At 51.6% G+C, this 57,671-nt stretch carries 56 protein-coding genes (2 of these 56 cut by a window edge); 47 read left to right on the top strand and 9 right to left on the bottom strand.

Annotated elements, in window-relative coordinates:
* The 14 genes from mutL to MKZ15_RS12570 all read left to right on the top strand — a co-directional run.
* A protein-coding gene (mutL, locus tag MKZ15_RS12635; protein WP_339816408.1) for a DNA mismatch repair endonuclease MutL crosses the window boundary here: on the top strand, positions 1 to 1,821 show its 3' portion. The gene continues 261 nt to the left of window position 1, outside the view; the window shows 1,821 of its 2,082 coding nt (coding positions 262-2,082); its start codon lies off the left edge, out of view; the stop codon is at positions 1,819 to 1,821.
* Positions 1,822 to 1,845: 24 nt separating this feature from the next.
* Positions 1,846 to 2,631: a class I SAM-dependent methyltransferase gene (locus MKZ15_RS12630; RefSeq protein WP_339816407.1), complete on the top strand. Its 786-nt coding sequence runs from the start codon at positions 1,846 to 1,848 to the stop codon at positions 2,629 to 2,631.
* The gene (gene miaA / locus MKZ15_RS12625; RefSeq protein WP_339816406.1) at positions 2,615 to 3,589 is read left to right on the top strand and encodes a tRNA (adenosine(37)-N6)-dimethylallyltransferase MiaA; all 975 of its coding nucleotides are present in this window, start codon (positions 2,615 to 2,617) and stop codon (positions 3,587 to 3,589) included. The genes MKZ15_RS12630 and miaA overlap by 17 nt, the downstream gene beginning before the upstream one ends.
* A gap of 24 nt (positions 3,590 to 3,613) precedes the next feature.
* A complete protein-coding gene (gene hfq / locus MKZ15_RS12620) occupies positions 3,614 to 3,853 on the top strand; it encodes an RNA chaperone Hfq (protein WP_016312028.1) in 240 nt (79 codons plus the stop codon).
* Between the two features lie 338 nt (positions 3,854 to 4,191).
* Positions 4,192 to 4,416, top strand: a complete 225-nt coding sequence (locus MKZ15_RS12615; RefSeq protein WP_339816405.1) for a hypothetical protein — start codon at positions 4,192 to 4,194, stop codon at positions 4,414 to 4,416.
* Positions 4,417 to 4,545: 129 nt separating this feature from the next.
* Entirely contained in the window at positions 4,546 to 7,128 is a 2,583-nt protein-coding gene (locus tag MKZ15_RS12610; RefSeq protein ID WP_339816404.1) for a PBP1A family penicillin-binding protein, read from the top strand.
* Positions 7,129 to 7,284: 156 nt separating this feature from the next.
* Positions 7,285 to 7,845, top strand: a complete 561-nt coding sequence (locus MKZ15_RS12605; protein ID WP_155605857.1) for a DUF402 domain-containing protein — start codon at positions 7,285 to 7,287, stop codon at positions 7,843 to 7,845.
* 3 nt (positions 7,846 to 7,848) lie between these two features.
* Positions 7,849 to 8,532: a YdcF family protein gene (locus MKZ15_RS12600; protein ID WP_339816403.1), complete on the top strand. Its 684-nt coding sequence runs from the start codon at positions 7,849 to 7,851 to the stop codon at positions 8,530 to 8,532.
* Positions 8,533 to 8,644: 112 nt separating this feature from the next.
* A complete protein-coding gene (locus tag MKZ15_RS12595) occupies positions 8,645 to 9,628 on the top strand; it encodes an AAA family ATPase (RefSeq protein ID WP_155605859.1) in 984 nt (327 codons plus the stop codon).
* A gap of 379 nt (positions 9,629 to 10,007) precedes the next feature.
* On the top strand, positions 10,008 to 11,342 hold the full coding sequence (gene hflX / locus MKZ15_RS12590; RefSeq protein WP_240908660.1) for a GTPase HflX: 1,335 nt from the start codon (positions 10,008 to 10,010) through the stop codon (positions 11,340 to 11,342).
* Positions 11,343 to 11,360: 18 nt separating this feature from the next.
* Positions 11,361 to 12,614 carry a methionine gamma-lyase family protein gene (locus MKZ15_RS12585; protein WP_193416164.1) on the top strand — a complete coding sequence of 418 codons (1,254 nt, stop codon included), beginning with the start codon at positions 11,361 to 11,363 and terminating at the stop codon, positions 12,612 to 12,614.
* Positions 12,615 to 12,696: 82 nt separating this feature from the next.
* Positions 12,697 to 13,107 carry a MerR family transcriptional regulator gene (locus MKZ15_RS12580; RefSeq protein ID WP_155605861.1) on the top strand — a complete coding sequence of 137 codons (411 nt, stop codon included), beginning with the start codon at positions 12,697 to 12,699 and terminating at the stop codon, positions 13,105 to 13,107.
* 26 nt (positions 13,108 to 13,133) lie between these two features.
* Positions 13,134 to 14,471 carry a type I glutamate--ammonia ligase gene (gene glnA / locus MKZ15_RS12575; RefSeq protein WP_193416165.1) on the top strand — a complete coding sequence of 446 codons (1,338 nt, stop codon included), beginning with the start codon at positions 13,134 to 13,136 and terminating at the stop codon, positions 14,469 to 14,471.
* A gap of 225 nt (positions 14,472 to 14,696) precedes the next feature.
* A complete protein-coding gene (locus MKZ15_RS12570; protein ID WP_167521191.1) occupies positions 14,697 to 14,849 on the top strand; it encodes a hypothetical protein in 153 nt (50 codons plus the stop codon).
* A 106-nt stretch (positions 14,850 to 14,955) separates the two neighbouring features.
* Here the strand turns inward: MKZ15_RS12570 and lexA are convergent, their stop codons facing one another.
* Positions 14,956 to 15,582, bottom strand: a complete 627-nt coding sequence (gene lexA / locus MKZ15_RS12565) for a transcriptional repressor LexA (RefSeq protein ID WP_155605864.1) — start codon at positions 15,580 to 15,582, stop codon at positions 14,956 to 14,958.
* Between the two features lie 278 nt (positions 15,583 to 15,860).
* On the opposite strand from lexA, the gene MKZ15_RS12560 reads away from it, so the two are divergent.
* The 21 genes from MKZ15_RS12560 to MKZ15_RS12460 all read left to right on the top strand — a co-directional run bounded on the left by MKZ15_RS12560 (position 15,861) and on the right by MKZ15_RS12460 (position 37,918).
* Positions 15,861 to 16,157, top strand: a complete 297-nt coding sequence (locus MKZ15_RS12560; protein WP_239483837.1) for a LysM peptidoglycan-binding domain-containing protein — start codon at positions 15,861 to 15,863, stop codon at positions 16,155 to 16,157.
* A gap of 164 nt (positions 16,158 to 16,321) precedes the next feature.
* Entirely contained in the window at positions 16,322 to 16,495 is a 174-nt protein-coding gene (locus MKZ15_RS12555; RefSeq protein WP_155605866.1) for a DUF896 domain-containing protein, read from the top strand.
* Between the two features lie 12 nt (positions 16,496 to 16,507).
* A complete protein-coding gene (locus MKZ15_RS12550; RefSeq protein WP_339816400.1) occupies positions 16,508 to 17,038 on the top strand; it encodes a hypothetical protein in 531 nt (176 codons plus the stop codon).
* Positions 17,039 to 17,086: 48 nt separating this feature from the next.
* Complete coding sequence (locus MKZ15_RS12545) at positions 17,087 to 17,899, top strand: HAD family hydrolase (protein WP_339816399.1); 813 nt, start codon at positions 17,087 to 17,089, stop codon at positions 17,897 to 17,899.
* A gap of 51 nt (positions 17,900 to 17,950) precedes the next feature.
* A complete protein-coding gene (locus tag MKZ15_RS12540; RefSeq protein WP_339816398.1) occupies positions 17,951 to 18,364 on the top strand; it encodes a FixH family protein in 414 nt (137 codons plus the stop codon).
* 245 nt (positions 18,365 to 18,609) lie between these two features.
* On the top strand, positions 18,610 to 22,053 hold the full coding sequence (gene metH / locus MKZ15_RS12535) for a methionine synthase (protein WP_339816397.1): 3,444 nt from the start codon (positions 18,610 to 18,612) through the stop codon (positions 22,051 to 22,053).
* A gap of 98 nt (positions 22,054 to 22,151) precedes the next feature.
* Positions 22,152 to 23,090 (top strand): ribonuclease Z, encoded by a 939-nt coding sequence (gene rnz, locus MKZ15_RS12530; RefSeq protein ID WP_155605871.1) that lies wholly within the window; start codon positions 22,152 to 22,154, stop codon positions 23,088 to 23,090.
* Between the two features lie 199 nt (positions 23,091 to 23,289).
* Complete coding sequence (locus MKZ15_RS12525; RefSeq protein WP_339816396.1) at positions 23,290 to 24,108, top strand: TIGR01457 family HAD-type hydrolase; 819 nt, start codon at positions 23,290 to 23,292, stop codon at positions 24,106 to 24,108.
* 21 nt (positions 24,109 to 24,129) lie between these two features.
* The gene (locus MKZ15_RS12520; protein WP_339816395.1) at positions 24,130 to 24,948 is read left to right on the top strand and encodes a DNA-formamidopyrimidine glycosylase family protein; all 819 of its coding nucleotides are present in this window, start codon (positions 24,130 to 24,132) and stop codon (positions 24,946 to 24,948) included.
* Positions 24,938 to 25,792 (top strand): deoxyribonuclease IV, encoded by an 855-nt coding sequence (locus MKZ15_RS12515; RefSeq protein WP_155605873.1) that lies wholly within the window; start codon positions 24,938 to 24,940, stop codon positions 25,790 to 25,792. Before MKZ15_RS12520 ends, MKZ15_RS12515 begins: the two co-directional genes overlap by 11 nt.
* A 54-nt stretch (positions 25,793 to 25,846) precedes the next feature.
* On the top strand, positions 25,847 to 27,226 hold the full coding sequence (locus MKZ15_RS12510) for a cyclic-phosphate processing receiver domain-containing protein (RefSeq protein ID WP_339816394.1): 1,380 nt from the start codon (positions 25,847 to 25,849) through the stop codon (positions 27,224 to 27,226).
* Between the two features lie 176 nt (positions 27,227 to 27,402).
* On the top strand, positions 27,403 to 28,932 hold the full coding sequence (locus MKZ15_RS12505) for a serine/threonine-protein kinase (RefSeq protein WP_339816393.1): 1,530 nt from the start codon (positions 27,403 to 27,405) through the stop codon (positions 28,930 to 28,932).
* 19 nt (positions 28,933 to 28,951) lie between these two features.
* Positions 28,952 to 29,908, top strand: a complete 957-nt coding sequence (locus MKZ15_RS12500) for an SAF domain-containing protein (protein WP_155605876.1) — start codon at positions 28,952 to 28,954, stop codon at positions 29,906 to 29,908.
* Positions 29,909 to 29,922: 14 nt separating this feature from the next.
* Positions 29,923 to 30,630: a hypothetical protein gene (locus MKZ15_RS12495; protein ID WP_339816392.1), complete on the top strand. Its 708-nt coding sequence runs from the start codon at positions 29,923 to 29,925 to the stop codon at positions 30,628 to 30,630.
* Entirely contained in the window at positions 30,627 to 31,469 is an 843-nt protein-coding gene (locus MKZ15_RS12490; protein ID WP_193416175.1) for a hypothetical protein, read from the top strand. Before MKZ15_RS12495 ends, MKZ15_RS12490 begins: the two co-directional genes overlap by 4 nt.
* 3 nt (positions 31,470 to 31,472) lie before the next feature.
* Positions 31,473 to 33,299: an ATPase, T2SS/T4P/T4SS family gene (locus tag MKZ15_RS12485; protein ID WP_339816391.1), complete on the top strand. Its 1,827-nt coding sequence runs from the start codon at positions 31,473 to 31,475 to the stop codon at positions 33,297 to 33,299.
* Positions 33,289 to 35,379 (top strand): hypothetical protein, encoded by a 2,091-nt coding sequence (locus tag MKZ15_RS12480; protein WP_339816390.1) that lies wholly within the window; start codon positions 33,289 to 33,291, stop codon positions 35,377 to 35,379. The genes MKZ15_RS12485 and MKZ15_RS12480 overlap by 11 nt, the downstream gene beginning before the upstream one ends.
* A gap of 22 nt (positions 35,380 to 35,401) precedes the next feature.
* Positions 35,402 to 35,893, top strand: a complete 492-nt coding sequence (locus MKZ15_RS12475; protein ID WP_155605881.1) for an ABC transporter permease — start codon at positions 35,402 to 35,404, stop codon at positions 35,891 to 35,893.
* Between the two features lie 28 nt (positions 35,894 to 35,921).
* Positions 35,922 to 36,386: a hypothetical protein gene (locus MKZ15_RS12470; protein WP_339816389.1), complete on the top strand. Its 465-nt coding sequence runs from the start codon at positions 35,922 to 35,924 to the stop codon at positions 36,384 to 36,386.
* Positions 36,387 to 36,396: 10 nt separating this feature from the next.
* Positions 36,397 to 36,939, top strand: coding sequence for a hypothetical protein (locus MKZ15_RS12465; protein WP_339816388.1), 543 nt, complete (start codon positions 36,397 to 36,399; stop codon positions 36,937 to 36,939).
* The gene (locus MKZ15_RS12460; protein ID WP_339816387.1) at positions 36,926 to 37,918 is read left to right on the top strand and encodes a hypothetical protein; all 993 of its coding nucleotides are present in this window, start codon (positions 36,926 to 36,928) and stop codon (positions 37,916 to 37,918) included. The genes MKZ15_RS12465 and MKZ15_RS12460 overlap by 14 nt, the downstream gene beginning before the upstream one ends.
* A gap of 62 nt (positions 37,919 to 37,980) precedes the next feature.
* Here MKZ15_RS12460 and MKZ15_RS12455 read toward each other — a convergent pair whose 3' ends face one another.
* Positions 37,981 to 38,730: an SDR family oxidoreductase gene (locus tag MKZ15_RS12455; RefSeq protein ID WP_155605885.1), complete on the bottom strand. Its 750-nt coding sequence runs from the start codon at positions 38,728 to 38,730 to the stop codon at positions 37,981 to 37,983.
* A 143-nt stretch (positions 38,731 to 38,873) separates the two neighbouring features.
* On the opposite strand from MKZ15_RS12455, the gene MKZ15_RS12450 reads away from it, so the two are divergent.
* The 3 genes from MKZ15_RS12450 (at position 38,874) to MKZ15_RS12440 (ending at position 41,618) form a co-directional block, all read left to right on the top strand.
* Complete coding sequence (locus MKZ15_RS12450) at positions 38,874 to 39,752, top strand: LysR family transcriptional regulator (RefSeq protein WP_193416181.1); 879 nt, start codon at positions 38,874 to 38,876, stop codon at positions 39,750 to 39,752.
* Between the two features lie 42 nt (positions 39,753 to 39,794).
* Positions 39,795 to 40,841 (top strand): MoeB/ThiF family adenylyltransferase, encoded by a 1,047-nt coding sequence (locus tag MKZ15_RS12445; protein ID WP_339816386.1) that lies wholly within the window; start codon positions 39,795 to 39,797, stop codon positions 40,839 to 40,841.
* 99 nt (positions 40,842 to 40,940) lie between these two features.
* The gene (locus tag MKZ15_RS12440; RefSeq protein WP_193416183.1) at positions 40,941 to 41,618 is read left to right on the top strand and encodes a response regulator transcription factor; all 678 of its coding nucleotides are present in this window, start codon (positions 40,941 to 40,943) and stop codon (positions 41,616 to 41,618) included.
* Between the two features lie 114 nt (positions 41,619 to 41,732).
* On the opposite strand, the gene MKZ15_RS12435 is transcribed toward MKZ15_RS12440, so the two are convergent.
* Positions 41,733 to 42,242, bottom strand: coding sequence for a C40 family peptidase (locus MKZ15_RS12435; protein WP_339816385.1), 510 nt, complete (start codon positions 42,240 to 42,242; stop codon positions 41,733 to 41,735).
* Between the two features lie 281 nt (positions 42,243 to 42,523).
* Complete coding sequence (locus MKZ15_RS12430) at positions 42,524 to 43,165, bottom strand: thiamine diphosphokinase (RefSeq protein ID WP_213622990.1); 642 nt, start codon at positions 43,163 to 43,165, stop codon at positions 42,524 to 42,526.
* 143 nt (positions 43,166 to 43,308) lie between these two features.
* Between MKZ15_RS12430 and MKZ15_RS12425 the strand changes: the two genes are divergently transcribed.
* Complete coding sequence (locus MKZ15_RS12425) at positions 43,309 to 43,989, top strand: trimeric intracellular cation channel family protein (protein ID WP_155605891.1); 681 nt, start codon at positions 43,309 to 43,311, stop codon at positions 43,987 to 43,989.
* 101 nt (positions 43,990 to 44,090) lie between these two features.
* Here MKZ15_RS12425 and MKZ15_RS12420 read toward each other — a convergent pair whose 3' ends face one another.
* The gene (locus tag MKZ15_RS12420) at positions 44,091 to 44,819 is read right to left on the bottom strand and encodes an alpha/beta hydrolase-fold protein (RefSeq protein ID WP_213622991.1); all 729 of its coding nucleotides are present in this window, start codon (positions 44,817 to 44,819) and stop codon (positions 44,091 to 44,093) included.
* Between the two features lie 258 nt (positions 44,820 to 45,077).
* On the opposite strand from MKZ15_RS12420, the gene pdhA reads away from it, so the two are divergent.
* From pdhA to lpdA, 4 genes are read left to right on the top strand one after another with little or no spacing between them, the layout of a single operon-like run.
* Entirely contained in the window at positions 45,078 to 46,145 is a 1,068-nt protein-coding gene (gene pdhA, locus MKZ15_RS12415) for a pyruvate dehydrogenase (acetyl-transferring) E1 component subunit alpha (RefSeq protein WP_339816384.1), read from the top strand.
* A gap of 49 nt (positions 46,146 to 46,194) precedes the next feature.
* Positions 46,195 to 47,175, top strand: a complete 981-nt coding sequence (locus MKZ15_RS12410) for an alpha-ketoacid dehydrogenase subunit beta (RefSeq protein WP_155605894.1) — start codon at positions 46,195 to 46,197, stop codon at positions 47,173 to 47,175.
* Between the two features lie 29 nt (positions 47,176 to 47,204).
* On the top strand, positions 47,205 to 48,827 hold the full coding sequence (locus MKZ15_RS12405; protein WP_339816383.1) for a 2-oxo acid dehydrogenase subunit E2: 1,623 nt from the start codon (positions 47,205 to 47,207) through the stop codon (positions 48,825 to 48,827).
* Between the two features lie 3 nt (positions 48,828 to 48,830).
* Entirely contained in the window at positions 48,831 to 50,246 is a 1,416-nt protein-coding gene (gene lpdA / locus MKZ15_RS12400; protein ID WP_155605895.1) for a dihydrolipoyl dehydrogenase, read from the top strand.
* Positions 50,247 to 50,383: 137 nt separating this feature from the next.
* On the opposite strand, the gene MKZ15_RS12395 is transcribed toward lpdA, so the two are convergent.
* The 3 genes from MKZ15_RS12395 to MKZ15_RS12385 form a co-directional block, all read right to left on the bottom strand.
* Positions 50,384 to 51,202, bottom strand: a complete 819-nt coding sequence (locus MKZ15_RS12395; protein WP_339816382.1) for a class I SAM-dependent methyltransferase — start codon at positions 51,200 to 51,202, stop codon at positions 50,384 to 50,386.
* Between the two features lie 115 nt (positions 51,203 to 51,317).
* On the bottom strand, positions 51,318 to 53,813 hold the full coding sequence (locus tag MKZ15_RS12390; protein WP_339816381.1) for an FAD-dependent oxidoreductase: 2,496 nt from the start codon (positions 53,811 to 53,813) through the stop codon (positions 51,318 to 51,320).
* A 3-nt stretch (positions 53,814 to 53,816) separates the two neighbouring features.
* Positions 53,817 to 54,104 (bottom strand): metalloregulator ArsR/SmtB family transcription factor, encoded by a 288-nt coding sequence (locus MKZ15_RS12385; RefSeq protein WP_155605898.1) that lies wholly within the window; start codon positions 54,102 to 54,104, stop codon positions 53,817 to 53,819.
* 152 nt (positions 54,105 to 54,256) lie between these two features.
* Here MKZ15_RS12385 and MKZ15_RS12380 point away from each other — a divergent pair, with 152 nt between their 5' ends.
* On the top strand, positions 54,257 to 55,192 hold the full coding sequence (locus tag MKZ15_RS12380) for a hypothetical protein (protein WP_339816380.1): 936 nt from the start codon (positions 54,257 to 54,259) through the stop codon (positions 55,190 to 55,192).
* A gap of 15 nt (positions 55,193 to 55,207) precedes the next feature.
* Here the strand turns inward: MKZ15_RS12380 and MKZ15_RS12375 are convergent, their stop codons facing one another.
* On the bottom strand, positions 55,208 to 55,978 hold the full coding sequence (locus MKZ15_RS12375) for a hypothetical protein (protein WP_339816379.1): 771 nt from the start codon (positions 55,976 to 55,978) through the stop codon (positions 55,208 to 55,210).
* 252 nt (positions 55,979 to 56,230) lie between these two features.
* Here MKZ15_RS12375 and thyA point away from each other — a divergent pair, with 252 nt between their 5' ends.
* The 3 genes from thyA to MKZ15_RS12360 form a co-directional block, all read left to right on the top strand.
* Positions 56,231 to 57,025 (top strand): thymidylate synthase, encoded by a 795-nt coding sequence (gene thyA / locus MKZ15_RS12370; protein ID WP_155605900.1) that lies wholly within the window; start codon positions 56,231 to 56,233, stop codon positions 57,023 to 57,025.
* Positions 57,026 to 57,052: 27 nt separating this feature from the next.
* Positions 57,053 to 57,544, top strand: a complete 492-nt coding sequence (locus MKZ15_RS12365; RefSeq protein ID WP_339816378.1) for a dihydrofolate reductase — start codon at positions 57,053 to 57,055, stop codon at positions 57,542 to 57,544.
* 101 nt (positions 57,545 to 57,645) lie between these two features.
* Positions 57,646 to 57,671, top strand: partial view of a glutamate synthase subunit beta gene (locus MKZ15_RS12360; RefSeq protein WP_339816377.1) — the beginning only. The gene runs 1,462 nt beyond the window's last position; only the first 26 of its 1,488 coding nucleotides appear in the window; the start codon lies at positions 57,646 to 57,648; its stop codon lies off the right edge, out of view.

Genomic DNA, 57,671 nt, shown 5'->3' with positions numbered 1-57,671 from the left:
TTCCAGATCCGCAGCCTTGGATTCCGCGGCGAAGCCTTGCCGAGTATCGCGGCCGTCGCGAAGGTCCGACTCGTATCCTCAAGCAACGATACGGGGCTCGGTCGGGTCATCGAAATCGAAGGCGGCTCGCTGAAGCTGAACGAAGATATCGCCGCTCCGCAAGGTACGGATATCGCGGTGAAGGAATTATTTTACAACACGCCGGCAAGGCTGAAGTATATGAAGACGATTCAAACCGAGTTGGGACATATCTCGGACGTGATGTATCGGCAGGCGCTCGCGCATCCCGAGATCGCCTTTGCCCTACGGCATAACGGAAACACGCTGCTGCAAAGCCCAGGAGGCGGTGAACTATTGCAAGTCATCGCGGCCATTTATGGCGTGAACGCCTCCAAAGGGATGGTGGCGATCGAAGCGGAGGATTTGGATTACCGGATTACGGGATTTATCGGCCGTCCCGATTTGGCCCGTTCCAACCGCGGCGGCATGTCTACGATCGTCAACGGGCGTTACATCCGCAATCAAGGGCTGCATCAGGCTATCTTGCGCGCGTATCATACGCTCCTTCCGATCAACCGTTATCCGCTGGTGGTGTTGATGCTGGATATGCACCCTTCGCTGGTCGACGTGAACGTCCACCCGGCTAAGCTGGAGGTGCGCTTCAGTAAGGAGCCGGAACTTAACGGCTTCGTAGAGAACAGTGTGCGCGCCGTCTTGAACGGCCAGGTGTTGATCCCGCAAGTCGTGCGCCAGACGATCGGGAAAGGCCCGAACCGCTCCGTGATCCAGGAGCAGTTCCATTTCCCCGCGCCGCCTCTAGGCGCGGAGGAGGGCGCTTCCGTCGCCGGCCAAACGGCTGCGGCGGCGGAAGGCACGCTCCGGCCGCCGGGGAACGGCGGGGCGGAGCGCGACCCGGGCGCGCGGTCCGCTGGGCCGGACCGCGGCTGGGCCGGGGCGCCTGCTGGCGGCGCCCCGATTGGCGGCGCGCCGCAGCGCAGCGCCGCCGCCTTTGGCGCTCCCGCAGCGGCCGAAGGCCTGACGCTGCGGGAGCGCGGCGCAGCCGGCGCCGGCACGTACGGCGCCGCGCCAAGCCCAGCCAAGCCGCAAGGCGGGCTTGGCTCATCCGGCGCCGCCGCCTACGCGGGCGGCGCGGCGGAACGGCAGCCGCTGCCGGCCGCGCGGCTGCAGGAGATGCCGGAAGCATTGTACGGCTCGCCTGCGGCGGAGCCGGAGCTTCCGGCGTTCCCCGAGCTGTCCTTGATCGGACAGCATCACGGCACCTATCTGATCGCGCAGAACGATCAGGGGTTGTATTTGATTGACCAGCACGCCGCGCACGAACGCGTGAATTACGAATATTATTATGAAAAATTCGGCCGCCCGGCTGATGCGTCGCAAGAGCTGTTGATTCCGATTACGCTGGAATTCACGCCATCGGAAAGCGCCAAGCTGCAGGAGCGGTTGCATTGGTTTGAACAGGTTGGGGTCGTGCTCGAACATTTCGGCGGCAATACCTTCCGGGTTGTGGCGCATCCGTATTGGTTCCCGCAAGGAGAGGAAGCGAGCATCATCGAGGAGATGGCTGAATGGGTGCTTAGCGAGCGGGCTATTGACCTGGCTAAACTGCGCGAGGCGTCGTCCACGATGGTTTCGTGCAAGGCGTCGATCAAGGCAAACCAAAAGCTGACGCCGGAAGAGGCGAACACGCTGATCCGCCGGCTGGCTGCCTGCAAACAACCCTACACCTGCCCGCATGGGCGGCCGATCGTCGTCTCGTTCTCCGCATATGATCTGGAGAAGCTGTTCAAGCGGGTCATGTAACGTCAGCAAACGGAGGAATTCATCATGTTAATTACTACGGGAGACCATGAAACCCCCGCTACAGTTCGTCGGGCGCAGGAACTAGCAAGTTTAGCCGGCATTCCCTACGTCTCACGCAGCCGGACGTCCCTTCCACGTTTAGCTGAGCGATATGGCGACAGCGACATTCTGGTTGTTCTGGAGCAAGGGGCCCGGCTGCATCGGGCCAGCGGTGAACCGATGACGTTTCACCCCAGTATGGCGTATGTTCGGGCGAAGCGGCTATTCAAAGGGGAAAACGACGCGATGCTAGATGCCGCCGGGGTGGTTCCCGGCGACGTCATTATCGACGGTACGGCGGGTCTCGGTTCTGACGCAATGGTCTTTTCCATTGCAGCAGGGGCTGAGGGGAGAGTACTGGCATTGGAGGATTCTTTGCCCCTCTGGGCCCTGTTGTATGAAGGGTTAAAGTTTTATATCTCCGGCCTGTCTGTCTTTGACGAAGCGTTGCGGCGCATTGAACCGGTACATAAGAATCATCTGGACGCGCTGCGGGCCATGCCCGACAAAAGCGCAGATATCGTCTACTTCGACCCGATGTTCCGCGACCCGATCGCGGAATCGTCTTCCATTTCACCGCTACGGGCGTTCGCCAATCCGAATTCCCTTGATCCGGATGCAGTGAAGGAGGCTTGTCGGGTCGCTCGAAAATCCGTTGTTCTGAAAGAGCAGCGCGGGAGCGGGGAATTCGATCGTTTGGGGTTTATCGCGAAGAGCCGCTCCCATACCAAGATTGCATATGGAGTGATCTCGCTTGACCCGAAACGATAAACCAAAACTGCTAGTGCTGCTTGGGCCGACCGCGGTTGGCAAAACGAAGCTCAGCATCGAACTGGCGCGAGCGTTGTCTTGCGAAATCATTTCCGGCGATTCCATGCAGGTGTACCGGGGAATGGATATCGGTACTGCCAAGATCACCGAGGAAGAGATGGGCGGCATTCCGCATCATCTTATTGATGTGCTGGATCCCGACGAGCCTTTTTCCGTCGCGTTATTTCAGGAGTGGTGCCGCAAGCTGATCCCTGAGATTTCCAGCCGCGGGCAACTTCCTTTTATTGTTGGCGGGACAGGGCTGTACATTGAATCGGTATGCTATGAATACCAGTTTACGGAAGCCGGTGCCGACGAAGACTTTCGGGCTCAGCAACAGTCCTTTGCGGATACTCATGGCGCAGAAGCATTGCACGCGAAATTAGCGGACATGGATCCCCAATCTGCGGCCCGTCTGCATCCCAACGATGTTCGTCGAGTGATACGCGCGCTGGAGGTCGTCCATCTGACCGGGGAGACATTATCGTCGCAGCTCGAGAAGCAGCAGAAGCAATCGCCCTATGAGCTTTGCCTGATCGGTTTGACAATGGACCGTCAAATGCTTTATAACCGTATTGAACGGCGAATTGATGCAATGCTGCGACTTGGTCTGGTTGAGGAAGTTCAAGGGCTTCTCCGCAGAGGATACAGTCGTGAAGCGGTTTCCATGCAAGGGCTGGGATATAAAGAAATCGTCGAACATCTGATTGACGCTGTTCCGCTCGAAGTTGCGGTGGAGAAGTTGAAGCGGGATACGCGCCGTTTTGCCAAGAGACAGCTTTCCTGGTTCCGTCACATGAAGGATATCGCGTGGATCGATGTAGGCGATGGTGAAAATTTTTCCGGGATTTTGACGGCGGCCCATGCTATAATAGCAGGAAAGTTTCCCGCTGATCTTGAATATAATTCTAAACACTAATTGATTCCTATTGGGGGTACGGCTATGAATAAGACCATTAACATCCAGGATACATTTTTGAACCAATTACGGAAAGAGAGCATCCCGGTCACCGTATTTTTGACGAACGGCTTCCAGATCAGAGGGACGATTAAGGCATTTGATAATTTCACGATCGTCATCGACAGCGACGGCCGCCAGCAAATGGTGTACAAGCACGCGATCTCGACGTTCCAGCCGCAGCGGAATGTATCGCTCATGCAGGAATCGCAAAACGAGGATTAAATCAGGCTGAAACTTTTTGAATTTCAATACGTTAAGAGTATAGGATGAGAACAGAGCAACCTGAACCAAGGTTGTTCTTTTCTTTCCGGGCACTTTTAAGCCAGGCGCTTATGCGGGATGATGGTAACAGGTTCAGTTATGTTCAAAAAATCACTCTCACGTCATCGAATCCGTCATCGAACCCGCGCTCGTGCGGTGATATGATAATTTTAAGTGCATGAATTCAAGATTCGATGCCGAATCATCTTCTAAGGCTTCACATCGTGATCCAAAGTTCATTTTTGAACAACCTTCTAAATCAAGTTCAAAAATTGGCTTTGAAGCACCGAGAAGGTTGGATGAAGAAGGGGCTGAGCAGCGGAGCGTACGTTTTGGTACGTGAGCAGCGGAAGACCTGCATGAATTCAAGATTCGATGCCGAATCGTCTTCTAAGGCTTCACATCGTGATCCAAAGTTCATTTTTGAACAACCTTCTAAATCAAGTTCAAAAATTGGCTTTGAAGCACCGAGAAGATTGGATGAAGAAGGGGCTGAGCAGCGGAGCGTACGTTTTGGTACGTGAGCAGCGGAAGACCTGCATGAATTCAAGATTCGATGCCGAATCGTCTTCTAAGGCTTCACATCGTGATCCAAAGTTCATTTTTGAACAACCTTGCAAAGCAGACTGGCAGGAAGGGAGTCAGAACAAATCATGTCTAGCAAAAGCCCATCAAGGCTGCAAAGAAGCGGCAAGCCGGACAAACAGGATAAGACGCCGAAAGCGCACAAAAAGAGAAAGCTTACGGCTAAACGCGTGTTGTGGACTTCATTTTTTACGATTGCTTTTGCGGTATTTTGCGCAATTGCAGGCTATATGTACATTACGGTCAGCGGTGAGAAAATCCTCCTGCAGAACGAGGACAAGCTGACGGTTTATGAAACGACGAAGGTGTATGACCGCACCGGGGTATTGATGGGCGAATTGTCCATCGACAAAAGCGAGCCCGTCGAAGCCGACCAGATTCCGGAGCTGCTCAAGCAAGCATTCGTTGCAACGGAGGACAAACGGTTCCTTGAGCATAATGGGGTTGATTTGTGGTCCATCGGCCGGGCGGCGGTCAAGGACATCGTAGCCCGTTCCTTAGTTGAAGGCGGGAGTACGATTACGCAGCAGCTGGCTAAGAACATCTTCCTAAGCGCGGACAAAACGTTCTTCCGTAAAGCAACCGAGATGTCGATTGCCATGGCTTTGGAACGCCACAAGACGAAGGATGAAATTCTGACGTTGTACTTGAACCGGATTCCTTTTGGCGGAACTGTTTATGGCATTAAAGCTGCGTCCATTCGTTATTTTGGGAAAAGTGATTTGAATAAACTCGACGTGTGGGAGATCGCTACGCTGGCGGCGATGCCGAAGGCACCATCCCGATACAATCCGCTGAAGAATCCCGAGTTGTCCAAAGAACGGCGCGCGGTGGTGCTTGATCTCATGTTTCAGGAAGGGTATATTACCGCAGAACAGCGAGACGAAGCAAAGGCGGTAGATTACGATTACGAGCCGCCGGTGAAAAACCAAAGCTACCTTGCTTTCAAGGACTATGTCGTGGAAGAAGCTGAGGAGAAATTTGGGCTGACCGAGGACGAATTGAACCGCGGTGGCTACAAAATCTACACAACGATGGATGCAAGAGCGCAGAAAGCGTTGGAGAAAGCCTTCGAAAACGATGATTTCTTCGAAAAAAGCAAGGACGACCAGCAGGTGCAGGCTTCCATGGTGATCATGAACCATGAGAATGGCAGCTTGATCGCTCTGCTCGGCGGCCGAGACTACGAACGCAAAGGCTTCAGCCGATTGAACAGCCGCCGGCAGCCGGGATCGTCTTTCAAGCCGATCGTATCGTATGCACCGGCACTGGAATCCGGCAAATTTACACCGGACTCGCAGATCAGCAATGAGAAGCAGTGCTTCGGCGATTACTGTCCATCGAACCTGCACGGTTACTCCAAGACGATTAACCTGACGGATGCTTTGACGAAATCGGAGAATATCCCAGCCGTTTGGCTGCTTAACGAGATTGGCGCAGGCACCGGTGTCAAATATGCTGAAGCGATGGGCATCAAAATGGACAAAAACGACCGCAACCTGGCCATTGCTCTCGGTGGCCTGACTTACGGCACGAACACGCTGGAGATGGCCGGAGCGTTCAGCGTATTCGCGAATGGCGGTTCGTATAACCCGCCGTATTCCATCAAATCGATCGTCGACCATGATGGTGTGGAAAAATACAAATACAACGCACCGAAACCAAAACGAGTCATCAGCGAACAAACGGCGTATTACATGACGTCGATGCTGCAAAACGTCGTTAACGACGGTACCGGGAAACGGGCAAAGTTGGACCGTCCTGTTGCCGGTAAAACAGGGACAACACAACACGGGATCCCGGGGCTGAGAAGCAGTAAAAACCGCGATGTCTGGTTTGTGGGTTATACGCCGGAATGGACCGGCGCTGTTTGGATGGGGTATGACAACCCCGATAAGAACCATCTATTAAACGGCAGTAGCGGCCAAACGGCGGCCTTGTTCGCCGCTGTGATGAAGGAAGCGTTGCAAGGCATGCCTGTGAAATCGTTCCCGGTTCCGGGCAACTTACAACAAGAAGAACCGGAGGATCAAACGGTAACGGCAGCACCGACGGGATTAACCGCTGCCTATAATCCGGACAGCGGAGCGGTATCGCTCCAATGGACCGGCGTTGAAACCGCCGACGCGGTATATCATATTTACCGTCGTGAAGCGTCCGAAACGAAGTTCACCCATATCATGGATTCCGTATCGACAGAGGCGGAGGATATCGGCGTTACACCGGGAACCGGATACGTTTATTATGTAACAGCCTATGATCCGGTTAATGCCGTGGAAAGCGAGCCGTCCAACAACGCCCAAGTGTTGATTGATAACGTCGAGCCGCCTGCAGGTAATGAAACCCCAGGTTCGGATACCGGAACACCGGTCGATCCTAACCTTCCGGGCAATGGTGACGGCAACCAAGGTGTTCCGCCGGGCAATGGCCAAGGAAACGGTAACGGTCAAAACAATGGCAATGGCAACGGAAACGGGAATGGAAACGGAAACGGCAACGGAAACGGGGGGGATGGCAGTGGGAATGGTACGGATCTCCCCCCAATGGATGATGACGGAGGCGTCATCGTTCCGCCAGACAACGGCGGTGCCGGAACCGGTGCCGATGTCCCGACGGGGACTACGGATGGAACCACGGGAGTCGGCGGATAGCCGGAATTTCGGAATACGCATGACATGAAAGCCAACCCTCAGCCCAGCTCTAAAGCTTGGCTGGGGGTTGTTTTTTTTTCGTGTGAAAATGGTTTTTGTGACTCTCTTTCAAATATGGTAAGCTGATAGTACATTGTGTTGAAAGGGAACTTATTTATGAAGCGAAAATTCGGAGACCGCGCGAATTGGCGCCGTGTAACCCATCGTCAATTCAAATCCAAGTTTGTGGAGAGCGACGAGTTTACGGGATATGTCACACTGTACAGCATTTTTGCCCTGCGTGATCCGCTATGGAAGACCTACGGGGGACACACCTTCCGGATCGCCGACAAGGGTTACACCTGGCTGCAGTATTATCCTAAGGGAGCTCATTTCGTCGTGACGGCAATGTTTGATGATCACGGTGAGATCGTGGAATGGTACATCGATATTTGCAAGACGCAAGGGGTCACCGACCAAGGGGTACCTTGGTTTGATGATTTGTATTTGGATATCGTCGTGCTGAAAAATCGCGAAGTGTTTTTATTGGATGAAGATGAACTTGACGAAGCGTTAACGAAAGGTCTCATATCTGTCAAAGACTATGATCTGGCAACGGAGACGGCCCAGCGACTACTTCACGACATTAAGGAACGGCGTTTCCCCTATTTCCGCCTGTCCCTGGATCATTACCAGAGCGGGTTTATGACTTCGGAGCCGAATCAGCCAGGGGGATAAACCATGCGTCATGCCAAACCAAGCGGAAACGTGTTGTTAGGTCAAACACTTGAGAAACGAAGAGCCCGGGTTGGGAAGCGGATTTTTCGTTGGGGACTCTTGTTCATTCTCCTCGGGATAGGTTGGATGTTGTTTGTGCTGGCTCAGATCGGCAGCGTAGAGCGGAATCCTGCGGCCAATTCCACATTAAGCGAGCCGGCGGATGTCGGGATTGTCCTTGGGGCGGCCCTGTGGGGAGACGAGCCTAGTCCAGGGCTTCGGGAGCGGCTGGAACAAAGCCTAAAGGATTTTGAAGCGGGGAGATTTCAATTGTTTCTCCTTACCGGAGGATTGGATACGTCGACCTCAAACTATACCGAAGCGGAGGGGATGGCGAATTATTTGGAGCAGCACGGAGTGCCTCGGGACAAGATGCTGCTTGAAAATAAAGCGACCAGTACCTATGAGAACCTCAAATTCAGCCAGGATATGATGAAGGAGCGGGGGCTTTCGTCAGCATTAATTGTGACGCATACCTATCATGGTAACCGCGCGCTTGAAATTGCCAGAGCCCTGGATTACGAGGAACCAAGACTTTCGTTAACCGAAACCAGGGTTTTGAAGCCCATCCCCAACACGATCCGGGAAATTTTGGCGTATACAAAATGGAAGCTCGATCAAATAGGACTTGCCATAGGCCTGATATGATGACAAAACTTCTAATAACGGACAGGGAGAGAGAATACATTTAGATGTGTGTTCAACAAGTTGGCTTTGTGAACTTCCTCTCAGCCCTACCTTTATAAAGAGGTGATTTCCTATGTCTGGGCGTGTCATGGCCAGAAACGGCTCTTCCGATGAGAGACCGTCGCGTCAAATCAACGTGATTCTCCGCAGCACTGAACCGCCTGTCGTCTCGCAGGCGATTGCGGATAGCGAGCCTCAAGCGTCGGCAAAAGGGTTGCCGCAGCAAGGGCTTTTTGCCGAAATTCAAAAGGAACTGGATCACCTGATCGGTTTAGATCATATTAAGGATCTAATGTACGAGATATATGCGCTTTTGCAAATCGCCTCGATGCGCTCGGAAGCAGGACTGTTGTCCGGCGCTCAGGTGTATCACATGGTGTTCAAGGGCAATCCGGGTACCGGTAAAACCACCGTGGCACGAATCGTCGCTAAAATGTTTCAACGCATGGGGGTGCTTAGCAAAGGACATTTGATCGAAGTGGAGCGTGCCGATCTGGTTGGTGAGTACATCGGTCACACGGCACAGAAAACGCGTGATTTGGTAAAGAAGTCACTCGGCGGCATTTTGTTTATTGATGAAGCTTACAGCTTGGCACGAGGGGGCGAGAAAGACTTCGGCAAAGAGGCGATCGATACCTTGGTCAAAGCGATGGAGGATCACAAGAATCAATTCATCCTTATCCTGGCGGGGTACTCGGATGAGATGGACTTTTTTCTATCGACTAACCCAGGGCTGCCCTCCCGTTTTCCGATTCAGATGGACTTTCCGGACTATTCGATTGATCAGCTGATTCAAATTGCCGAAGGGATGGCGAAGGAACGCGATTATATCTTGATGCCTCAGGCGATACTCAAGTTAAAGCAGCATTTGCTGCGGGAGAAATGCGAAAGCGAGCAAGTATTCAGCAATGCCCGCTATGTACGTAACGTGATCGAACGATCCGTCCGGCAGCAGGCCGTGCGTCTGCTTCATCAATATGGCGGCGGTTCGCCGGGCAAGCTAGAGCTGATGACCCTCCGTACCGAGGACCTGAAGCTTGACGCCAAGAAGACGTGAGAGATGAGCAAAAAAACGGGGGCTCAGCACCGAGAAGGTTGGTTGAAGCAAGGGAACGAGTAGCGGAGCGTAGGGAAACCTACGTGAGCAACGGAGGTCCCGGCTGAATTCAAGATTCGACGCCGAAACAGCAACTCTGAATAAGCATCGTGAAGTGCCGCCGTTTTTTTGATACCCGATTCAAATCATGAGCAAAAAAACGGGGGCTCAGCACCGAGAAGGTTGGATGAAGCAAGGGAACGAGTAGCGGAGCGTAGGGAAACCTACATGAGCAACGGAGGTCCCGGCTGAATTCAAGATTCGACGCCGAAAGAGCAACTCTGAATAAGCACCGTGAAGTGCCGCCGTTTTTTTGATACCCTTTTAAGGAGTAGTGATGATGCCGAGGTTGCAAATGCACGAGACCACCACCCATCGTCCGGACGTAGCCGTACTGGTGAGCTTGGTGACACCGGAAACGAAGCAAAGCGGCGTCGACCCCGAATATTCTCTGGCCGAATTGGTGCAGCTGGCCGAGACAGCTGGGGTCGAGGTTGCTGAATCCATCGTACAAAATCGCGATAAACCCGACCCGAGGTGGTTCATCGGAAAGGGAAAGGTGCTTGAGCTTCGCGAAGTCATCCAGCAACGAGGCGCTAATACAGCGATTTTCGATCAGGAATTGTCCGGAGCCCAGGTCCGCAACTTGGAGGAAATGCTGGACGTCAAAATCATCGACCGAACCCAGCTGATCCTTGATATTTTCGCGCAGCGAGCCAAAACGAGGGAAGGCATTATCCAGGTGGAGCTAGCTCAATTGACTTACCTGCTCCCGCGATTGTCCGGCCACGGCAAAAACCTGTCTCGCCTAGGCGGCGGGATTGGCACTCGGGGTCCAGGCGAAAGTCAGTTGGAAACGGATCGACGCCATATTCGCCGGCGAATCGGCGAGCTGAAACGTCAACTGGAGGAGGTCACTCGACACCGTCAGTTGCACCGGGCACGTCGTAAAGAAACCGGGGTGGTACAAATTGCTCTGGTCGGCTATACCAACGCCGGTAAGTCGACGCTGCTTAAGGCAATGACTTCTGCAGATGTATTCGTTGAGAATCAGCTTTTCGCTACGCTTGATCCAACGACCCGGCTTCTTCCGCTCTCAGGCGGTAAGGAAGTGGTGCTGACGGACACGGTAGGATTCATTCAAAATCTACCACACGATTTGGTCGCTGCCTTCCGGGCTACGTTAGAAGAAGTTAACGAGGCGGACCTCATATTGCATGTCGTCGATGCCTCCTCGCCGATGCGCGAAGAGCAAGTGAAAGTGGTGGATCGAATATTAAACGATTTGGGTGCAGGGGGAAAGCCTCAGATCGTGTTGTTTAACAAAAAGGATATCTGCCCGCCTGAACGGCTGCAAATGCTGCCGACAGGCGAAGGGTACTTGAAGATTTCCGCGTTTGACGAAGGGGATCTTGCGACGATACGCGAAGCCGTGCAGCGCAAGTTGTCTGGCGGAACCAAGACGTTTCGGATTCCTGCAGAACGAGGCGATCTCACCCCGGTGTTGTATCGGGTAGGAGAAGTGGTGGACAAGCAGATGGACGAGGATGTCATGATTTACGAAATCGATGTGAATCAGGCGGATTTCGATAAGTATGGATACCGGCTAGCTCCTTTTGCGATCCCTAAACCAGTTCTCACAGAGGGAAGCACGACAAACGACGGAATGGATTAAGGGAGAGATAACGTAACGATGGCAGGATTTTCTGAGGAAATTGTACAATGGCTGGAAGATGCCGAACAACAGGCGGGAAGCCGGTTTCGGGAGGTCGACCGGATCGTCGATCAAAACCAATGGAAGGTGATTGAAGCCTTTCAGCGCCACCAAGTCAGCGATTATCATTTTGCGGGTTCGACGGGTTATGCTTATAACGACCGGGGCCGTGAAGTGTTGGATCTTGTATATGCGGACGTATTCGGTGCAGAAGCCGCGCTGGTGCGGCCGCATTTCGCTTCCGGCACGCATACGATCGCTACGGCGTTGTTCGGGGTCTTACGGCCCGGGGACGAACTGCTCTACATCACAGGTCGTCCTTATGATACACTACATAAAGTGATAGGGACACCAGGAGACGGTAGCGGCTCGCTACAGGATTTTGGGATCACGTATAACGAAGCAGGATTGCTAAGCGATGGAACAGTCGATTGGCAGGCGGTAAGGGAAAAAATTACCGATAGGACGAAGGTAATCGGGATCCAGCGATCCCGAGGTTACGATTGGAGGGACTCGTTCACCATCGCACGGATCGAGGAGATGGTCCGGCGCGTGAAAGAGATCAAGCCGGATCTGATCGTCTTTGTGGACAATTGCTACGGCGAGTTTACCGAAGAACGCGAACCAACGGAGGTTGGGGCAGACCTGATCGCCGGATCGTTGATAAAAAATCCTGGCGGTGGCTTGGCCGAAACCGGGGGTTATATTTGCGGACGGCAGGAGTTGGTTAAACTAGCCTCATACCGTTTGACCGCACCGGGGATCGGCGGTGAAGTCGGGGCGATGTTGGGGACAACCCGTGGAATCTACCAAGGGCTGTTCTTGGCCCCGACGATCGTAGGACAAGCTGTCAAAGGCAGCATTCTGGCCGCTGCTTTGTTTGAGAAAGCGGGATTCCAAAGCCGGCCAGGATGGCAGGATCCGCGCACGGATCTTATCCAAGCGATTGCCTTTAGTGCACCGGAGCAACTCATTGCGTTCGTGCAGGGCATTCAACGGGCCGCTGCTGTAGACGGCCACGTCGTACCCGAGGCTTGGGATATGCCGGGTTATGAACACCCGGTTATTATGGCGGCCGGGACATTTATTCAAGGCGGAAGCCTGGAATTGTCTGCGGATGCTCCGATTCGCGCCCCCTATATCGCTTATATGCAGGGAGGCTTAACCTATTCTCATGTTAAATTTGGTCTCCTGACCGCACTTCAGACGATGAAGGATCGTAACTTGTTGTAAGTTATCCTAACATATCTATTGACATGTCAGGATAACTCACATATGATAAGGTCATGAGAATCGAAATGGAAGGTTGAGAGCGATGAGTGAGGAAATTCGCAGAAATATGGCCTTGTTTCCTATTGGTATCGTTATGAAACTTACGGATTTAACGGCAAGACAAATACGATATTACGAGCAGCATGAATTGATTGTACCTGCGCGAACCTCGGGGAATCAGCGAATGTTTTCCCTCAATGATGTCGAACGCTTGCTGGAGATCAAGGGCCTCATCGATAAAGGCGTGAACATCGCCGGGATCAAGCAAGTCATGAACCCAATGTCCCGTGAATCTCTAGATGCGACGGTCATCACGAAGGATACCGAGGAGAAGCGGAAGGAAATGACGGATTCCCAAATTTACCGTATGTTGAAGCAGCAGTTGGTGTCAGGTAGCAAACCGGGGCAAGTTTCTTTGATCCAAGGCGAACTGTCGCGGTTTTTCAAAAAATAATAATCTAAACGTTGGGAGAGGTTAGGGTGAGTTACTCGAATTACACCAAAGAAGACATTTTACGCATCGCCAAGGAAGAAAATGTACGTTTTATTCGTTTGCAGTTCACAGATTTGCTGGGAACGATTAAAAACGTGGAAATTCCGGTCAGCCAATTGGAGAAGGCGTTGGACAACAAGATGATGTTTGATGGTTCTTCCATCGAAGGATATGTTCGTATCGAGGAGTCCGACATGTATCTCTTCCCGGATCTGGACACTTGGGTCATTTTCCCTTGGGTGACGGAGGATCGCGTAGCACGTTTGATTTGTGATGTATATATGCCTGACGGTACACCGTTTGCCGGCGATCCGCGTGGGATTTTGAAACGCGCGCTGAAGGAAGCCGAAGAGATGGGCTACACCGCGATGAATGTTGGGCCGGAACCGGAGTTCTTCCTGTTCAAAACCGACGATAAAGGCAACCCTACTACCGAGTTGAATGACCAAGGCGGTTACTTCGATTTGGCCCCTACGGACCTCGGCGAGAATTGCCGCCGTGAAATCGTATTGACACTGGAAGAAATGGGCTTTGAAATCGAAGCTTCCCACCATGAAGTGGCTCCGGGTCAACATGAGATCGACTTTAAATACGCGAGTGCGATCAAAGCCGCTGACCAAATCCAAACCTTCAAACTGGTTGTTAAGACGATTGCACGTCAGCATGGGCTTCATGCCACGTTTATGCCGAAGCCGTTGTTCGGCGTGAATGGTTCGGGGATGCATTGCCACCAATCATTGTTCAAAGGTAACGTGAACGCGTTTTATGAGGAAAGTGATAGCTTGGGCCTGAGCAACGAAGCACGCCACTATATGGCCGGTATCCTGAAGCATGCTCGCGCATTTGCAGCCATCACAAACCCAACCGTAAACTCATACAAACGTCTAGTGCCTGGTTATGAAGCACCTTGCTATGTGGCCTGGTCTTCGAGCAACCGCAGCCCAATGATCCGAATTCCAGCTTCCCGCGGCCTTAGCACACGCGTTGAAGTGCGCAACCCGGACCCGGCTGCTAATCCTTACTTAGCTTTGGCTGTGATGTTGAAAGCGGGCCTGGATGGCATCAAGAAGGAGCTCCCGCTTGTTGATCCAGTCGATCGCAACATCTATGTGATGTCTGAGGAAGAACGCGTGGAAGAAGGAATCCCAAGTCTTCCGTCCGACTTGAAGGAAGCGCTTGGCGAACTGCTGCGAAGCGAAATTATCAGCGAAGCGTTGGGTGACCATGCGTTGACTCATTTCTACGAGTTGAAAGAAATCGAATGGGACATCTTCCGTACCCAAGTTCATCAATGGGAACGCGATCAATATATGACATTGTATTAAGAATAAGTTTACGCATATCCCTCAACGCCTGGCGTTGGGGGATTTTTTTTTGTAAAACGCATCCATGTATCTGGGTACGTTGAATCAAGTATTAGGACAAGATGTGCGACCAATGATAATGATTTGACATCAAATGGTTTGTTCCTATTTACATACGTTTGAAAGTATTGGGTCAAGCTAAGCGCAAAGGATGGGGGAGATGAATTGAATTAAGGAGGTAGTCACATGGTGACCGAATTGAAAAGATACCAACGCCGTCGCTACCGGTTAAAGCAGTGGTGGATAGCAGAACGTGCCGGATTTGGTTGGGGCACACGCGGCCGCCGCGAAAAGACAGGCTACAATCTAATGCACTTCCTGGACCTCGAATGGGATTAGTAAGGGGGAAGGGAATGCGTAAGGCGGATAAACCAAACAGGACGAAGTCGATATAAACCCATCGCTTCGTCCTGTTTGATGTTATCATTACCGCATATTTAGAAAATTAGTGCAAGTCGCGGAACAGACCGACGACTTTCCCCAGGATGGTCACATGCTTCAAACGAAGCGGTTCCATCGTTGAATTCTCCGGCTGCAAGCGAATATGGTCTTTCTCTTTATAAAACGTCTTGACCGTCGCCTCGTCATCTTCCGTCATGGCTACAACGATCTCTCCGTTGTTGGCCGTTTGCTGTTGGCGGACGATCACATAATCCCCACTATGTATTCCGGCTTCGATCATGCTGTCGCCAACCACGGAAAGCATGAATACTTCTCCGTCAGCAGCGTAATGCTCTGGCAGGGGAAAATAATCTTCAATATTCTCCGTTGCCGTGATCGGCATGCCTGCAGTTACTTTCCCGACAACGGGAACGCGGGCAATGCTATGTGCAAACAAATTGTAATTCTCCGACTCTTCTTGGCCCAACAACTCGATGGCACGCGGCTTCGTCGGGTCGCGCCGGATGAACCCTTTCTTCTCCAGGCGGTCCAGATGGCCGTGAACGGTGGAACTGGACGCCAATCCGACGGCTTCCCCTATCTCACGTACGGAAGGTGGATAACCTTTGGCGCGTACTTCGTTGCGAATGAATTCAAGAATGGCCTGTTGCCGGCTCGATACCTTTGACATGTACGGATCAACCCCATTTAGTAACGTTTGGAAAAATTATAACACAGAACTTCCGTTCGTACAAACATTAGTTCTAAAAAGAGAGATCAATATACGAAAGCTAAAAAAATAGGAACAACCGTTCGAAAAAACTATTGAATCAAACAAATGTTCGTGTTATATTGATTACATAAAACAGAACACTTGTTTGGAGTGATGGTTATATGTTGAAATACAGTTCCTATCAAAGCATCTACGAACAACCTTCTTTTCGTCGTCCTATGGAAAGAAGATTACATATGAGTACATTTCTGAAGAGTAGATTGTCCAAAATTGCCGTGCTTCTGATCATTCTCAGCATCACATGCACCGGTATGGTACAGGCCTTTGCAGCGTCCATCGACAACTCCGCGACGGAAGAGCGGGCAGAATATGTTGTAGTGATGCCTGGAGATACCTTGTGGGAAATTGCCGTGGCTCATAAGCCTCAAGGTCAAGATACGCGAGTCTACATTCAGAAGTTGATGCGGACCAATGGGCTCGGTACCAGCTCGATTCAAGCGGGAGATACGCTGATGTTGCCCAACAAACATTAGAGGTTAACCGAGTTATGATATATAGGAAGAACCAGAGCTTGTTTCAAGGATGCGGGATGGGGTTGCCGTCGCCTTGACAAGCTCTTTTTCTCATGTCAAAGTAAGAATTAATGCCCTGTGTAACACCATGGGAAGCATAGTATATATAGAAGTGGGAGGAACTTATGGATATTGATGCGTTGGTTAAGCGGATTAATGAGCTGGCTCGAAAAGCCAAAGAAGAAGGATTATCGCAAGACGAGCTATTGGAAAGAGCCCAGCTTCGGGAAACGTATCTGCAAAACGTTCGCAGGAATTTTCGGCACCAGCTCGAGTCGATCGAGATTGTAGATAAATAGGGAGGAACGGGTATGGGTTCGTTTGATCGCAAAGTAGAACGTAATCAAGTAAGAATGAATAAGAAAGGCAAGGGACCGCAAGTTGGGCAGACGACGCGAAATTCACGGTCGACGCTTGGGGCAAACGGGGAAGGTGATGTTTTTAAAGGGCGCAACATCATTTTGCCTTTTCTCTTGTTCCTGTTAGCCCTTCTGTATGGCGGCGTAGGGATCATCGGCAATTCTGCGGAAGTGAACTCGGTGCTGTATTGGGCGACGATCTTTTTGTATATTGTGCTGGCTTTGGCCATTTTTCTTCGCAAGCCTTATTTGCGCATCAACAAGAGCTGGCTGTACACCTCGAAATTCAATCGTGATCGCATGCTGGATGCCGGTAACATTAGCAAAATCAAGGTTAGCCGGAACAAAATTGTGATTGAACCGATAACACGGGAACCCAAATGGGTGTTCTACCGCACACGCAACCGCTTCGATACGGAAGCAATGGCCACGCGGTTGGAACTGTATGCCAATACCCATCATGTAAAACTGGAGAAAGAATAGAACCACATTTGCAAGTATAAAGCGATAGAACGGAGAGGGCTGGGACGAATGACGATCAAAGCGGTATGTTTTGACCTGGACGACACGCTGCTCTGGGATGAGCGGAGCGTAAGAGAAGCTTTTGCGGCGACATGTGAAAGCGCGGCGGCCAAGTTGGGGAGTTTATATCCCGAAGAACTGGAAGAGGCAGTACGCCGGGAAGCCCGGAGCTTGTATGAATCCTATGAAACCTATCCTTTCACAACGATGATTGGTATCAATCCGTTTGAGGGATTATGGGCAACGTTCTCTGCAGGGGAACAACCGGAATTTCGCCAATTGGAGCAGTTAGCCCCGATCTATCGCAAGGAGTCTTGGCGGCGTGGTCTGCTAGCACTTGGAGTCGATGACGAGGTGCTGGCCGGCGAGTTGGCGGAGCAATTCGGACGCGAACGCCGCTCTCGTCCCCACGTATACGAGGAAACGTTCCAGGTTCTTAAGGAATTGAAAGGCAAAGTGAAGCTATTGCTGTTGACGAATGGTTGTCCGGCGCTTCAGCAGGAGAAACTGGATGGGGTGCCGGAACTGGCACCGTATTTTGATGAGATTGTCATTTCCGGAAACTTTGGCAAAGGCAAACCGGATTCGTCTATTTTTCGGCATGCGCTGGAACGGTTGGCGATCGAACCCGGTGAGGGGATCATGGTCGGGGATAAGCTGACGACGGATATCAAAGGTGCGCTCAGTGTCGGCATGACGGCTGTCTGGGTCAATCGGGACGGCAAAACGCTAAGCGGCGAAATCATACCGGATTATGAGATCAAACACTTGTCCGAATTGCATGAGCTTCTGGACAAGCTCTCTTCGGTTAATCCAACCTAAGAACGATCGACATGACGAGGCGGGAGCCGTCGCGGAAGGAGGGAAATCAGTATGCGAATTCAGAAGGTAACGGGGCTGTTAACCACCCTCGCGCTTGTGTTGGTCGTTATCGCCGGATGCAGCAGTAAAGAATCAACATCCGCCCAGGTGGATACGACGCTGGAGCCTATTCAGGTTGAGCTTGAGGTCGCACCCTCGATTGTCAAGATTGGGGACACGGTGAAGTTTACCGCGAAAGTGACTCACCATGGTGAGAATGTGGATGATGCGAAGGAGGTCATGTTCGAATTTTGGAACACGGCCGACGACAACGCGAAGCATAGCCAGGTGAAAGTGAAGAGTGCCGGAAACGGGACATATGTGCTGGAGCATTCGTTTAAGGAGTCAGGGACCTATGAAGTGATTTCCCATGTCACCGCGCGGGATCAGCACTCCATGCCATCAAAGCAATTTACGGTGGAATAAGCTCGAGACAAACCTGAAGATTAGCTGTTGCCCTTAAAGGGTGGCAGCTTTTTTTCGTTAATGGGATTTCCGAATTTTTCAAAAGGATGAACTCTAGTTTGTTCGGGTTTTAATTCTGAGTTGAACGATAGGATAACAATCCGTTGAATTGGGTGAAGAGACGTAATGAAATCGCCAATCTCTCTTTTCTTCAACGCTTTATTCTGTTAAACTAAAACATAACGTTTTACGGGAGGGACATGATCATGAGTAAACCTAGCCTGCTCGAAAGAATGAAAGAACGAATATTAATCCTCGATGGCGCCATGGGCACCATGATTCAGCAGGAAGACCTAACTCCGGCCGATTTTGGCGGCGAAGAGTTGGACGGCTGCAACGAAATGCTTGTGCTCACCCGTCCGGATGTAATACGCGGCATCCACGAGAAATATCTCGAGGCAGGTGCCGATTTGATCGAAACGAATACGTTTGGTGCGACATCCGTCGTGCTGGCTGAATACGATATCCCGCAAAGGGCACGTGAAATCAATTTGGCTGCGGCCAAGCTAGCGATCGAGGCTGCGGAAAAATACAGTACCTCGGAGCAACCCCGCTATGTCGTCGGTATTCTGGGACCAACGACCAAAACCTTGTCCGTTACCGGTGGCGTGACGTTCGACGAACTGACAGCCAGCTATGCGGAGCAGGCTTCGGCGCTGATTGAGGCCGGGGTTGATGCCCTGATGCTGGAAACCTCGCAGGATACCTTAAATGTGAAGGCGGGGAGCATCGGGATTAAGCGAGCATTTGCCGATACGGGGATCACCCTGCCGATCATGATCTCGGGCACGATCGAGCCGATGGGCACGACGTTGGCAGGCCAAAATATTGAAGCTTTTTACATTTCGCTGGAGCATTTGAATCCAATCTCCATCGGCCTGAACTGTGCGACCGGACCGGAGTTCATGCGCGACCATATCCGCACCTTGTCGGGTCTTGCGCAGGCGGCGGTCAGCTGCCATCCCAACGCAGGTCTGCCGGACGAAAACGGCACTTACCACGAGTCTCCGGATTCGCTCGCCCAGAAAATGTCGGCGTTCGCCGAGCAAGGCTGGCTGAACATTGCCGGCGGCTGCTGCGGAACGACGCCTGCTCATATCGCCGCGTTAGCGAATACGCTGAAGGATTATCGGCCGCGGGAGCTGACAGGCAGCCATCTGCCGGCGCTTTCCGGGATCGAGCCGGTTTACATTGAATCGGAGAACCGTCCTTATTTGGTCGGGGAGAGAACAAACGTTCTGGGTTCGCGGAAATTTAAACGGCTGATCGTAGAAGGGAAATACGAAGAAGCTTCGGAAATTGCCCGTGCTCAGGTGAAGAACGGAGCACAGGTTGTCGACGTTTGCGTACAAGACCCTGACCGCGATGAAGCGGAGGATATCAAGAAGTTCCTTGAACTGGTCGTCAAGAAAGTCAAGGTACCGCTAATGATCGATACGACAGATCCGAAGGTGCTGGATTTGGCGCTCCAATATTGTCAGGGCAAGTCGATCATTAACTCCATTAACTTAGAAGATGGCGAAGAGAAGTTCGAACATGTAACGCCGCTGATTCATAAATTCGGGGCGGCTGTAGTTGTCGGTACCATTGACGAACGCGGGCAAGCGATCACGCGGGAAGACAAGCTTGAGGTCGCTAAACGTTCGCACGATCTCCTAGTTCACAAATATGGACTCAAATCGGAGGATTTGATCTTCGATCCGCTCGTGTTCCCGGTGGGTACCGGGGATGAGCAGTATATTGGCTCGGCCAAGGAAACGATCGAAGGGATTCGCCTGATTAAAGAGGCCCTGCCGAAAGTTCACACCGTGCTGGGAATCAGTAACGTGTCGTTTGGTTTGCCGGAAGCCGGCCGCGAAGTGTTGAACTCCGTATTCCTGTACGAATGCACCAAAGCGGGTCTCGATTACGCGATCGTCAATACGGAGAAACTGGAGCGTTACGCCAAAATTCCGGATGAAGAACGCCGTCTGGCTGAAGAACTGATTTATCAAACCAACGACGAGACGCTGGCCGCCTTTGTGGCTGCCTTCCGTAACAAGAAGGTGGAGAAGGTCGAGAAGTCCACACAGCTCACGCTTGAGGAACGGTTGGCTTCTTATGTTGTGGAAGGCACGAAGGAAGGCTTAATCCCCGATCTGGAAGAAGCGTTAAAGAAATACACCGCGCTTGAAGTCATTAATGGTCCTTTGATGGCGGGGATGGAAGAGGTCGGCCGTTTGTTTAACAACAACGAGCTGATCGTTGCCGAGGTCCTGCAAAGCGCCGAGGTGATGAAGGCATCGGTGGCCTACCTTGAACCGTTTATGGAGAAGAACGAAACCAGCGTCAAAGGGAAAATCATGCTGGCAACTGTCAAAGGCGATGTGCATGATATCGGCAAAAACCTGGTGGAGATCATTCTGTCCAATAATGGTTACCAGATCGTCAATTTGGGCATAAAAGTACCACCGGAGCGCATTATCGAAGCGTATCGGAAGGAAAACGCCGATGCGATTGGTCTATCCGGTCTTCTGGTGAAATCGGCGCAGCAAATGGTGACGACGGCGCAGGACTTGCGAAATGCCGGTATCGACGTTCCAATCCTTGTGGGTGGTGCCGCATTAACCCGCAAATTTACCAAAACGCGGATTCGGCCCGAGTACGACGGCATGGTCGTTTACGCCAAGGACGCAATGGACGGCCTCGATTTGGCTAACAAGTTGATGGATCCGGCCGCCCGGGAGCAAATGCGCCTTAAAATGGAAGAGGAAAAAGAGACCGATCAGGCTGTTGCAGTTGCTGAACCGCTGCCAGAACTGACCCGCGTGGAGCGGTCTAAAATTTCGACGGATGCGCCGATTTATCTTCCGCCCGATCTGGAGCGGCATGTGCTTCGCGATTATCCGATTGGTCATATCACGCCTTATATCAATATGCAAATGTTACTTGGTCATCATCTTGGGCTTCGCGGTTCGGTGGAACAACAATTAGCGTCAGGCGAAGCAAAGGCGGTACAGTTGAAGGAGACGGTCGACCAAATCCTGCTTGAAGCAGTAACGGACGGCATCATTCACACGCAAGCCATGTATCGGTTCTTCCCGGCGCAATCGTCCGGCAACGACGTTCTCATTTATGATCCGGCCGAGCCTGGCAAAGTGTTGAAGCGATTCAGCTTCCCGCGGCAAAAGGTTGAGCCATACCTCTGTTTGGCGGATTTCTTGAAGTCCGTGGACAGCGGGCAAATGGATTATGTTGGCTTCCTGGTCGTCACGGCCGGCCAAGGTGTTCGGGACTTGTCCGAGAAGTGGAAGGAACAAGGCGACTATCTGCGCTCCCATGTGCTGCAGGCGGTAGCATTAGAGCTGGCGGAAGCCCTGGCAGAGCGGGTGCACCATATTATGCGAGATACCTGGGGCTTCCCGGATCCGGCGAACATGACGATGAAACAGCGCCACGGCGCACGTTATCAAGGGATTCGCGTGTCGTTTGGTTATCCGGCCTGCCCGGATCTTGAAGACCAGCAATTGTTGTTTGATCTCATGCAGCCAGGGGACATCGGCATTACATTGACCGAAGGCTTCATGATGGAACCGGAAGCTTCCGTTTCGGCGATGGTCTTCGCTCACCCTGAAGCGCAATATTTTAACGTAGACAAAGCTGGGGTATAATCCCATAAAGAAGCTCCTTGGAAAACCCTCCGAACTTCGGAGGGTTTTGGTAATCTGTACGTCATGCGAACCATTCTAGCGTAAAGGACGATAAAGGCATGGAACTCTATTTCTTGGGGACGAACGCGGGGGTACCGTCTTTGGAACGGAATGTGACCTCAGTGGCTTTGCGTCTGCTGGAGGAACGCCGTTCTCTCTGGCTGTTCGATTGCGGTGAGGGCACCCAGCATCAGATCCTGCGATCACCGCTGAAATTAAGTAAATTGGAAGCTATTTTTATCACCCATCTTCATGGAGATCATCTGTTTGGTTTGCCCGGACTCATTTCGAGCCGTGCCTATCAGGGAGGGGATACCCCCCTGGTCATTTACGGTCCAAAGGGCTTGAAGAAATTCATAGAGACGACGCTTTCGCTTAGCGAATCGCGTATTAACTATAAACTGGAGATCGTGGAGCATCAAGGCGGCGTCTTGTTCGAGGATGAAACGTTTCGGGTCGAGGCGGCACTGTTGGAGCATCGAATCGACAGCTACGGTTATCGGGTGATTGAAAAAGATTTACCCGGTAAGCTAGACGCCGCCGTATTGGAACGGTACGGAATTCGTCCCGGCCCACTGTACGGCAAACTTAAACGCGGCGAAAGCGTTGTGGCCCCAAGCGGCGAAACGCTGCATGCGAAGGATGTGCTCGGAGAACCTAAAGCCGGGAGAATCGTGACCATTCTCGGCGATACGCGCCCGTGCAATTCCGCATTAACCTTGGCCCAAGAGGCTGATATGCTTGTACACGAGGCAACCTTTTTGGATGAACTGGCGAAAACCGCGCACGATTATCATCACAGTACAGCCAAGCAAGCGGCGGAGGCTGCCAAGGAAGCCGGTGTGCAGCAACTTTTGCTGACCCATTTCAGCTCGCGCTACAAATCGGATGATCAACTGTTACGCCTGCAGGAGGAAGCCCGGGCGGTATTCCCGAACGCGCAGCTGGCCCGTGAACATGTGCTATATCCAGTGGCGCGCCGCTGCGGGAGGAAATAATTATTTTCCGGGAAAGCGCAGGAACTGACAGGGCATTTCAAAGTTTGGCAAGGGGAAAAGGTCCTGTTTTTTCACCATTCGTGCTGGTTCGACGCCAGGTGGCGGATCGAAGCTCTTTTTTGACACGGCCTCGAAAACATAACGGAAAAATTTGCCTGATCGCGGGTTTCCTAGGTACAATAATAGGAGACATCGTTGAATGGAAAGGATGAGGATTTTGCCAAAGGATTGGAAGGCCTATCTCATTGATTTGGACGGCACTTTATATCATGGGCCTAAGATGATCCCGGGTGCGGATGATTTGATCTCCGCCTTGCGTGCAAAGCGGATTCCCTTCCTGTTTGTTACGAACAATTCCTCGCGGACGCCTGCGGAGGTCGCCGCGCATTTGGAGGCGATGGGCATATCGGCCCGGGCGGAGGAGGTTTGCACGTCAGCGGTTGCAGCATCCAGGTATATAGCCGAGGATCAGCCGGGCTGCAAGGTGGCGGCCATCGGCGAAGCCGGACTTACAAAGGCGCTAAATGAAGCTGGACTCCAGTTGATCTCGGAAGAACCGGATGTGGTGGTCCAAGGCATTGATCGCCACTTTACATACGAAACGTTAACCCGGGCTGCAAGGTGGATTCGAGGGGGAGCGCGTTATGTTTTAACCAATCCCGACTTGCTGCTGCCCACTCAGGAGGGTTTGATGCCTGGGGCCGGAACTCTTTCTGCGGCCATTCAGGCGGCCTCGGGCGTGAAGCCTGTGGTGATCGGTAAACCGGCGGCTCCCTTGATGGATTTTGCCATTGCTAGGCTTGGACTAGCGGCTTCGGAAGTGGCGGTCATCGGAGATAATCTGCATACGGATATTGCTGCAGGAGTGAATGCCGGCTGCGGGACCATTCTGACATTAACCGGTGTCACGACGGCCGACAACCTGCCGGACTTTGTGAAATCTTCGGGCGTGTCGGCGGATGTCGTATGTCGTGATCTGGCGGAAGTCAGAACATGGATCTGTGGATCGAACTTATAAGAATGAAGGGAAAGATGCACCATGCCGGAATTGCCGGAGATGGAAAATTATCGAATACAGCTTTCGCAGCATATTTTGGATCTCCCGATTACCGAGGTCGTCGTAGGCCGGGAGAAATCAGTGAACTTACCGGGGGAGGAGTTTATCCGGGAACTGATAGGAAGACAAGTGATTTTCGTCGAGCGCCGGGGCAAACATCTTCTGTTCCACCTGGATAACGGACGAAGATTGCTGCTCCACTTGATGCTTGGCGGGTTGCTGTACCTCGGTTCCAAGGAGGACCGCCCGGATCGCAGCACTCAGGTCGAAATTACCTTCGGGGAGTCCCATGTGTTGTATTTCATTGGGTTGCGTCTTGGTCATCTGCATCTACATAGCGCCAAGGAAGCGGAGGAACTGCTGTCTCATCTGGGGCCGGAGCTCCTTGACCGGCGGATGAACGCAGAGCGGTTTACCGCTCTGCTGCGCAAGCGGCGGGGAAGCCTGAAGACGACGCTCGTTAATCAGGATGTCATCGCCGGAATCGGGAATTGTTACGCGGATGAAATTGCATTCGCCGCCGAACTGCTGCCGACGGCTAAACTGCAAAATTTGAGCGACGAGGATTTTTCTCGCCTTTACCAAGCAGTCCGGGACGTGCTCATCGAGGCGACGGAGGCCGGCGGGTATATGGAGATGCCGCTGACCCGGGACGACAAGCTGACTGGAGGATCGAACGATACATGCCGGGTGTACGACCGGGAGGGAGAGACTTGTCCGCGTTGCGGCGACACCATCGTGAAAGCGGAAATGAACGGGCGCAAAGTGTTTTACAGCCCCGGTTGCCAGCATGACCGTTAAGGTGAAGGTTGGGGGACATTTAAGCATACGGGGCGGCTACTTTGGCGCTGCCAAGGCCGCCCTGCAACTGGGGGCCGGCGCTTTTCAGTATTTTCCGAAAAATCCGCGAAGCCTGACGGTGAAACCGTTTGATCTACGGGATGCGGAGCAGTGCCGAATGCTGTGCCAGAAGCATGACCTGGCCTCGATAGCGCATACGCCTTATCCCAGTAATCTCGCCATTGGCAAGGACGCTGACGAGGACGCCTACAACCGAGTGGTGGCTTCGCTACGCAACGACCTGGAAATCGCGGAAGCGTGCGGCTCCATTGGGATCGTTGTACATTTTGGCACATTTAAGTCAGGAAACCCCTTACAAGGATATCAAAATATTATACAATGTATTAATGATGTGCTCTCCGGTTGGCGGGGCTCGGCAAAGCTGCTCATCGAGAACCAGGCTGGTGATCACGGCGACATGGGGATGACGATCGAAGAGTTGGTCCAGATCCGCAACTTGTGCCGAGATTCGGAGCGCATCGGCTTTTGCCTGGATACCTGTCATGCTTTTGGAGCGGGGATGTGGCAAGGCGAAGGAGATGAGAGCTTCACGGTTAAAGCCAAGGAGCTTCAGTTTTGGGACGGTTTATGTGCCGTCCACCTGAACGATTCAAGATACCCGGTATTATCGCGCAAGGACCGTCACGCCCGAGTGGGCCAGGGCCATATCGGTGAAGCCGGCTTTCGCTGGCTGCTGCAGATCGACGCGATCCGGAAATCCCCGCTTATTTTTGAGAGCGAAACCGGGGAAGATGGGACCTACAGAGAGGATATGGAGCGAGTGAGACGGTGGGCGGAGGCCTAGAAAGACAACCTGACTCCGCTTGGAGTGAAATACCGCGGGAAAGGAAGAACACTATTGATTCATGTATATATGGACGATTTTCGCCGATGTCCGCAGGGATTTACGTTAGCGCGCACCGTCGAGGAGTGTCTGGAGCTGCTTCGTTTGACGGAAGTAGACATCTTATCGCTGGATTACGATATGGGACCGGAAGAACCTACCGGGACGGAAATGGCGGCTGCCATGGTTCGGGAAGGACTTTTTCCGAGAGAGATTTATCTTCACACCTCCAGCATTTCCGGAAAAAAAAGCATGTACGAAATCCTGTACCAAGGCTTGCCGGAGCAAGTTCAGTTGCATAACGGACCGATTCCGTTCGAACGGTTGGAGGATATCGCCCGAAACTGCAAAGTGCCTCCGCATTCCAAATGGATTTGCACGGCCAATCATGGCTTTGCGCCCTATGCGCAGGAGGAGTTGCGCCGCACGTTCGGCAGCGTAAAGAGTTCCATGCTCATCCCCGGCGAAGTATTTGCGGCCTCGCTGCAGGCGATGCCAGAAAATGTGCAGCATCAGCTGCGTCAAGCTCCGCCGATTTTTCTGCGGCATACATTCCTGGTCGATTGGGAGTGGTGCCCGGGGGAAGCGGAAGAGGTGAAGCCGGAGGATTGGCTTGAACCGCTGCGGAAGTATTTGATGGCCGATTTTCGACTTCCTGGGGCCAAAATAGCTGTACAGGCGCGCAAATCGGACGATGGACTTTGGTCGGGTACGGCACTTGAACTTAAGGACCGTCTGCAGGAAGCGCTAAACGATGTCTCCGTTGCGGATTTCGTGGTGCGGGATGCCGATTGGATCATCTCGGTGTTTGCGGGAGCAGACCGGATTTATGCCGGTGTGGCGCATCCGCAAGATAACCTTTCTGATTGGAACGGCGGCGCGATCCGCTTCCGTAAGGAGGAGGGGCAAATCTCCCGGGCGAAATTCAAGCTTCTGGAGGCCGAATCGGCCTTCGGCATTCCGTTCGAATCGTTCCGTGAAGCGCTGGATATCGGCGCGGCACCGGGCGGTTGGACCTCGTTCCTGCTGGAACGGGGCCTAAGCGTAACGGCGGTGGACACGGGGAAACTGCACCCGTCGTTGTTGCCTTCACCCAAGCTGACATTCTTGCAACGGAACGCGAGTCGCGTAAAATTCAAAGAGAATCAATTCGATCTTCTGGTTTGCGACATGAGCTGGAGCCCGAAATTGACGGCTAGGCTCGTGACAGAGCTGCTGTACGCGTTGGTTCCGGGAGGAACTGCGATTGTGACGGTAAAGCTGTTGACCAAGAAACCGATGGCGTTGATTCAAGAAGTCACCGACCTATTTCAAGAGGCTCGACTTCAAGTACAGCGGGCGAAGCAGCTGTTTCATAACCGGGATGAAATCACGCTCTATATGATTAAATATTAACGGCGTGAATTAATGGCTTTGAAAAAAAGTGCTTTACATTTGACGCAAGCCGTCCTATACTGATTCCAAAATTATACAATGATCGCAATAGGGAAAGCATCCCCTGTCAACTTGGCCGAAGGGCCGAGGAATGACGAGGGAGCTTTCCCTTTTTTGCGTGCAGGAAAGGAGGAGTTATGGCAAGATTCGTTCCCAAAATCGCGCCGGGCGTCTTATTGGCCGAACGTTACCGAATTGAACAAATGATCGGGCAAGGCGGCATGAGCCGGGTTTATTTGGCTGAAGATCTGAAACTGCCGGGGAAGTCATGGGCAGTAAAGGAATGCTTAGACGTACCGGGTGGACCGGCGACCGTTGCCAAGGAAGTCAAGCTGTTGATTCAGCTGAATCATCACCGATTGCCGCGGATCGTCGACTTCATTGATCCAGATCGGGACGGTTATTCCTATATTGTCATGGATTATATTCAAGGCGTACCTTTGGACCAATTCATCCGCGCCAGGGCGGGGCGGATACCGATGGAGCTGCTGGTTCGATTTGGCCTCCAAATCACTGATGGTCTACGGTATTTGCATCGACATGAGCCTCCGGTCATCCATCGGGACGTTAAGCCGGCAAATCTGCTGGTCGACGACAAAGGGGAACTTCGGTTCGTGGATTTCGGAATTGCCCGCACCTTTACGGACGGCAAAACGGAAGATACGTTGCAACTCGGGACCGTCGGCTTCGCTGCCCCGGAGCAATATGGCGATCGGCAAAGCGATGCGCGTACCGATCTTTATTCCCTGGGCGCGGTCCTACTCTATATGGGGACGGGGGGGCGATTTCCGGTCTGGACTCCTGAGGCAGCGGCGGCTTTACGAGACCAAGGGTGTGAACGTCTAGAGCCCATCGTGACCACACTGTTGAAGACTCGGCCCGAAGACCGCTTCAGTTCAGCCGAGGAGGTTAGTGAAGCTCTAGGTGCTCTCCTGCGTCCACGTCCTGAGGCATCCAGGTCGGCGATATTGGGTTCAACGCTCAAGACGTCAGGGGATGTCATTGATTTCAGCGGTCGACCCGCCATAGTCGGCATCGTTGGCGCATCGGCGGGAGCGGGCACAACCCATACGGCCATTGCCCTCGCTCATATGTTGGCACGCAGCATCAAGAAGGTAGCGATCGTGGAGATGGATTCCAAGTCTTCGGCGTTTCCTCGTTTGGCTCGACACTTGGATGAGGAGGCATCTGCGGAGAACAGGAAAACAGGGAGCCGGTTCCGAATCGGCCAAGTAGCTTACGCCAAATTGACAGCGCGTGCGGATTTCATCTCGTTGTTGTCCGAAGGTTTCGGATGCATCGTCTGCGATCTGGGAACCGGTCGTAGCAAAGAACTGCTTGAGGAATTCCGCCGCGCGGATCTTTCCATCATTGTCGGTTCCGGGGCGGAGTGGAGTGTCGAGGAACTGGAACATTTCGCAGGAACCTTAGGTTCTATCGGGCAGTTTCCGCCATCCTGGAGGTTTTGTGTACCGTTCGCTTCGACCTCCGGCTTGCGTCGGATCCGCAAATCATTACGCACGAAGAGCGTATACGCCCTTCCTGCGGATCCGAACCCTTATGATCCTGCGCCTTCGATGACTCACGCGCTTCAGGAAGTTTGTGGGAATCTACTGACGAAGTCCAAACGGGCGAGCCTTCGATTCCTGGTTAAACCCAAAACTTAGAAAGGTTGTGGATTGAACTATGCCAAGATTTAGGCAGAAAACCAAACAGTTGCTGCTATCTGGACTCATCGGTGTTGTTGTTGCCGGCGCATTGTTCACGGGGTATGCGGTTGTGCGGGAAAGACAAGTGCATGCCGCGCGGGCCGCCATGGTTCAGGATTATGAAGCCCGGCTGGCCGGTTTACGCGATCAGGTGCAGCAACGGACGATTCAGGGATGGGTACTGACGCGGGATATTCCCGCGGGAAACCGGATCGGGTCAGGCGACTTAAGGCGGGTGGAGCTGCCTGCGGACAGCGTTCCTGCAGATCTCTTGAAGTCGCAGGAAGCGATAGCGGGGAAATACGCGAAAATATCGCTTCGTTCGTTAACGCCTCTGACGGAAACTTTGCTTTATGAGGAGGAGCCGATTCCCGCTGATTTGCGCTGGCGAGAAATGGCATTCGTCCAGCTTCCGAAGGCTCTGAAAGAAAATGACGTCCTCGACATCCGAATTCAATTCCCGACCGGCCAGGACTATATTTTGTTATCCAAGAAGAAGGTGGAGACCTTGAGCTCCGAGACGTTGACGGTGACGCTTGGTGAAGCGGAGATTCTATCGCTGTCGAGCGCGATCGTAGACGCTTATTTACATAAAGCTTCAATCTATGCACTCGCTTATGTCGAGCCGAATCTGCAAAGCAAACCGGTGCCGACGTACCCGGTCAATGAAGGGGTCATGTCGTTGATCCGCAAAGATCCGAATATCGTGCAGAAGGCGGAACAGTCACTTCGTCTCAGCAACACGGCGCGGTCCGGCCTGGAAAGTGATTTATCCTCGATGTCCCCGCAGCGGGCTTCCGAATTTGCGAACAGTCAGACGCAGATCATGCGTTCGAATTCCCAGGTTCAGGGCGGAAACGTCGCGTCCGGGAGTCCCGTAGCGGACGGAACCTCGGCGGTATCCGACCGTTTTGAGCTGGGTTCGGAGAAATGAGAGGAGAGAATGGCGTGAAGCGATGGTTATTCGTAGGAAAAAGCGATAAACGCGACCTTTTATTGTATTTATGCAGCGTGTTGGCTACGGCCGGCTCGAAGGTCCTGCTAAGAGACGGTACGGAGAACGGAAAATACCGGTATTCGATTGGCGGAGATTCGTCTCTTCCGATTATGGAGTTTTACGGGTTTGATGTGGCGACGGGGGGAACGGGTTTCTCAAGCCCCATAACGAATATGAGCGACGAAGTGAAGACCTCTGCTTACGATTACGAATTGCATGATGTTGATACGCTAAACGGCCTGACACCAGAGCTGTTTACGTCTGCAGACGAAATCGTTTGGGTCACGACGTATGAGCGTTATGAAGTGGAGGCGAGTAGACAGTGGTTCCGCAGCTTGTTTCACCTTTGGCCCCAGCTTCGCGGGTTGGCCGTCCGACCGGTCTTTATCCGTACGATCGACAGCAGCGTCAACAGTCGGTTTATTCTGAGTTTGTTGGACGGTCTTCCGCTGGAGTGGCGCTCTGCAGAGCTTTGCATTCCTTGGAACGAATCGAATCTGGCTGCTCAGTTGGAGAATGAACATACCCAGCGGCTACGCCTTGGGAGTCTCTCCCGTTCTTATAAAAGAGCGCTTCGCGAACTGCTGAGCGAGCTGGCATGCTGGGATCACGCCATCGTCAAGCGCGCTGTCCGCCAGGCGGAACGGGGGCAGGCATGAGCCGTTTTGTGTTTTGGGACGGCGGTTTGGGCGGAGCCGCCGAAGCCGCCGTAGCCACTGCAATATCATTAGGTTTACGGCATCCGCAGCGGATGCTTCTGGTCAATCAAGGACCCGCCGACTTCGGCATTGAGGAGGGACTGCGACAAACCATCCGCTTCCACGGTGAGCTCTACGCAGATGAAGCGATCCCGGAGCATGGTTTCGATGCACTTCTCCGCCTGCAAGCAAGCGGGCGTCTTTCACGGAGCAATTTTGCCGATTATACAGTTCCATTACTGCGCGGTCGCCTGGATCTCTTATGCGGGACGCGATTAGGCGATTCCGCTTGGCAGGAAACCGAAAAGAAAGCTGTCACCGAAGTGCTGGCGATGGCGGAGCAAACGTACGATTGGCTGATTCTTCATGCGCATGGTCAGCCGTTAAGCGAGGTATTGCGGAATCACCGTAAAGGCGACGTATTCGTGGTGGTACAGCCGCATCGGCTGGGAATCCTGGACGAGCTGTTCGCGGATATGGGTTCCGGACATGGCGATCAGCAGACGAATTTGATCGTCGTCATTTCGCCCTTTGATCCCCATTCCCGTTGGGGGATGAACAATTTGAAACGCCGGTATCCCTTATCGCTGCCCATGGTTGGCCTCCCGCATCTTACGGAGTTCTCTGATGCCTGGAACGACCGCAACATCTTGACGTATTTTCGTCAAAATCCACTTTGGCCCAAACGAGGCGGAGAGCGGGAGCTTCTCATCAAAGGGTACCGCGAGTTAGGGAATAAGCTGTTGGAATTGACAGCGAGTACAGGCACTTCCATATCTCTGGCAGAGAAGGGGGCGTAGAGATTGAACGGACTGACCAACGGCTTATTGATTGCGCTCCTGGTACTGACGGTTTCTCTCTTTATTTGGCGCAAAGCCCGAACAGCGGGGACAAAAGGTCCGGATCGTTGGATTGGCGAGGATCGATACGAGCTTTCGGCCATTGCGTCTTATATTAAGGTAAGGCTACATGAACTTAGTCGTTCGACCGGAAATGATTGGGGGGTGAGCGAGGAAGCTTGGAATCGCAAAGCCAAAGCGCGGGCAGAACTTCGCCAAGCACTTCGTGGATGCACGTATGGAGACCCGCAGGATAAACAATATATAAAGGCGTTTATCCGTGACATCCTGGTGGGCGATTATGGGATCAATGAACACCACATCGACCGGATCCTGCCGTTTCAGCGCAGGGAATTGTTAACGGTCCAAGACCGCTTCGACATCGTGTTGTACTTATATAAGCAACGTTACGGTACCGAAGGGTTCGCTCAAATGATGGAAGACTATTCGCTGGATGAACCGAACCCCCCAAAGACCGCCGACGGTTCCCCGGTATATGAAATGACTGGGGAAGACGTTGACCGTATCTTTTTCTTGGAATACCGCGCCCTTACGTTTCAGGAGAAGCTAGACCTCGTGGTCCAGCGCGTTTACCAAATGTATAAAGGCTTCTCGGTGGTGGACGAGCTGCGAGAAATGCGAATCGACGGACTAAGCGGCGGTGTCAGTGGGATACCGAGCGGATATGCGGCAACTGAAGCGACCCCTGTTCCGGGTTATGAGAATGGAGTAACCGATAGGGTCATGACTGAGGTTGACGAGGACGGCGAAATAATTACTTACGCTTGGGACAGCGTCTGGATCTTCTACAAAGGAAAGAGCATCCGTCTGGCATTCCTGTCCTTTGGCAGTGAAGCGGAGCTCAAACGGGTTTGTCAAAACATCTACAAGTTTAATCTGCCCGGTCAGTTGTCAGAGGTTAATGGGTATAAGGTGAACGAAATGAAGGACGGTTCGCGGATTGTGGTTGTTCGACCTCCTTTTGCGGAATCCTGGGCTTTTTTCGTCCGGAAGTTCGATATCCCCAGCGCTTCGTTGGAACATTTGATTCAAGGCGAACATGCAGAGCTTCCGCTGGGACTGCTCAAATACTTCATGAAGGGAAGCCGGATCACCTCGATTACCGGTTCTCAAGGTTCGGGCAAAACTACGCTGCTGATGGCGATGATTAAACATATTTACGCCTCCTATACGCTTCGCGTACAAGAAATGTCCTTCGAGCTTCATTTGCGGCGCTTATACAGCGGACGGAATATTCTAAGTTTCCGGGAGACTGATTACGTAAGCGGGCAAGCCGCGTTGGACTTGCAAAAGAAGACCGACGGCACCGTCCACATTCTCGGCGAGGTAGCGACAGACGAGGTTGCCGCCTGGATGGTGCAAATGGCGCAAGTCGCCAGCTTGTTTACCTTGTTTACGCATCATGCCAAAACATTCCGTGACCTTATCGAGTCGCTTCGTAACTCGCTTTTGAAAGCTGGTGTGTTTCGCGACGAAAGAATCGCCGAGATGCAGGTGGCTTCGGTCATCGATTTTGACATTCACTTGCGCCGAGATAGGTCAGGGAGGCGTTATATCGAACGGATCACCGAATGCTGTCAACGGGAGACGATTGATCAGGCAGGCTATGAGGAGCGGGTGATTATGGAATATCGCAATGGGCGTTACGTGGCCGTTCGGCCAATTACGCCTAAATCCCGCGAGGCCATGGCCCGTGAGATGCTGCCGGAGGACGCGGCGGATTTTGAACGGTTTGTCTGCATGTATTGGGGGGAGACGGTTGGAGCTTAAGACGATCCTGCTGTTAGTTCTAGGAATATCCCTAAGTGGCTTTGCCGGATTGGTTGTCGTCAGTCAGATGCTCGGTAAAAGGGAAAATCCGCTATGGGCAGATGCTTGGGGCGCGGGCGGAACGTCTTCGCAACAACCTCTGCGCTGGATGAAGTTGCGGATCTCCTCGTTCTATCTTAAATCATATACCGTTTGGATGAAGGTGTTGCCGCTCCGGCACTACGTCGGGAAAGTTCGATTGCGTTTGGCGGTCATTCATCCTAATGACGAGATGGAACTCGGGCGTCAAACGATGAAAATGACCTATGGTATAACGGGGACGTTTGCCGCATCGATCGCGGCGTTGACCGCGTTGAATCCTGATTGGGTTTTCTTTTTGTCACTGCTCATTGCCGCTGCCGTTCTGCAGGGTTTGATACTTGATGGTTACATCAATCGCTTGGAAACCAAGCTGCTTGAGCAACTGTTAGGTTTTTATGCCGCGGTCCGGCACGCCTATCATCGGCATGGCATGGTGTCGGATGCGATTGAGGAAGCCGGCGAGACGACAGGCCGTGAGATCGGGGTTCATGCTCATTTGATCAACGAAGCACTGGAGGATTCCGATCCGGACGAAGCGCTGGAGAAGTATGTTGAAACGGCGCCAAGCCGCTATTTGAAAGCCTTTGCCGGCATTTCCCGATTAGTATCGGAATACGGCGATCGCAAATCTGCGGAAGGTTCCCTGTATCTCCGCGGCATCAGCCGCTTAACCGGTGAAGTTCAATTGGAGCTAATCCGAAAGAAAAGGCTCGACTACCTGCTCAAAGGGCTGCATGGGATCGCATTGTTGCCGGTCTTTTTTACAAAGCCCGTCGAAGTTTGGGCTAGAGGTCATTTCCCGCTTATGGACTCATTTTACTTGAGCAAAGCGGGGATATGGATCAAAATCGGCCTATTTCTGACCATCTTGTTCAGTTACGTTCTGTTGCAAAAGCTCAAAAGCGAAGAAGAAACAAGCTATCGAGCCAAACCGGTGAAACAGCCTTGGGAAGCGAGGATCTATGCGCATCGAATCCTTGGACGCATCTGTCGCCGGTTTGTTCCTACTGTCGAGTCCGTAACCTATCATCGAATCTCTCAACTGCTGAAGGAGACAAACCATCAGCTGCGGCTCGAATGGTTTCAGGTCAGGCGGATTTGCGCATTTTCCATGGGCTTGATCGTTACCTTGGGTGCATTCCTTGTGATCCACCATCTAGCCCAGCAGCGCATAATGACGGAACCTCCCGCCACTGCGTCCTTTTTCGGTGCTTTGCCGAAGGATGCGATAGAGGCCGGACGTCTGGACGCCGAAAGGGACGCTGCGGTGATGCGGGAAATGGAGATGTCGGCGACGGCCGGTTATGACGCGATCGCCCGCTCCATTGAAACGATGCAAGAAAGATTCGGGGGAGGGAGTTCCCATGAAGAGCTGTCTGAGGCTGCCCGTCGGGTCATGGACAAGCTGCAGCGGTGGAATCAGGAATACCTCAGGTGGTGGGAGGTTGGGCTCGCTGTTCTGGCCGGGTTGGCCGGTTACCAGTTGCCGCTTTGGACAGTGCAATTCCAGCGATGGATAAGGTTGATGGACATGCGCCATGAGGTGTATCAGATGCTAACGATGATTGCTATCCTGCGGGAGCTGGAGCGCATCTCCGTGGAAGAAATTTTGGAATGGCTGGCTTCTTATGCCGTGATCTTTCGAGTCCCCCTGCAAAAATGCCTGCTGGATTATGGACATAACCCGGAGGATGCACTCGTGGAGTTGAGGAAGGAGGTTATACTGGAGGATTTCCAACGTTTAGCGGACAAATTACTGCTGGCGTCGGAAAAACTTACAGTCGCTGACGCTTTTGACGATCTCGACAGCGATATGTCTTATCAATTTGAGCGGCGGCGGCTGGATTACGAGAAGTCACTGGAGGTTAAAGCCGGTTGGGGACGAATCATTGGAGTTACCCCAATGTATGCGCTCGTATTCGCCTATTTGGTCATTCCGCTGATCTGGATGAGTTTTGAACAGATGAGCTTGTATTTTGATCAACTCCAAAAATTGTGAGGAATAAAGGAGGCACTTATCGATGAACAACGCTTCATCCGCTTTAAAAGTCGCGGCCGGCATTTTTTTGACTATCGCATTAATTACGATTGTTGTCATTTTGTTCGTATCTGCCCAGGAAGCCACGAAAACGGCGCAGAACAGCTTTTCCGACATCCAGACGGAATTGTCCCAAGCTTCATTTACCGTCTATGATGACACGACGGTCAGCGGGTCGCAAGTGACGAACGCGCTGCGAAAATTTAAGGATCGAGATCAGTTCGGGATATTGGTGAAAACCGGGAAGAACAGCGGTGGGGAATGGTATGGAGATGTTCTCCTCATCAATGAGCCTGTTTCCTCGGAACGGTATGGATCTGTAAACGGACAAAGCTATGCCGCGATTAGCAACGCTTGGGACGAACGTCTTAATGAATATGTCAATCCTAGCGGCAAATTTAAAGCGTTGGTCGTCAAGGACAGCTCCAACGTAGTCCGCGGATTAATCTTTACGCAAACGACGCTGATTCCATAAGAATCGCGGGTTGGGGGCACAGATCAAGATGTATAATCAGGTGAAAAGTCTAGTTTGGCTGCTCTTTTCTGTCAGTTCTTTTCTAGCTGCAACCCTTTATACCCTTGAAATCGAGAAGGACCAGAACGCTGCCTACGATGCGATTGCCATGCAGCTGCACGGCGTTGGGCGAAGTGTTTATGCTCATGAGGGGAAGGATTCTGTATGGGAAACGGCGGCGAACCTAGGCGATGACGATCTGCTGGAATTGACGAGTGAAAGGGTGACAGGGAATCAAATATTACATCGTCTTCCGGATTGGATCGATCACGGCGTAGTTATCGAAGTGGACGGCGAAATCTTGAATGCCCCCCTGATTGGCCTGCTGGAAGATGAACTGGAGCAAAGCCGATCGCGCGCCGTAACCGTACTAGAGCTACGGGAGGAATATAGCGCGGAACGTATGAAAGATTCTTCTGGAAAAGAAATCCGCGTCATTTTTCGTAGAAAGTAGGTGGCTGGAGATGGTCAATGCCTTGTCCAAAATAACAGCCGCTCTGCTTGCCGTGCTGCTCCTGTTTCTGTTTCCAGCATTGCAAGCGGCGCAACGGCAGGAGGATATCCGGTATTTGGCTGCCTATCGGACATTAGTGCAGTTTACCGATGCGGTTCGGAACAAAGGGATCGTGACGCCAAAGATGTATGAGGATTTTATCCGCGAAATCGAAATCACTGGGGGAGGGTATGAGGTTGAATTGGAACACCGGCATAAAACCTATCATCCGGAATACGGTGATCCGGCCGACCCCTCGTCCTTCCTGAACGACTTTAGCGTCGTCTACGATGCGTTTTATACTTCGGATATTTTGCAGGCTATGTTTCCAACTGGAACGGGGAACAAAGGTGACAACTATGTGCTCCAGGAAGGTGATTTCTTTGCTGTCACGGTTGTTGATCTTTCTCGCAGCCCGTTAGATATTTTATCGGAGTTTTTATATAACGGTGCAGGTAAAGAAAAGCCGTCTCTGCTAACCTATGGAGGTATGGTTCTAAATGAAGATTACTGACTGGGCTGTCATTTTTGTGTTGATCGTCGCTCCGATCTTTTGGCTGAACGGCCAGCGGGTGGAGAATCTGAGGGAAGTGAACCGGCTTGAAACCCGATATACTGCTGCAATGCGCACGGCAGTCCAAGATGCGGCGGTTGCGCTGAATCGAAACGAGCTCCAGCAATTCGAGAGCGGGTACGGATCAGAGAAATGGATGCGTGCGGATAAGGAGCAAGCGCTCGCCGCACTACTTCGAAGTTTATACCTAAACTTTGGGGTCGCTGACGATCCGGTGGGACAACACGCGCTCCTCGGCTATATTCCAGCGGTTGTCGTCATGGATTATGATGGTTACTTTCTGTATTCGGCAGATGCTGAAAGGAACACGGATACATACGCATACCACTGGAGTGACAAAAAAAACTATACATACTCCGATGTTGACGGGAATAGCATCGCCTTGACTTTGGATAGGAAAGTAACAGCGTATGATGCTGCGGCAGACCGCTGGGTTAGCGGGCTGCAATCCGAGATCAAATCGGAAGTTTCCATTCCGCTGTTACAGAGCGATGAGGAATTTGAGGCCGTTCGGCGCGCTACGATCGTCCGCCTCATTGAAGAGGACTTAGCCCGGACGATCCGCCTTCACAATCTGCTCGCCGAGAAACGTGGCGTACACTATACTTTCACGTTGCCGGTCATCCCACAAGAGGACTGGAACAACACGCTGAATGATGTTGGAATTCTGGTATTTCTGCAAGGCATTCCAGTTAGGAATCTTCATTACAACAACTATGCAATAGGTGGGGGGAGGCTGGATCGAACGCCGACGATCCTGGGAGCGGTTGATCCCTCGACAGGGATGAAATACTTCTATCGAGAGTCCTGCTCAAAGGCTCGAGAGTTAGGATACCGTGAGGAAGAGATATTCTCCGGTGAACGTGAGGCAGCTGGAAACGGTTATTATCCGTTGGATTGTCGGACAAGCGGACCGTAAAGAGGAGATACACGTTGACGAAGGGGCCAGCTTTGGGCCGGCCCCTTTGCCAACGACAGAGATTATTTGAAGGAAGCATACCCTTCGTCTGCCATGACGACGCTACCGTTAATGGCACTAGCCTCGTCCAGCGTCAACAAGTAAACGGTATCTGCCACCTGTTCCGGTAATGTCAATTTGTTGCCCATCACTTTGGACTTCATCGAATCGACCATGCCCTTGTCTTTATAACCTTGGATGATCGGAGTATCGACGGCCCCAGGCGCCACAGCAATAACCCGGATACCCCAGTCTGCCATTTCCAGAGCGGCGGATTTGGTCATCATAATTACGGCACCCTTAGAGGCATGGTATGCGAAGGTACCGGGGGAAGCAAGGAAGCCAAACACCGAAGCGGTGTTAATGATGACCCCTTTGATCCCTAGCTCACGCATTTTTTTGCCAGCGGCGATGATGCCGTACGCAACGCCATGCTGGTTCACCTGAATGACGTTATGATAATCGTTTAGATTTTGGTCCAGCACCGGGGTGACCCGGCCAATCCCGGCATTATTGAACATGACATCGATTCTTCCGTAAGTATCCACCGCTTTTTCTACCAAGGCTTCAACATCTTCATACTTAGAAACATCGGTTTTGACGAAGATGGCTTTACCTCCGTTTGCCATAATTTGTTCTGCGACTGCTTGTCCGCCAGCCTCATTAAAATCAGCTACAACGACCCGATCCCCTTTGGAGGCAAATTTGAAAGCGGTTTCTTTACCGATTCCACTAGCTCCCCCGGTCACGATGGCTACTCTGTTTTGTTGCATGAGTACTTCTCCTGCCTCTCTTTGATATTTATGAAGTTCTGTACTATGATTGTAACAAAAGTCATTGTTAAACAAAATTTATATATAATTAGTATCAAATAAGAATTACTTAAGAAGTGGTTCGACCGCAGGGAGGGAATTCCATGAACCTGGAGCAGTTGGAGTATATTGTAGATGTGGCAAAAACAAAATCGCTGACCAAAACGGCCCAAAACGCTCATGTTACTTTATCCGCTGTTAGCCAGTCCATCTCTTTACTGGAATCGGAACTTGGAGTGGTGTTATTTAACCGGTCGCGAGGGGTTGGTGCTGTTCCAACGCCGGAAGGACAGTCGATTATTGGACGAGCTGCAGAGATATTGACCAAACTCGAAGCCCTTCGGTCCGAAGCCAACTCCTACAGTGACAAGCTAAGCGGCGAGTTGATCATCGCAACGATCCCCGGTCCGATGCATTTATTGATGGAGGCGATTGCAGGCTTTAGGAAGGATTACCCTGAGGTCAAGGTCCGTATTTTCGAGCAGGGACCCAAAGAAATTTTGGATGAACTGCAAAGCGGAGGAATCGATCTTGGCTTTATCGCGCTGACATCGGATCTTCTGGCTCAACATAAAACATTACATTTTGAAAAGCTTTTTACCGGTAAAATGGTCGTTGGTGTACCTAAAACTTCATTGCTGGCTCTAGAGCGGTCGATGAAACCGGAGCAGCTTGTCGGATATTCCCTTGTCCTGTATGACGATGAGCATATTCGTCATTACTTAACTACTAGACTCGCAGAATACGGAGAGCCGGATATTTTGTTCGCTACCAACAATGTTCAGGCAATTCAAGGCGCGGTGAGGGAAGGGCTTGCGCTTACGGTTGGAGTGGATTATTCTTTCGAAAGCGGAGGGCAGGCGGATATCGTGCCGGTCGAGCTGGATCTGCCGGATTTTGGGCCGGTGTATTACGGCTGGGTAATCCCTAAAGGCAAACAGGCCTCAGCGATCACCAAATGCTTTATACGCCGGATACAATAAGATTCAAGGATATGAGCAGCGGAGAGGAGATCATGGAAGGTTATGGATAAGGAACATCAAAGGAAACAACCGGATCGTTATTCGCGGCAAAGGTTGTTTACTCCTATAGGCAGTACAGGACAAGACAAGCTTGAGCAGGCGAAGGTACTGGTCGTCGGTGCAGGAGCGCTTGGCACCGGCATCGCTGAAACGCTAGTGCGCGCGGGAGTGGGCCATCTCGTGATCGCCGACCGGGATTACGTGGAATGGAGCAATTTGCAGCGACAACAGTTGTTTTCTGAAGCGGACGCAGCCGAGAGGGTACCTAAAGCGATTGCTGCCCGACAGCGGTTAGCCGCGATCAACAGTCAGGTGCGCATCGATGCCCATGTGATGGATGTCGATCCGGAAGAGTTGGAAGCTTTAATCTCTGGCGTCGATTTGATTATGGATGCGACGGATAATTTCGATACAAGATTGATGATCAATGATATATCGCAAAAATATCGCATTCCGTGGGTTTATGGCGGTTGCGTCGGAAGTTACGGCATTACTTACACGATCTTGCCAGGCGAGACCCCTTGCCTGAATTGCCTCCTGGGTACCGTACCGCTCGGCGGGGATACCTGCGACACGGTCGGTGTCATACCGCCTGCCGTACAGATGGTTGTGGCCCATCAAACAACAGAAGCTCTGAAGCTATTAACCTGGCACCCCGAGACACTTCGCGGTACATTGCTGACCTTTGATCTATGGCGGAACGAGCAAGCTTCAATCAGGGTTGGTTCCGCCAAGCGGGACGACTGCCTTTCCTGTGGAAGCGGAGCTACCTTCCCGTATCTGTCCGCTTCCAGCCATCGGAAAACGGAAGTACTCTGCGGTAGGGATACGGTTCAGATTCGACCGGCCGCTAAACGAAACATTCAACTGCAAGAGATGGCGGATAAGTTGAGCCGATTGCAGGAGGGGACGGTAGAAGTCAACCCGTTTTTGCTTTCCTTTACGATTGGCGAACGTCGGTTGGTCTTGTTTACGGATGGGCGGGCACTAATTCATGGCACGCAAGATCCGGTCGAGGCCAGAACGATCTATGACCGTTATTTAGGTTAAGCCTAACCGAGATTGTATAGCGACGACCGAATGGTTTGCCGCAGGAATGACCATCTTATTAATGAAGAAATAGCAGATGCAGCGTAAGGTGGTCGCGCGATGAAAAGGTACATCATACTTGTGTTGGAGGATCCTGCCGAGGGAGAGCGTATCAAATCCGGGCTGGAGGAAGCCGGTTATCGAATCGGGTGGAGGCAGAACGAAATAGGCGTTCTTCGATGGCTGGAAGAGGACCTTCCGGATTTGCTGCTACTGGGTACGGATTTGCCGAATGATGCCTCGTCTGTCCTTCAGGAGGAAATTGGCCGATTTGCTCCGTTTCCGATCCTACTTTTGCTTAAGGAGTGGAGCTCGGAGGCGGTTGTCGCCGGTTTTGCCCGGGGAGCTAACGACGTGGTTCAGGTTACAATCCCCATGGCTGAACTGTATGCCCGAATTGGCCATTTGATTTCATTGTTCAAACGATTGGGGGATGGCTCCTTAACCGAGTTGTCGTTTGAGGATTTGCGAATGGAACTGCGCAGCCGCAAGGCGTGGAGAGACGGAGAACCTATCAAGTTGACGCCAAAGGAATTCGATTTGCTGCTTTTTCTGTTGAAACGGGCGGGGAAAGTGTGTGGGCGAGAGATGCTCTTACAGCAAGTGTGGGGTTATGATTTTGCAACAGGAACGAATGTGGTAGACGTCTATATCCGTCATTTGCGCAAAAAAATAGATAGCGGTCATACAAAAAAACTGTTGCATACCGTTCGTGGCACCGGATATATGCTTGGTTAAACAGTAAATAACCCGGACATTGGCATGCCAGGTTATCTTCAGGTCAAAAAGCCGCTGCGATCGATTGATCTATGCAACGACTTCTTGATTAAGTAGTATGGGGGGCTTGTCCGACTACAGGACGCGACGGGCCTTCAGATAAGTTCTTTTCCAGTTGCCCGAATTCAGATTGGAGATCGTTACACCTGGTTTACCATAAGTGTGCAGAATCTTTCCGCTACCCATGTAGATCGCCACATGCGTTACGTTTCTCCCGTTAGCCCGGCTGCCGCTGGAGAAGAACACCAAATCGCCAGCTTTCAGATTCGACTTTGAAACGGCATAACCCGCTTTCGCTTGCGCTGAGGACGTACGAGGCAAAGTAACGCCGTACTTTTTGAATACATATTTCGTAAACGAAGAGCAGTCGAATACTCGGGTCGTGGAAATGGATGCACCGAATTTATATGGCGTGCCCAAAAAATTCTTACCGTAGTTTACAACTTGCGATCCTTTAGAAACGGCGGTGCTTGTTGCAGACTGGGCTTGTACAGGTTCAGCCCCGCTAGCAAGCAGCGTACTGAAACCGATGGCGGACGCAAGTCCGACCGTCAATACTTTTTGGAAAAGGGTGCGTTTATTCATGTAGTAGTACCTCCAAAGATATTGTTTTTTGACCGGTTCGTAAATGAAGTATAACAGATTTGTAATCTCCTAAAATATGGTATAATCTCCTAAAATCCATGCGTCCCAACGGTTTGACAGCGATTATTAAAATAACATTAAAGTTTACATTTTTTTAAGATGTAGAGATTTTCCTTTAAAATTGGAATGTAAAAAACCCTTGAAAATTCAAGGGTTTTTCTTTCTTTTCATATTTCATAAAAGGTGCAGAGATGGTTACAAAAATGAAATACATTAAAATGTTAGTCTCGACTTTGAATGATCAGCAGCCACCCCTCGCCGACATGTACCGTTCCGGTGGAAGCGACTAATTGATTGCTTACAGCCAGGGATTGTCCAATTCGGAGAGTGGCGTTATGTAGGGGATACATGAATCCATCGAGCGTAATACCGGTTACGACAGGGGTAAGCGGGAGCAGGGAGACATAGGAGTATCCGCGATCCTCGACTTGAGAGAAGGACCCGCACAATGTGATGTAATTATACTCATCCCAGATGGCACAGGTAATTCCTTGTTCTGCTGCACGAAGCAACATATGCAGATTGGCAAGCGTATGATCCAAGCGGGTTCCAATCACACCGGTTAACACGATTTCTGCAGGGTTTCTCCGTACGGCATGGTCAAAGGCCAGTTCCGTATCTGTTAAATCTTTGTCAACCGGATCGCAAGCTAGAAGTTCAATACTATATGTACGAATACGTTCCAATTCTTCCTCACTGACGGAATCGAAATCGCCTACCGCCAAATCCGGCTTCATTCCATGCTCAACCAAAAATAAGGCTCCACGGTCAGCTCCGATCAGAAAATCGTCCGGACGAACCTCCCGAAGCATTCCCGGATCTAAACGCCCACCGGCAAAAATAAGAACCCGGTTCACGGTCATTTCTATTCCTTCCTCTCACGCAAAAATATCTATTGCTTCAATAGTATAATTCAGATTTTAGGGTTGCACAATTTCACCGTGTGGGCCTACAATGGGGATTAATAAAAGAAGCTGACAGAGAAAGGCAGAGAAGGACGGAAGAGATGCATATCTTTGATATTTTTAGCATCATCGGGACAGTTGCTTTCGCGATGTCCGGCGCGTTCGTGGCCATGGAAGAGGAATATGACATTCTGGGCGTGCTGGTATTGGGTTTGGTCACCGCTTTTGGCGGCGGGATTATCCGCAACGTATTGATTGGCGTCCCGGTTACGACATTATGGGCGCAAGGGGATTTGATATTGCTGGCCGTGTTGTCGGTGTTTGTCGCTTTCGTGCTTCCGATGCCGTGGGTTCGCCACTGGAAGCGGACGGAGGTTTTGTTTGATGCGATCGGTTTGTCGGCTTTTGCCATCCAAGGGGCGTTATACGCGACGGAGATGAAACATCCGATGAGCGCGGTGTTGGTTGCGGCGGTACTAACAGGCATCGGGGGAGGGATTATCCGCGATCTGCTGGCCGGGCGTAAGCCGCTGGTGTTGCGAGACGAAATCTATGCCGTGTGGGCCATGCTGGCGGGGCTGGCGATTGGCATGGGATGGTTTGGGTCGACGGTGGAATTGATTCTGCTGTTTGTTGCCGTGGTCTTTTTCCGGATGCTGTCTGTTCATTATAAATGGAAGTTGCCTAGACGATCTTTGGCAACAGGAGACATTTATATCAGAGCGGAAGCAGATGCGGAGTCAACTCCCGAGCGGGCCATTGTACAAGATCAGACACCTTAAGTTACAGTCAGGCCGAATTGGACAAACACCAAGAGAGGCTGTCCTTAGTAGATGTAGGTTCTACGTTGGGCAGCCTCTGATTTTACAACAGCTTGTAAGCGCTATTTTAAGAAATGTACCATCGCGTCCGGGAGCTCTTGTTGCCAAAATCCCCATAGATGTTTGCCGTCCTTCTCGAAGTAGGCAACTTGGGCACCGCGTTCCTCCAGGAGCGCTTTGGCTCTGCGGTTCAGTTCAACAAAATTATAGGTACCCGTATCGGTAGTATAATGATCCTCCTGCAGTCCCACAATCATGAAGAGCGACAAATAGGAAAGATCGGTCTCTTGAGCAAGGATTTCCAGGGAAGGTTCATAGTAAGCGCCGGACAAACTAATGATTTTGGAAAACAGTTCCGGGTTTTTCATAGCGAGATGGAGAGAGACGGTTGCCCCTAATGAATCTCCGGCCAGCACCCTTTCCGAAGGTTCGCGGCGAACCGGATAATTGCGTTCGATAAAGGGAATAATTTCTTCCGTGAAACAGCGCGTATAGGCTTCAAATCGGTTTCCAAACGGGGCATATTCCTCCGTGCGCACGGCGACGTTCACCTCCACGCCTACAATAATGAAAGGCTCGAGGCCTTCATCCAGAATCAGGCGATTGGCGTGCGTCGCGATACGACCGAAGTTGAAGAATTCCTCGCCGTCCTGACAGTAAATGACGGGATAACTGAGGATTTCGTTGTACCCAGGTGGAAGGTAAACGCGCAGGTAACGCTTTTCCCCTAAGAACTGGCTTTGGATTTCCTCTTTAATGATGGTTCGTTTCAAATAATTCGAATCCGTCATGGTTCTACACACACTCCCGGTTGGATGGATTTTGCTTTTGCCTGTTGAATCAAGTAACATTTACCATGAAATAGAGATAACGATAGCTTACCACAATATGAGTTTGTGTTATACTATTTTTGAAAAACTGTTACATACACAAAGATAAATATATAACACAATAATCCTTAATTCCTTTGACTTCTAGAATGAAACAGGAGTATAATAATTCTATAACAGAGGAACAAGTTAATCAAATTTTCAGTCGAGGTGAAAAAAATGAGCAAGATTCCTTATGAAGTATACACGGAAGAAGTTCAAGCTTTGACCGTGCTCTCGCCAGACGGTGAAATCGTTAACAAAGATAAAGTGCCGGCATTGTCCGACGATCAATTGAAAGAACTGATGTATCGCATGGTATTTACGCGTACCTGGGACGAACGTGCGATCAACTTGGGTCGCCAAGGCCGCCTCGGATTTTATGCACCGGTGTCCGGACAAGAAGCGACCATGGTAGGCAGTGAGTTCGCGCTGGACAAGAACGACTTTGTTTGCCCGGGTTACCGCGATATGCCGCAGCTCGTATGGCATGGTCTCCCGCTGTATCAAGCTTTCCTGTACTCCCGCGGTCATCAACACGGCGGACAAATTCCGGAAGGCGTCAACGTACTTATGCCTCAAATCATTATCGGCGCTCAAGTGTTGCACGCGATGGGGATCGCGATGGGCTTCAAGCTCAAGAAGCAAAAACAAGTGGCCATTACTTATACCGGTGACGGCGGTTCTTCGGAAGGCGATTTCTACGAAGCGCTGAACTACGCTGGAGTATTCAAACTGCCGGTTATTTTCTTCGTGCAAAATAACGGTTATGCCATCACCACACCGTTCGCAAAACAAACCGCAGCCTTGTCGATCGCTCATAAAGCAGTCGCTGCAGGGATCCGCGGCGTGAAAATCGACGGGATGGACGTGTTTGCAGTCATCAGTGCGGTGCAGGAAGCTGCTGAACGCGCTCGTAACGGCGAAGGCGCTACATTGATCGAAGCGGTTACTTACCGGTTCCGTCCGCACTCCCTGTCTGACGATACTTCGAAGTACCGGACGAAGGAAGAAGAAGGACAATGGGGCGAGAAAGATCCAATCGCTCGCTTGGCTAAATATTTGGAGAAGAAAGGTCTTTGGACCGAAGAAGATACCGCTCGGGTGAAAGAAGAAGCGAAAGCAAAAGTCAACGAGCAAATCAAGAAAGCGGAACAAACAGAAAAAATGACAATTCCAGGCCTGATCGACAGCATGTTCGAAAAAACTCCGAAGCACTTGGAAGAGCAAAAGGTCGATTTTCAATAATACGTACGTGTAAACTAGTCTGATCGTTCTATAGAGGAGGATACAAGCAATGGCACAAATGAATATGAAAGAAGCGATTCGCGACGCCATGCGCGTCGAATTGCAACGCGATCCAAACGTTCTGATTTTCGGCGAAGACGTAGGTAATGTCGGTGGGGTGTTCCGCGTAACGGAAGGCCTGCAGAAAGAATTCGGGGAAGAACGCGTCATGGATACGCCGCTGGCGGAATCGGCCATCGGTGGTATGGCGGTAGGTCTGGGGATTCAAGGTTTCCGTCCGATCGCAGAAATCCAGTTTGTCGGTTTTATTTTTGAAGCTTTGGACCAAATTCTCGTACAAGCAGCCCGGATGCGTTACCGTTCCGGCGGACGTTACCACGCTCCCGTCGTATTCCGCACCCCGTTTGGCGGCGGCGTTAAAGCAGCCGAGCTGCATACGGATGCCTTGGAGGGCCTGATCGCCCAAACCCCAGGGATCAAGCTCGTGATTCCTTCGAACCCTTACGACGCGAAGGGACTGTTGATCTCCGCTATTCGCGATAACGATCCAGTCTTCTTTATGGAACACTTGAACCTGTACCATGCCTTCCGTGATGAGGTTCCTGAAGGAGAATACACGATTGAACTGGGTAAAGCCAACATCGTTCGCGAAGGTTCGGATGTAACGATTCTCGCTTATGGCCTCATGGTTCATACAGCTGTTAAAGCAGCGGAAGAATTGGAGAAAACCAAAGGCATCAAAGCCGAAGTCATTGACCTGCGTACGCTCGTGCCGCTGGACATCGATACGATTGTTGCCTCGGTGAAGAAGACAAATCGCGCCATCATTGTTCAAGAAGCGCAAAAATCGGCCGGCATCGCAGCGGAAGTCATCGCGCAAATCAACGAGAAAGCGATTCTGCACCTTGAAGCTCCTGTCCTTCGCATCGCTCCGCCGGATACCATATATCCGTTCGCGCAAATCGAAGACCAATGGCTACCGTCCCCGGCTCGCGTGATCGAGGGCGTTAACAAAGTGCTTGAATTCTAAATCGAAGAACAAAATAGGAGGTCTTTCCTGTGGCTAAGTTTGAATATCGGTTCCCTGAACTGGGCGAAGGCTTGCATGAAGGTGAAATCATCAAAATGCATGTCAAGCCAGGGGACAAAGTAACAGATGAAGATATCATCATGGAGGTACAAAACGACAAAGCCGTCGTTGAAGTGCCGTGTCCTGTTAATGGTGTAGTACAAGAAGTGTTCGGTAAAGACGGCGCCGTATTCCGCGTAGGCGATGTCGTAGCCGTGATCGAAGCCGAAGGCGATCTTCCCGAACAAGAAGGAGCTCCGGCTCCAGCTGCAGAGGCAAGCGCTCCGGTTGCTACGGCAGCAGCTCCTGCTCCTCAAGCGGCAGCTTCCTCATCCAAATTCGAATACCGGTTCCCTGAACTGGGCGAAGGTTTGCATGAAGGCGAAATTATCAAAATGCACATCAAACCAGGCGATAAGGTTACGGACGAAGATATCATCATGGAAGTGCAAAATGATAAAGCCGTCGTTGAAGTACCTTGTCCGGTGAACGGTACGGTTCTTGAAGTATTCGGAAAAGACGGCGCGATCTTCCGCGTTGGAGACGTTGTAGCTGTTATTGATGCAGAAGGCGATGTGCCAGAACAAGCCGCTGCTCCAGAACAAGCGCATGACGCACCTAAGGCCGCTGCTGGTGCGCCGGCTGCAGCCGCAGCTCCGGTCGCTCCAAACCGTGAGATTCTCGCTACCCCTAGCGTACGTAAATATGCTCGTGAACAAGGTGTGAATTTGTCCCAAGTTCCAGGTACAGGGAAAGCCGGGAAAATCACGAGAGAAGACGTCGACAACTTCAAGAAAGGCGGAGCTGCCGCCGCTGCTCCAGCCCAAGCTGCAGCACCTGCACAAGCCGCGGCTCCAGCCGCAGCAGCCAAAGCTCCAGCCGCTGCTGCACCAACAGCGATTTCTACGGACGGCGAAGAAGAACGCGTACCGTTTAAAGGCATTCGCAAAGCGATTTCCAATGCGATGGTTAAATCGGCTTACACCGCGCCTCATGTTACCATCATGGACGAAGTGGATGTCACCGAATTGGTCGCTTTCCGTACGCGGATGAAACCGATCGCCGAGAAGAAAGGCATTAAGGTTACTTATCTTCCATTCATCGTGAAAGCTTTGGTTGCCGCATCCCGTCAATTCCCGGCTCTGAATGCTTCGATTGATGAAGTTAACAATGAGATCGTGTATAAGAAATTCTATAACATCGGGATTGCAACGGACACCGATAATGGTCTGATCGTTCCCGTGATCAAAGACGCGGATCGGAAGAGCATTTGGATGATCGCCGAAGCCATTAAGGACCTGGCAGCCCGTGGCCGTGAAGGCAAACTGGCAGCGAACGAGATGAAAGGCAGCACGATTTCGATCACAAACATCGGTTCTGCCGGCGGTATGTTCTTTACGCCAATCATCAACTATCCTGAAGTTGCGATCCTTGGAACCGGCCGGATCAGTGAGAAACCGGTTGTCAAAAACGGCGAAATTGTTGTCGCTCCGGTGATGGCTTTGTCCCTCAGCTTTGACCACCGTCTGATCGACGGCGCGACGGCGCAAAACTTTATGAACTATATCAAACAGCTGCTCGCGAATCCTGAGCTGCTCGTTATGGAGGTGTAATCAATGGTAGTAGGAGATGCTTCTCTAGATATTGATACATTAGTTGTCGGTGCAGGTCCCGGCGGATATGTGGCGGCCATTCGTGCCGCCCAGCTCGGGCAAAAGGTGATCATCGTTGACAAATCGGAGCTTGGCGGCGTCTGCTTGAACCGCGGTTGTATCCCGTCCAAAGCGCTGATCTCGGCCGCTCACCAATACGAGTCCGCTCAACATGCCGATGCCTTCGGGATTACGGCAGAGAACGTGAAAGTGGACTTCAAGAAAACGCAAGAATTCAAGAACGGCGTTGTCAAGAAGATGACCCAAGGCGTTGGCGGCTTGCTTAAAGGTAACAAGGTCGAAGTTTTCAGCGGTGAAGTGATGTTCATCAACGAAAACGAAGCTCGTGCGTTCAACGAGCACGAATCGCCGCGTTACCGCTTCAAGCATTGCATTCTGGCTACCGGTTCCCGCCCGATCGAGCTGAAACCTTTCCCGTTTGGCGGACGCATCTTGTCCTCGACAGAAGCGCTTGAGCTGCAAGAAATTCCGAGCAGCCTTGTCGTCATCGGCGGCGGTTATATCGGCGCTGAGCTTGGCCAAATGTTCTCCAAGTTTGGCACCAAAGTAACGATCATCGAAGGTATGGATACCGTATTGCCAGGCTTCGACAAAGACATGACCCGTCTGGTTGCCAAGAACATGGCGAAGACCGGCATCGAAATCGTAACGAACGCTAAAGCCGAAAGCGCGGAACAAACCGATAAGAACGTAACGGTGAAATATTCCGTGAACGGCGAAAGTAAAGAAGTCACTGCCGACTACCTGCTGGTGACCGTTGGCCGTCGTCCAAACACTGATGGCGATCTGGGTCTGGATCTGGCTGGCGTGGAGTTGACTGACCGTGGTTTGGTCAAAGTTGACCATCAAGGACGCACCAGCAACCCGAACATCTTTGCGATCGGCGATATCGTGGCTGGCCCTGCGCTTGCACACAAAGCTTCCTACGAAGGAAAAGTGGCGGCCGAAGCGATCGCAGGACTTCCTTCCGTGGTGGATTACAAAGCAATCCCAGCGGTTGTCTTTACGGATCCAGAATGCTCTAGCGTAGGTCTGACGGAGTCGGAAGCGAAAGACAAAGGCTTTAAGGTCAAAGCCGGCAAGTTCCCATTCGCAGGCAATGGTCGCGCAACTTCCTTGAATCAGCCTGAAGGCTTCATCAAGATCGTGGCGAACGCAGATAACAACGTGGTGCTCGGCGCGCAAATCGTCGGGATCGAAGCTTCCAACTTGATCGCTGAGCTGGGCCTTGCGGTTGAAATGGGGGCAACACTCGAAGACATCTCGTTGACCATTCACGCTCACCCGACCTTGGGCGAAATCGTAATGGAAACGGCCGAGTTGGTTGAAGGTCATCCTATTCACGTAATTTCTCGCTAATTTTAGCGATTTTATCTCCCACTCCTCCTAAGAGTGGATCAACTCCTAAGTCTATTGGGCAAGGCCGTGTTCACGGTCTTGCCCTTTTTTTGTGCGGGGTTGGTCAAGTTATTTCGGTTGGATTAAGCGAAAAGCTGTTATTTTACCCCGAGCCGCATGCGATAACAGAATAGGATGTTGCGAGCTTCAGCCCCGAAAGCTTGATTCACTTGTTCGCGGAATTGCTCAGCAGCAGAAAGTATTTCGTTCGCCCCTAATTTTAAAGCGGTTTGCAAACCCCCTTGACTGAGGGCCAGATTCGCATATCGATCGGCGTCACAACTCTCCCAATGGTGAAATACGATCTCTCGTGAATAGTGGAAGAGGCCGCTCTTGCGGATTTGCTGCAGATGCTGGTCTTTAGGCCACTTGTACGCTTCTTTGTCGTTGTCGATCAGTTCGCTTGCGCGTTTTTCGGCGAAATCGACGAGTTGTATGTATGCCTGCTCGAGCTCAGGGCTGGCGGCCGGCGGCCAATCGCAATCGTAAGCAGCAAATATGCCTCCAGGGCGCAGCACTCTGGCGAACTCCTGGAGCGTTGGTTGAGGGTCCATCCAATGGAAGGATTGAGAGCAGGTGACGAGATCTACGGAGGAGGGCTCCAACGGCAATTCGGTGGACAAACCCTTGACGAATTGAAGCTGCGCTGGGCAGTTGCTTTCCCGCCAGCGATTCATTGCTACGGCGCGCATATCGTCGTTAGGCTCGATCCCAATGATTTGCTTCGCATGATTTAGCCAGGCAAAAGAGGAGAGGCCCGTACCGCAGCCAACATCCGCAACTATTTCCGGAGAACGGCCCAAAACCATCGATATAATACGGATGACTTCGACCGGCGCCTTGGGGCGGTTTTGATCGTAGAGTTCGCTGAACCCGTTGAATCGATCAATGTTATTTCGGCTAACCTGTTGACTCATATGTCGATCTCCTTTTCGCTCGAAAGATAGGTGTTCGTACCGATTATACAGCAAAATGAGCTTGGGCTAAAAAAAGGGGTTCCTGGTCAAATCGACCAAGAACCCCTTTTACAAATTAGATGAATAGATTAATTCCCGATTGGTCGGCCTTACCCAAGTAGTAACCGACTCCGCCGATTTTGACCCCGTCGATCAACTCTTCCTGGCGGATGCCCATCAGATCCATCGACATTTGGCAGGCGACGATTTCGACGCCTTGGTTGATGGCACTGGCCATGAGTTCTTCTAGGGAGGAAACGTTGTTATTTTTCATCACGCCACGAATCATCTTGGCTCCCATCCCAAGCATGTTCATGCGGGAGAGAGACAACTTATGGCTGCCGTGCGGCATCATCGCACCGAACATGCGACCGATGAAGGTTTTGGCGACGGGGACCTTCTCCGATTTACGGAGAATATTCAGCCCCCAGAAGGTGAAGAATAACGTCACTTTCTTGCCGCTGGCCGCGGCGCCATTGGCGATGATAAATGAGGCAATCGCCTTATCCAGGTCACCGCTAAATACAATCATCGTTGAGCCTTCCGGCGTTGTTGTCGGTTGAACCGAAGTGTCGCCAAGCCGGACCGGGTCTTCCTTGCAAATATAGGCTTCGATCATCCCGTTCGCATTCTTGGTAACCTGGAGCATACGGTGTTTGGACATGGTCGCCCATGCCTGCACATCCTCATAGAATCCAGGGTCAGAGGCGGTCACGTGCAGAACCTGTCCGGCTTCCAAACGATCCATGGATTGTTTGACCTGAATCAGTGGACCGGGGCAGCACAAACCGCAAGCATCAAGCTCCGCATCGGCATGCAGTTTGGAATCACCGGACACTTGGCTTGTTGCCGGAGCTACCGAAGCTGCGGCGATTTCTGCTTTTGCCACACGATCAACGGGGCAATCCGGGGAATCGGACCGACCCGGCTGGTAATTAGCCATTTGATAGAGCTTGTAACCTCCAGTCAAATTGCGAACCTTATAGCCTTTTTGCTGCAGAATTCGTGAAGCGGTATACCCGCGCAACCCGACTTGGCAGTAAACCCAAATCTCCTTGTCCCGATCTAGTTCATTCAGGCGATCACGCAATTCGTCAACCGGGATCAGCAGGGAGTCAGGGATATGTCCGTTGGCATGCTCCATCTCAGAACGAACATCGACCAACTGGGTCGTTTGCACGTCCCGGGTTGTCAAATCCTGCGGGACGAACAACCGAACGCGTCCGCTTAATACGTTCTCCGCAGTATAAGCGGCCATGTTCACCGGATCCTTTGCTGAAGAGTACGGAGGGGCGTAGGCCAATTCCAGTTCCGTCAAATCCGTTACCGTCCCCCGGAAACGAATCACCGTCGCGATATCATCGATCCGTTTATCTACCCCGTCATATCCGACAGCCTGCGCGCCTAGCACGGTACCGTCAGGATTAAATAACAGCTTGATCGATAGGGGGGTGGCGCCGGGATAGTAAGAAGCATGAGAATTGGGATGAACCACCGTGACATGATAAGGGATCCCTAACCGCTGGAGCGTTCTCTCATTGTTCCCCGTGGCCGCTCCGGTAAGACCAAAGACTTTGATAATGGACGTGCCTTGCGAGCCTTTATATGTGGTTCCAAGACCACAGACATTGTCCGCAGCGATACGCCCCTGCTTGTTGGCAGGACCAGCCAGCGGAATTGCTGTTTTGGAACCATTAACAAAATCAACGACTTCAACCGCATCCCCAACGGCATAAATATCCGGAATGCTAGTTTCCAGTTTGTCGTTTACAACAATATGGCCTCTTGGCCCCAGTTCCAAGCCGGTTTCTTTCAGAAAAGCTGTATCCGGTGTAACTCCAATCGCCAAAATTACGATATCAGCCGATAATTCACGCTCGTCCGAAGTATGCACCTTAATGTAGTTACCTTGTTCTGTAAACGAGGTGACGGTCTGCGACATTAAAAGGTTAACGCCATGGTCCTCCAGTTCCTTGGCAAGGACTCCTGACATCTCGGCGTCAAATGGCGCGAGAATTTGCGGACCGCCTTCGATCAACGTGACCTCAAGCCCGATTTCTCGCAAGTTCTCGGCCATTTCCACGCCAATAAATCCGCCGCCAATGACGATGGCGGAAGAAGCGCGTTCTTCGACAACGCGACGTTTGATACGGTCCGTATCCGGAATATTCCGCAGCGTATGGATTCGGCTGCTTTCAATGCCGGGGAGATTTGGTCGGATGGGTTTCGCGCCGGGCGACAAAATCACCGCATCATAGCTTTCTCGATATTCGCCGCGCTCTTTGCTGCGGACTAGTGCCGTTTTGCTGGTAGGATCGATTCCAATTACTTCGCTCTCGGTGCGGACATCGATGTTAAAGCGACGATGCATTGCTTCCGGTGTCTGGACCAGCAGTTTTGATCGATCCTTGATCGAATCACCGATATAGTAGGGGAGCCCACAGTTGGCAAAGGAAATATAAGGGTCCCGTTCGAACATGACGATATGGGCTTCTTCATCCAAGCGACGAAGTCTGGCGGCCGCAGAGGCACCGCCGGCAACACCGCCGACAATTAATACTTTTTTGCTCATCGTTTATTGTTCCTCCTCGAACAGATGGCGAACTAGCTTAATGACTTTTTCATTCGCCAACTGATAATTAACTTCCAAACCGCTGCGTTCGGATTCGACGATCCCTAAACTGCGCAGCTTCTGCAGGTGCTGGGATACGGTCGATTGCGGCAGTTCCAAACATTCCTGCATGTACGTCACGTTGCATTGCTTCTTGTCCAGCAAGCCGCGGACGATGCATAATCGTACCGGATGTGCCAGAGCTTTCAACATTTCCGCAGCTTCCTGATAGGCTTTGAAATTGTTATCCATGAAAGTTCACCTCGGTTTCCTGATAATCATTATATCCTAATATTACGATATAGCAATATGAAATGCAAAATAGGTTGCTGCCAATCTTTACAATTCAGTGAGATTTCTACAATAATCAGATGAATAGGCAAAAGATGGGGAGGTTTATCGTTGTGCGAAAAACAGGCATACTTCTGCTGATGATCCTGACACTATCCGGCTGTATCCAAAGGGAAGATCAAGAAGTTCTGATTGAAAGGGAGACCCCGGTTCAACTCGAACCCGGTCCACTTGACAATGGAGAGGTAAATGAAATGGAGACACCTGATCCTGCCATACCTTCTGAACCGGGAGGTGAGGTTGATGTGGACCGTCTGAGTCAGGTATTTGGTTTTGCCGATGAAAATGGACGACGCTTGTTGGTTAGCGGATCAGAGGATATATCTAAGGAAACGCTATCAGGGATGACTCAGGCCATTGGCGAGAAAGGGAGCTTGATTTCCGTCGTCTATGAAGGTTGGCAGGAGGGGGACGACGCCAACACCGGAAGGGACACGACTCCCAATTTCTCGCATTTGCCGGGGCATATCTTTGCCGTTACCGAAGGTGTGGCACAACCCAATGCCACCTATTATTTCTTTCAGAGTGAGCAGATTCCGCTGGATTCTTTGCTTCCGATCACGTTCGACGGCCAAGTGGAATTGGATTCCGACCTGGGGGAACAAATTGAGAAAGAAAAAGGCCGAGACATTCACCAATTATGGCGGTTAGCAACTCTAGGCGGAGAAGCTGAACTTGATTTGGCTTTATTTCGTCCAGACGGCCCGGATCACCTGTTTTGTATCATTCTAAAACAGGGCGATAACTTGGCCGTCCTGGACTTTCCTGCAACAACAGAAGACTCTTACAGTGTCTGGCGCGTAGATGACCAAGGGGAGATCGCACCCCATCACTTTACTTTTCTGTTTGCGGCCAGAACCTCTGAGCAGGGAATTCTCATCGGTATGGAGTGGCATGGGACGGAAGGAATGAATACGCTCCTTCTTCACGGTACAGAGAAACGTTTAGTTAAGCTCGAAACCCGTTACGGACGCTACACGTCTCCATGACCAGATCAACATCGCTTAAGGGAGTTTGGCGGCAGCAAGAGTAACGTTTTGGGCGATATGCCGCTCCCACTCGTACACTTTCGTTAAAGATGCGTGAATGGCTTTGGTTTGATCATAAACGGTCTTTAGCTCAAGGGCTGCAACGATAGCGTCGCCTCGCTTCACGCTGGCTTTGTATCGTTTATCCGCCGCCGAAAGGTGTTTTCGCGCGGCGGCGACGGATTTGTTTTCGGCGGTGATCCGCTTTTTTAACGTCTGCACCGGAACCAGGGCATCTTTAACGACTTTCGCTTTGGCGGTCTTGGACTTCTTCGCGGCTGAGAGCGCCTCCTTCTTAGCTTTAATCTCCGCCGAAGCGGATGTTGCCGCAGGCTTCAATTGATTACGTTTCAATTCCAGCATATCCGCGGATTTCTTATCCTTGCGTTTCTTAGCTGCCGTCACCTGTTTGCCCAATGAGGCGTATTGTTCTAACAAAGGAGCGTGCTTGCGCTGCAGCGCCTCGGTTTCCTGGGTCAGACGGGTAACCGTCGTTTGATCGATCGCTCTGATCTTCGCATTTAACGCAGACAAAGCGTCGTTGTTCTTCTTGCGCAGCGCCGAGATTTCAAGACTCTCCTGCTTCACCAGCGTTTGTACGGCCGTCAAACCGTCATACACCGCATCGATCCCGTCTAAAGCCGCATCCCAAGAGCTAGCTGCAACCAACTGTCGATTTCCACCCAACATCATGGAAAGCATGATTACCGCAAGTAAGGACATTTTCATCGGTTGTCTCCAATTCACGAACCATCATCTCCTAACGAAACTCATTTTCCACCCCTAATGACAACGCAAAAAAAGCACCTCCAAGACAGGCTTTGACGCCTACCTTGCGAGGTGCTTCACTCGCATTGTTCTATTAAGATATGGTTCTCTTACTATAACCTTCCATACTCAGGATGTCAAGAAGCGATACGAACAAGCATTCTTGTCACGAAGCTCCGGAAGTCTGATATAATAGGATGGATTATAGACCAAGGTGACGGGGTGTAGACGATGAGAAATTATTTGAATTTGCTGGAGGATGTTCTAAAGAACGGGACACCTAAAGAGGACCGGACCGGCGTCGGGACGCGCTCTGTATTTGGCCGTCAGCTTCGCTTCGATTTAAGCGAGGGCTTCCCCCTGGTAACGACCAAGCGGATCCATTTGAAATCGGTAATCCATGAGCTGCTATGGTTTTTGCGCGGCGATACGAATATAGCTTATCTCAAAGAGCATGGCGTACGCATCTGGGACGAGTGGGCGGATGAGAACGGCGACCTTGGACCCGTATATGGATCGCAATGGCGTTCCTGGGAAGCGCCAGACGGTCGGAAGATCGATCAAATTACTTCCGTCGTAGAAGCAATCAAGAAGAATCCCGATTCGCGCCGCCATCTGGTCAGCGCATGGAATGTGGCCGAGGTAGATCAAATGAAACTGCCGCCATGCCACTTTGTCTTTCAATTTTATGTGGCGGACGGGAAGTTGTCCTGCATGTTGACGATGCGTTCGGTGGATACGTTTCTTGGTCTGCCATTCAACATCGCAAGTTACGCATTGCTCACACATATGATCGCCCAGCAATGCGATCTTGAAGTTGGTGAATTTATTTGGTCCGGTGGGGATGTTCATATTTACAACAATCATGTCGAGCAGGTGCAAACCCAATTGGAGCGTGAGCCTTATCCGTTGCCGAAGCTGGTGATCAAACGCAAACCAGATTCGATTTTTGACTACGTGTATGAGGATTTCGAATTTGTTGATTATCAGTTCCATCCAACGATTAAAGCAACGGTTGCCGTTTAAATTCAACAAGTTAGGAGTCGGTATTGCATGGGGATGATTACGCTCATCTGGGCGATGTCCAGAAACGGAACTATCGGTCGGAATAATCAACTTCCTTGGAGGTTGCCGGCCGATCTGAAGTTCTTTAAGGCACAGACAACGGGGAAAACCATCGTCATGGGCCGTAAAACCTGGGAATCCATGGGCAGCAAGCCGTTGCCGAATCGGCATAGCGTCGTAATTACGGCGGATGCTTCTTATGTGGCGGAGGGAGCAGATGTCGTGCATTCGGTGGAAGAAGTGTTAACCTACGCGGATCGTGGCGAACTGATGATTATCGGGGGTGCAGGCGTGTTCCAACACTTCCTGCCGCTGGCGGATCGGCTCCTGGTAACCCGGATCGAGGAACATATTGAAGGGGACGTGTTCTTCCCTCACTTTTTATGGGAAGACTTTGAATTAGTCCATGAAGAACAAGGGGTGCGAGACGAGAAGAACCCCTATGATTATCGTTTTCTGACTTACGAACGTCGTAAATGATGTGATGATCAGTACAAATTATCATATCAATAATCCATTAATAACCGTTCCCCCGAATGCTAACATCAAGATACACTGATGACGGATGGGGGAACTTTTTGATGTCTACACCAACAGGATTTATGGA

Origin of the sequence: Paenibacillus sp. FSL R7-0216 (genome assembly GCF_037969915.1) — a bacterium.
Classification (GTDB): Bacteria; Bacillota; Bacilli; order Paenibacillales; family Paenibacillaceae; genus Fontibacillus; species Fontibacillus rhizolycopersici.
The sequence above is the reverse complement of the archived record's forward strand: the minus strand, read 5'-3'. Positions and strand labels throughout refer to the sequence as shown.

Excerpts from the sequence above, each read along its gene's own strand:
- MKZ15_RS12440 (WP_193416183.1), top strand. The coding sequence starts at position 40,941 with ATGAAAAGGTACATCATACTTGTGTTGGAGGATCCTGCCGAGGGAGAG.
- MKZ15_RS12515 (WP_155605873.1), top strand. The coding sequence starts at position 24,938 with ATGACCGTTAAGGTGAAGGTTGGGGGACATTTAAGCATACGGGGCGGC.
- MKZ15_RS12490 (WP_193416175.1), top strand. The coding sequence starts at position 30,627 with ATGAGCCGTTTTGTGTTTTGGGACGGCGGTTTGGGCGGAGCCGCCGAA.
- MKZ15_RS12520 (WP_339816395.1), top strand. The coding sequence starts at position 24,130 with ATGCCGGAATTGCCGGAGATGGAAAATTATCGAATACAGCTTTCGCAG.
- MKZ15_RS12455 (WP_155605885.1), bottom strand. The coding sequence starts at position 38,730 with ATGCAACAAAACAGAGTAGCCATCGTGACCGGGGGAGCTAGTGGAATC.
- MKZ15_RS12470 (WP_339816389.1), top strand. The coding sequence starts at position 35,922 with ATGTATAATCAGGTGAAAAGTCTAGTTTGGCTGCTCTTTTCTGTCAGT.
- MKZ15_RS12505 (WP_339816393.1), top strand. The coding sequence starts at position 27,403 with ATGGCAAGATTCGTTCCCAAAATCGCGCCGGGCGTCTTATTGGCCGAA.
- MKZ15_RS12540 (WP_339816398.1), top strand. The coding sequence starts at position 17,951 with ATGCGAATTCAGAAGGTAACGGGGCTGTTAACCACCCTCGCGCTTGTG.
- metH (WP_339816397.1), top strand. The coding sequence starts at position 18,610 with ATGAGTAAACCTAGCCTGCTCGAAAGAATGAAAGAACGAATATTAATC.
- MKZ15_RS12460 (WP_339816387.1), top strand. The coding sequence starts at position 36,926 with ATGAAGATTACTGACTGGGCTGTCATTTTTGTGTTGATCGTCGCTCCG.
- MKZ15_RS12560 (WP_239483837.1), top strand. The coding sequence starts at position 15,861 with ATGAGTACATTTCTGAAGAGTAGATTGTCCAAAATTGCCGTGCTTCTG.
- hflX (WP_240908660.1), top strand. The coding sequence starts at position 10,008 with ATGCCGAGGTTGCAAATGCACGAGACCACCACCCATCGTCCGGACGTA.
- MKZ15_RS12425 (WP_155605891.1), top strand. The coding sequence starts at position 43,309 with ATGCATATCTTTGATATTTTTAGCATCATCGGGACAGTTGCTTTCGCG.
- MKZ15_RS12445 (WP_339816386.1), top strand. The coding sequence starts at position 39,795 with ATGGATAAGGAACATCAAAGGAAACAACCGGATCGTTATTCGCGGCAA.
- MKZ15_RS12525 (WP_339816396.1), top strand. The coding sequence starts at position 23,290 with ATGGAAAGGATGAGGATTTTGCCAAAGGATTGGAAGGCCTATCTCATT.
- MKZ15_RS12465 (WP_339816388.1), top strand. The coding sequence starts at position 36,397 with ATGGTCAATGCCTTGTCCAAAATAACAGCCGCTCTGCTTGCCGTGCTG.
- MKZ15_RS12395 (WP_339816382.1), bottom strand. The coding sequence starts at position 51,202 with ATGAGTCAACAGGTTAGCCGAAATAACATTGATCGATTCAACGGGTTC.
- MKZ15_RS12385 (WP_155605898.1), bottom strand. The coding sequence starts at position 54,104 with ATGGATAACAATTTCAAAGCCTATCAGGAAGCTGCGGAAATGTTGAAA.
- MKZ15_RS12410 (WP_155605894.1), top strand. The coding sequence starts at position 46,195 with ATGGCACAAATGAATATGAAAGAAGCGATTCGCGACGCCATGCGCGTC.
- lexA (WP_155605864.1), bottom strand. The coding sequence starts at position 15,582 with ATGTCAAAGGTATCGAGCCGGCAACAGGCCATTCTTGAATTCATTCGC.
- pdhA (WP_339816384.1), top strand. The coding sequence starts at position 45,078 with ATGAGCAAGATTCCTTATGAAGTATACACGGAAGAAGTTCAAGCTTTG.
- MKZ15_RS12365 (WP_339816378.1), top strand. The coding sequence starts at position 57,053 with ATGGGGATGATTACGCTCATCTGGGCGATGTCCAGAAACGGAACTATC.
- MKZ15_RS12420 (WP_213622991.1), bottom strand. The coding sequence starts at position 44,819 with ATGACGGATTCGAATTATTTGAAACGAACCATCATTAAAGAGGAAATC.
- MKZ15_RS12600 (WP_339816403.1), top strand. The coding sequence starts at position 7,849 with ATGCGTCATGCCAAACCAAGCGGAAACGTGTTGTTAGGTCAAACACTT.
- MKZ15_RS12570 (WP_167521191.1), top strand. The coding sequence starts at position 14,697 with ATGGTGACCGAATTGAAAAGATACCAACGCCGTCGCTACCGGTTAAAG.
- MKZ15_RS12595 (WP_155605859.1), top strand. The coding sequence starts at position 8,645 with ATGTCTGGGCGTGTCATGGCCAGAAACGGCTCTTCCGATGAGAGACCG.
- MKZ15_RS12430 (WP_213622990.1), bottom strand. The coding sequence starts at position 43,165 with ATGACCGTGAACCGGGTTCTTATTTTTGCCGGTGGGCGTTTAGATCCG.
- thyA (WP_155605900.1), top strand. The coding sequence starts at position 56,231 with ATGAGAAATTATTTGAATTTGCTGGAGGATGTTCTAAAGAACGGGACA.
- rnz (WP_155605871.1), top strand. The coding sequence starts at position 22,152 with ATGGAACTCTATTTCTTGGGGACGAACGCGGGGGTACCGTCTTTGGAA.
- MKZ15_RS12390 (WP_339816381.1), bottom strand. The coding sequence starts at position 53,813 with ATGAGCAAAAAAGTATTAATTGTCGGCGGTGTTGCCGGCGGTGCCTCT.
- MKZ15_RS12550 (WP_339816400.1), top strand. The coding sequence starts at position 16,508 with ATGGGTTCGTTTGATCGCAAAGTAGAACGTAATCAAGTAAGAATGAAT.
- MKZ15_RS12545 (WP_339816399.1), top strand. The coding sequence starts at position 17,087 with ATGACGATCAAAGCGGTATGTTTTGACCTGGACGACACGCTGCTCTGG.
- MKZ15_RS12500 (WP_155605876.1), top strand. The coding sequence starts at position 28,952 with ATGCCAAGATTTAGGCAGAAAACCAAACAGTTGCTGCTATCTGGACTC.
- MKZ15_RS12630 (WP_339816407.1), top strand. The coding sequence starts at position 1,846 with ATGTTAATTACTACGGGAGACCATGAAACCCCCGCTACAGTTCGTCGG.
- MKZ15_RS12585 (WP_193416164.1), top strand. The coding sequence starts at position 11,361 with ATGGCAGGATTTTCTGAGGAAATTGTACAATGGCTGGAAGATGCCGAA.
- lpdA (WP_155605895.1), top strand. The coding sequence starts at position 48,831 with ATGGTAGTAGGAGATGCTTCTCTAGATATTGATACATTAGTTGTCGGT.
- MKZ15_RS12475 (WP_155605881.1), top strand. The coding sequence starts at position 35,402 with ATGAACAACGCTTCATCCGCTTTAAAAGTCGCGGCCGGCATTTTTTTG.
- MKZ15_RS12605 (WP_155605857.1), top strand. The coding sequence starts at position 7,285 with ATGAAGCGAAAATTCGGAGACCGCGCGAATTGGCGCCGTGTAACCCAT.
- MKZ15_RS12615 (WP_339816405.1), top strand. The coding sequence starts at position 4,192 with ATGAAGAAGGGGCTGAGCAGCGGAGCGTACGTTTTGGTACGTGAGCAG.
- MKZ15_RS12555 (WP_155605866.1), top strand. The coding sequence starts at position 16,322 with ATGGATATTGATGCGTTGGTTAAGCGGATTAATGAGCTGGCTCGAAAA.
- MKZ15_RS12580 (WP_155605861.1), top strand. The coding sequence starts at position 12,697 with ATGAGTGAGGAAATTCGCAGAAATATGGCCTTGTTTCCTATTGGTATC.
- MKZ15_RS12435 (WP_339816385.1), bottom strand. The coding sequence starts at position 42,242 with ATGAATAAACGCACCCTTTTCCAAAAAGTATTGACGGTCGGACTTGCG.
- MKZ15_RS12450 (WP_193416181.1), top strand. The coding sequence starts at position 38,874 with ATGAACCTGGAGCAGTTGGAGTATATTGTAGATGTGGCAAAAACAAAA.
- hfq (WP_016312028.1), top strand. The coding sequence starts at position 3,614 with ATGAATAAGACCATTAACATCCAGGATACATTTTTGAACCAATTACGG.
- MKZ15_RS12610 (WP_339816404.1), top strand. The coding sequence starts at position 4,546 with ATGTCTAGCAAAAGCCCATCAAGGCTGCAAAGAAGCGGCAAGCCGGAC.